This is a genomic window from Pseudomonas sp. FW305-96 (assembly GCF_058783825.1).
This window is the reverse complement of the sequence record NZ_JBYSYW010000013.1, coordinates 1-55,755: the sequence shown is the minus strand read 5'-3', so window position 1 is coordinate 55,755 and position 55,755 is coordinate 1. Positions and strand designations below refer to the sequence as shown.

General features: G+C 63.3%; 52 protein-coding genes, 4 pseudogenes and 2 riboswitches (1 of these 58 only partly in view). Of the genes and pseudogenes, 25 read left to right on the top strand and 31 right to left on the bottom strand.

Annotation, left to right across the window (positions count from 1 at the left end):
* Positions 1-249, top strand: the final stretch of a protein-coding gene (locus tag AC3WL2_RS12350) for a 5-oxoprolinase subunit C family protein (RefSeq protein WP_102682421.1). Its footprint begins 726 nt before the window's first position; 249 of the gene's 975 nt are visible here — the last part of the coding sequence; its start codon lies beyond the left edge, outside the window; the stop codon is at positions 247-249.
* A 97-nt stretch (positions 250-346) separates the two neighbouring features.
* Here the strand turns inward: AC3WL2_RS12350 and AC3WL2_RS12345 are convergent, their stop codons facing one another.
* The 3 genes from AC3WL2_RS12345 to AC3WL2_RS12335 all read right to left on the bottom strand — a co-directional run bounded on the left by AC3WL2_RS12345 (position 347) and on the right by AC3WL2_RS12335 (position 4,163).
* On the bottom strand, positions 347-904 hold the full coding sequence (locus AC3WL2_RS12345; protein ID WP_102682422.1) for a GNAT family N-acetyltransferase: 558 nt from the start codon (positions 902-904) through the stop codon (positions 347-349).
* A gap of 322 nt (positions 905-1,226) precedes the next feature.
* Positions 1,227-2,144, bottom strand: coding sequence for a transporter (locus tag AC3WL2_RS12340; RefSeq protein WP_102682423.1), 918 nt, complete (start codon positions 2,142-2,144; stop codon positions 1,227-1,229).
* 63 nt (positions 2,145-2,207) lie between these two features.
* Positions 2,208-4,163, bottom strand: coding sequence for an alkyl/aryl-sulfatase (locus tag AC3WL2_RS12335; RefSeq protein ID WP_102682424.1), 1,956 nt, complete (start codon positions 4,161-4,163; stop codon positions 2,208-2,210).
* Between the two features lie 266 nt (positions 4,164-4,429).
* Between AC3WL2_RS12335 and AC3WL2_RS12330 the strand changes: the two genes are divergently transcribed.
* The 3 genes from AC3WL2_RS12330 to AC3WL2_RS12320 are packed head-to-tail and all read left to right on the top strand — an operon-like array spanning position 4,430 to position 8,236.
* Positions 4,430-5,221, top strand: a complete 792-nt coding sequence (locus AC3WL2_RS12330) for a hypothetical protein (RefSeq protein ID WP_102682425.1) — start codon at positions 4,430-4,432, stop codon at positions 5,219-5,221.
* A 19-nt stretch (positions 5,222-5,240) separates the two neighbouring features.
* The gene (locus AC3WL2_RS12325; protein WP_102682426.1) at positions 5,241-6,695 is read left to right on the top strand and encodes a DUF1254 domain-containing protein; all 1,455 of its coding nucleotides are present in this window, start codon (positions 5,241-5,243) and stop codon (positions 6,693-6,695) included.
* Positions 6,696-6,742: 47 nt separating this feature from the next.
* Positions 6,743-8,236, top strand: a complete 1,494-nt coding sequence (locus AC3WL2_RS12320; RefSeq protein WP_102682427.1) for a DUF1254 domain-containing protein — start codon at positions 6,743-6,745, stop codon at positions 8,234-8,236.
* A 248-nt stretch (positions 8,237-8,484) separates the two neighbouring features.
* Here AC3WL2_RS12320 and AC3WL2_RS12315 read toward each other — a convergent pair.
* Positions 8,485-9,403, bottom strand: a pseudogene (locus tag AC3WL2_RS12315) (LysR family transcriptional regulator).
* Positions 9,404-9,544: 141 nt separating this feature from the next.
* On the opposite strand from AC3WL2_RS12315, the gene AC3WL2_RS12310 reads away from it, so the two are divergent.
* The 3 genes from AC3WL2_RS12310 to AC3WL2_RS12300 all read left to right on the top strand — a co-directional run bounded on the left by AC3WL2_RS12310 (position 9,545) and on the right by AC3WL2_RS12300 (position 11,045).
* A complete protein-coding gene (locus tag AC3WL2_RS12310) occupies positions 9,545-9,940 on the top strand; it encodes a RidA family protein (RefSeq protein ID WP_102682428.1) in 396 nt (131 codons plus the stop codon).
* 374 nt (positions 9,941-10,314) lie between these two features.
* Positions 10,315-10,572 carry a hypothetical protein gene (locus AC3WL2_RS12305; RefSeq protein WP_046857755.1) on the top strand — a complete coding sequence of 86 codons (258 nt, stop codon included), beginning with the start codon at positions 10,315-10,317 and terminating at the stop codon, positions 10,570-10,572.
* 185 nt (positions 10,573-10,757) lie between these two features.
* Positions 10,758-11,045, top strand: a complete 288-nt coding sequence (locus tag AC3WL2_RS12300; protein WP_102682429.1) for a DUF3077 domain-containing protein — start codon at positions 10,758-10,760, stop codon at positions 11,043-11,045.
* 105 nt (positions 11,046-11,150) lie between these two features.
* On the opposite strand, the gene AC3WL2_RS12295 is transcribed toward AC3WL2_RS12300, so the two are convergent.
* The 3 genes from AC3WL2_RS12295 to AC3WL2_RS12285 form a co-directional block, all read right to left on the bottom strand.
* Entirely contained in the window at positions 11,151-11,300 is a 150-nt protein-coding gene (locus AC3WL2_RS12295) for a hypothetical protein (RefSeq protein ID WP_306461301.1), read from the bottom strand.
* Between the two features lie 286 nt (positions 11,301-11,586).
* Entirely contained in the window at positions 11,587-12,165 is a 579-nt protein-coding gene (locus AC3WL2_RS12290; RefSeq protein WP_102682431.1) for a hypothetical protein, read from the bottom strand.
* Between the two features lie 62 nt (positions 12,166-12,227).
* A complete protein-coding gene (locus tag AC3WL2_RS12285; protein ID WP_102682432.1) occupies positions 12,228-12,800 on the bottom strand; it encodes a LuxR C-terminal-related transcriptional regulator in 573 nt (190 codons plus the stop codon).
* A 140-nt stretch (positions 12,801-12,940) separates the two neighbouring features.
* On the opposite strand from AC3WL2_RS12285, the gene AC3WL2_RS12280 reads away from it, so the two are divergent.
* The 5 genes from AC3WL2_RS12280 (at position 12,941) to AC3WL2_RS12260 (ending at position 18,104) form a co-directional block, all read left to right on the top strand.
* Complete coding sequence (locus AC3WL2_RS12280; protein WP_102682433.1) at positions 12,941-14,119, top strand: acetyl-CoA acetyltransferase; 1,179 nt, start codon at positions 12,941-12,943, stop codon at positions 14,117-14,119.
* A 3-nt stretch (positions 14,120-14,122) separates the two neighbouring features.
* Entirely contained in the window at positions 14,123-15,664 is a 1,542-nt protein-coding gene (locus AC3WL2_RS12275) for a class I adenylate-forming enzyme family protein (RefSeq protein ID WP_102682434.1), read from the top strand.
* A gap of 43 nt (positions 15,665-15,707) precedes the next feature.
* Complete coding sequence (locus AC3WL2_RS12270) at positions 15,708-17,045, top strand: MFS transporter (RefSeq protein WP_102682435.1); 1,338 nt, start codon at positions 15,708-15,710, stop codon at positions 17,043-17,045.
* 97 nt (positions 17,046-17,142) lie between these two features.
* Entirely contained in the window at positions 17,143-17,778 is a 636-nt protein-coding gene (locus AC3WL2_RS12265; protein ID WP_102682436.1) for a LysE family translocator, read from the top strand.
* A 29-nt stretch (positions 17,779-17,807) separates the two neighbouring features.
* The gene (locus AC3WL2_RS12260; protein WP_102682437.1) at positions 17,808-18,104 is read left to right on the top strand and encodes a DUF3144 domain-containing protein; all 297 of its coding nucleotides are present in this window, start codon (positions 17,808-17,810) and stop codon (positions 18,102-18,104) included.
* Between the two features lie 57 nt (positions 18,105-18,161).
* Here AC3WL2_RS12260 and AC3WL2_RS12255 read toward each other — a convergent pair whose 3' ends face one another.
* Positions 18,162-18,950, bottom strand: a complete 789-nt coding sequence (locus AC3WL2_RS12255; RefSeq protein ID WP_102682438.1) for a formate/nitrite transporter family protein — start codon at positions 18,948-18,950, stop codon at positions 18,162-18,164.
* A gap of 322 nt (positions 18,951-19,272) precedes the next feature.
* Here AC3WL2_RS12255 and AC3WL2_RS12250 point away from each other — a divergent pair.
* The 3 genes and pseudogenes from AC3WL2_RS12250 to AC3WL2_RS12240 form a co-directional block, all read left to right on the top strand.
* Positions 19,273-19,575: pseudogene (locus AC3WL2_RS12250) on the top strand (Dyp-type peroxidase); the annotation flags it as partial.
* 95 nt (positions 19,576-19,670) lie between these two features.
* Positions 19,671-20,492, top strand: a complete 822-nt coding sequence (locus AC3WL2_RS12245) for a DNA-binding protein (RefSeq protein WP_102682439.1) — start codon at positions 19,671-19,673, stop codon at positions 20,490-20,492.
* 90 nt (positions 20,493-20,582) lie between these two features.
* Positions 20,583-21,473, top strand: a complete 891-nt coding sequence (locus AC3WL2_RS12240; protein WP_102682440.1) for a sterol desaturase family protein — start codon at positions 20,583-20,585, stop codon at positions 21,471-21,473.
* Here the strand turns inward: AC3WL2_RS12240 and AC3WL2_RS12235 are convergent.
* Positions 21,459-22,142, bottom strand: coding sequence for an AraC family transcriptional regulator (locus AC3WL2_RS12235; RefSeq protein WP_102682441.1), 684 nt, complete (start codon positions 22,140-22,142; stop codon positions 21,459-21,461). The genes AC3WL2_RS12240 and AC3WL2_RS12235 overlap by 15 nt on opposite strands.
* Before the next feature lie 205 nt (positions 22,143-22,347).
* Here AC3WL2_RS12235 and AC3WL2_RS12230 point away from each other — a divergent pair, with 205 nt between their 5' ends.
* Entirely contained in the window at positions 22,348-24,027 is a 1,680-nt protein-coding gene (locus tag AC3WL2_RS12230) for an MFS transporter (protein WP_102682442.1), read from the top strand.
* Between the two features lie 64 nt (positions 24,028-24,091).
* On the opposite strand, the gene AC3WL2_RS12225 is transcribed toward AC3WL2_RS12230, so the two are convergent.
* From AC3WL2_RS12225 to AC3WL2_RS12215, 3 genes are all read right to left on the bottom strand, one after another.
* The gene (locus AC3WL2_RS12225) at positions 24,092-24,661 is read right to left on the bottom strand and encodes a hypothetical protein (protein WP_102682443.1); all 570 of its coding nucleotides are present in this window, start codon (positions 24,659-24,661) and stop codon (positions 24,092-24,094) included.
* A gap of 84 nt (positions 24,662-24,745) precedes the next feature.
* Entirely contained in the window at positions 24,746-25,132 is a 387-nt protein-coding gene (locus AC3WL2_RS12220) for a VOC family protein (protein WP_046855323.1), read from the bottom strand.
* Positions 25,133-25,244: 112 nt separating this feature from the next.
* Positions 25,245-26,057, bottom strand: coding sequence for a PD-(D/E)XK nuclease domain-containing protein (locus AC3WL2_RS12215; RefSeq protein WP_102682444.1), 813 nt, complete (start codon positions 26,055-26,057; stop codon positions 25,245-25,247).
* Between the two features lie 232 nt (positions 26,058-26,289).
* Between AC3WL2_RS12215 and AC3WL2_RS12210 the strand changes: the two are divergent.
* Both AC3WL2_RS12210 and AC3WL2_RS12205 read left to right on the top strand, forming a co-directional pair.
* Positions 26,290-27,129, top strand: a pseudogene (locus tag AC3WL2_RS12210) (PAS domain-containing protein); the annotation flags it as partial.
* Positions 27,130-27,171: 42 nt separating this feature from the next.
* Positions 27,172-27,666, top strand: a complete 495-nt coding sequence (locus AC3WL2_RS12205) for a methyl-accepting chemotaxis protein (RefSeq protein ID WP_371919805.1) — start codon at positions 27,172-27,174, stop codon at positions 27,664-27,666.
* Here AC3WL2_RS12205 and AC3WL2_RS12200 read toward each other — a convergent pair.
* The 7 genes from AC3WL2_RS12200 to AC3WL2_RS12170 form a co-directional block, all read right to left on the bottom strand.
* Positions 27,641-30,898, bottom strand: a complete 3,258-nt coding sequence (locus AC3WL2_RS12200; RefSeq protein WP_102682446.1) for a transporter substrate-binding domain-containing protein — start codon at positions 30,896-30,898, stop codon at positions 27,641-27,643. The two genes, AC3WL2_RS12205 and AC3WL2_RS12200, sit on opposite strands and share 26 nt — an antisense overlap.
* Before the next feature lie 3 nt (positions 30,899-30,901).
* Positions 30,902-31,516, bottom strand: a complete 615-nt coding sequence (locus tag AC3WL2_RS12195; protein ID WP_102682447.1) for a response regulator transcription factor — start codon at positions 31,514-31,516, stop codon at positions 30,902-30,904.
* A gap of 186 nt (positions 31,517-31,702) precedes the next feature.
* Entirely contained in the window at positions 31,703-31,945 is a 243-nt protein-coding gene (locus AC3WL2_RS12190; protein ID WP_102682448.1) for a DUF1272 domain-containing protein, read from the bottom strand.
* 64 nt (positions 31,946-32,009) lie between these two features.
* Positions 32,010-32,762 carry a precorrin-4 C(11)-methyltransferase gene (gene cobM, locus AC3WL2_RS12185; RefSeq protein WP_102682449.1) on the bottom strand — a complete coding sequence of 251 codons (753 nt, stop codon included), beginning with the start codon at positions 32,760-32,762 and terminating at the stop codon, positions 32,010-32,012.
* 29 nt (positions 32,763-32,791) lie between these two features.
* A complete protein-coding gene (locus tag AC3WL2_RS12180; protein ID WP_102682450.1) occupies positions 32,792-33,202 on the bottom strand; it encodes a cobalamin biosynthesis protein in 411 nt (136 codons plus the stop codon).
* The gene (locus AC3WL2_RS12175) at positions 33,202-33,891 is read right to left on the bottom strand and encodes a CbtA family protein (RefSeq protein WP_046855329.1); all 690 of its coding nucleotides are present in this window, start codon (positions 33,889-33,891) and stop codon (positions 33,202-33,204) included. The genes AC3WL2_RS12180 and AC3WL2_RS12175 overlap by 1 nt, the downstream gene beginning before the upstream one ends.
* A gap of 10 nt (positions 33,892-33,901) precedes the next feature.
* Positions 33,902-34,087 carry a CbtB domain-containing protein gene (locus AC3WL2_RS12170; RefSeq protein ID WP_046855330.1) on the bottom strand — a complete coding sequence of 62 codons (186 nt, stop codon included), beginning with the start codon at positions 34,085-34,087 and terminating at the stop codon, positions 33,902-33,904.
* Between the two features lie 100 nt (positions 34,088-34,187).
* Positions 34,188-34,413: riboswitch (cobalamin riboswitch) on the bottom strand.
* Between the two features lie 61 nt (positions 34,414-34,474).
* A riboswitch (cobalamin riboswitch) is annotated at positions 34,475-34,671 on the top strand.
* Positions 34,672-34,772: 101 nt separating this feature from the next.
* Between AC3WL2_RS12170 and cobW the strand changes: the two genes are divergently transcribed.
* The 4 genes from cobW to AC3WL2_RS12150 are packed head-to-tail and all read left to right on the top strand — an operon-like array spanning position 34,773 to position 41,274.
* The gene (cobW, locus tag AC3WL2_RS12165) at positions 34,773-35,840 is read left to right on the top strand and encodes a cobalamin biosynthesis protein CobW (protein WP_046855331.1); all 1,068 of its coding nucleotides are present in this window, start codon (positions 34,773-34,775) and stop codon (positions 35,838-35,840) included.
* Between the two features lie 3 nt (positions 35,841-35,843).
* Complete coding sequence (cobN, locus tag AC3WL2_RS12160) at positions 35,844-39,605, top strand: cobaltochelatase subunit CobN (protein WP_102682451.1); 3,762 nt, start codon at positions 35,844-35,846, stop codon at positions 39,603-39,605.
* 2 nt (positions 39,606-39,607) lie between these two features.
* Complete coding sequence (locus AC3WL2_RS12155) at positions 39,608-40,606, top strand: magnesium chelatase ATPase subunit I (protein WP_102682452.1); 999 nt, start codon at positions 39,608-39,610, stop codon at positions 40,604-40,606.
* Positions 40,607-40,659: 53 nt separating this feature from the next.
* Complete coding sequence (locus AC3WL2_RS12150; protein WP_256582571.1) at positions 40,660-41,274, top strand: vWA domain-containing protein; 615 nt, start codon at positions 40,660-40,662, stop codon at positions 41,272-41,274.
* A gap of 104 nt (positions 41,275-41,378) precedes the next feature.
* Here AC3WL2_RS12150 and AC3WL2_RS12145 read toward each other — a convergent pair whose 3' ends face one another.
* The gene (locus tag AC3WL2_RS12145) at positions 41,379-41,645 is read right to left on the bottom strand and encodes a hypothetical protein (protein WP_028690802.1); all 267 of its coding nucleotides are present in this window, start codon (positions 41,643-41,645) and stop codon (positions 41,379-41,381) included.
* 333 nt (positions 41,646-41,978) lie between these two features.
* Here AC3WL2_RS12145 and AC3WL2_RS12140 point away from each other — a divergent pair, with 333 nt between their 5' ends.
* Entirely contained in the window at positions 41,979-43,304 is a 1,326-nt protein-coding gene (locus tag AC3WL2_RS12140; RefSeq protein WP_046855334.1) for a sigma-54 dependent transcriptional regulator, read from the top strand.
* A gap of 26 nt (positions 43,305-43,330) precedes the next feature.
* Here AC3WL2_RS12140 and AC3WL2_RS12135 read toward each other — a convergent pair whose 3' ends face one another.
* The 11 genes and pseudogenes from AC3WL2_RS12135 to AC3WL2_RS12085 form a co-directional block, all read right to left on the bottom strand.
* Positions 43,331-45,526, bottom strand: coding sequence for an LTA synthase family protein (locus AC3WL2_RS12135; RefSeq protein ID WP_102682453.1), 2,196 nt, complete (start codon positions 45,524-45,526; stop codon positions 43,331-43,333).
* A gap of 126 nt (positions 45,527-45,652) precedes the next feature.
* Complete coding sequence (fapF, locus tag AC3WL2_RS12130; RefSeq protein WP_023630126.1) at positions 45,653-46,933, bottom strand: fibril amyloid transporter FapF; 1,281 nt, start codon at positions 46,931-46,933, stop codon at positions 45,653-45,655.
* Between the two features lie 46 nt (positions 46,934-46,979).
* Positions 46,980-47,720 (bottom strand): fibril amyloid subunit FapE, encoded by a 741-nt coding sequence (gene fapE / locus AC3WL2_RS12125; RefSeq protein ID WP_023630127.1) that lies wholly within the window; start codon positions 47,718-47,720, stop codon positions 46,980-46,982.
* A gap of 33 nt (positions 47,721-47,753) precedes the next feature.
* Positions 47,754-48,434 (bottom strand): fibril amyloid maturation endopeptidase FapD, encoded by a 681-nt coding sequence (gene fapD / locus AC3WL2_RS12120; RefSeq protein ID WP_023630128.1) that lies wholly within the window; start codon positions 48,432-48,434, stop codon positions 47,754-47,756.
* Between the two features lie 62 nt (positions 48,435-48,496).
* Entirely contained in the window at positions 48,497-49,813 is a 1,317-nt protein-coding gene (fapC, locus tag AC3WL2_RS12115; protein ID WP_102682454.1) for an amyloid-like fimbrin subunit FapC, read from the bottom strand.
* Between the two features lie 52 nt (positions 49,814-49,865).
* On the bottom strand, positions 49,866-50,438 hold the full coding sequence (fapB, locus tag AC3WL2_RS12110) for a fibril amyloid subunit FapB (protein WP_102682455.1): 573 nt from the start codon (positions 50,436-50,438) through the stop codon (positions 49,866-49,868).
* 1 nt (position 50,439) lies between these two features.
* Complete coding sequence (gene fapA / locus AC3WL2_RS12105; protein WP_023630131.1) at positions 50,440-50,883, bottom strand: functional amyloid chaperone FapA; 444 nt, start codon at positions 50,881-50,883, stop codon at positions 50,440-50,442.
* Positions 50,884-51,181: 298 nt separating this feature from the next.
* Positions 51,182-51,733, bottom strand: a complete 552-nt coding sequence (locus AC3WL2_RS12100) for an AAA family ATPase (RefSeq protein WP_102682456.1) — start codon at positions 51,731-51,733, stop codon at positions 51,182-51,184.
* On the bottom strand, positions 51,730-52,296 hold the full coding sequence (gene pnuC / locus AC3WL2_RS12095; RefSeq protein WP_102682457.1) for a nicotinamide riboside transporter PnuC: 567 nt from the start codon (positions 52,294-52,296) through the stop codon (positions 51,730-51,732). Before pnuC ends, AC3WL2_RS12100 begins: the two co-directional genes overlap by 4 nt.
* Positions 52,297-52,394: 98 nt before the next feature.
* On the bottom strand, positions 52,395-53,129 hold the full coding sequence (locus AC3WL2_RS12090; RefSeq protein ID WP_371918114.1) for a methyl-accepting chemotaxis protein: 735 nt from the start codon (positions 53,127-53,129) through the stop codon (positions 52,395-52,397).
* A 138-nt stretch (positions 53,130-53,267) separates the two neighbouring features.
* A pseudogene (locus AC3WL2_RS12085) lies at positions 53,268-53,939 on the bottom strand (cache domain-containing protein); the annotation flags it as partial.
* 389 nt (positions 53,940-54,328) lie between these two features.
* On the opposite strand from AC3WL2_RS12085, the gene AC3WL2_RS12080 reads away from it, so the two are divergent.
* Both AC3WL2_RS12080 and AC3WL2_RS12075 read left to right on the top strand, forming a co-directional pair.
* Positions 54,329-55,159 (top strand): undecaprenyl-diphosphate phosphatase, encoded by an 831-nt coding sequence (locus AC3WL2_RS12080; RefSeq protein WP_102682459.1) that lies wholly within the window; start codon positions 54,329-54,331, stop codon positions 55,157-55,159.
* Positions 55,152-55,577, top strand: coding sequence for a DUF1294 domain-containing protein (locus AC3WL2_RS12075; RefSeq protein ID WP_102682460.1), 426 nt, complete (start codon positions 55,152-55,154; stop codon positions 55,575-55,577). Before AC3WL2_RS12080 ends, AC3WL2_RS12075 begins: the two co-directional genes overlap by 8 nt.
* Positions 55,578-55,755: the final 178 nt, after the last annotated feature.

Here is a 55,755-nt window from a genome sequence, read left to right as displayed (position 1 = left end):
AGCTGCTACCCGATCGGCTCTATCCAGGTGCCGGCAGGGCTCGAGCCCATCATTCTGCACCGCGATGCAGTGTCCGGTGGCGGCTACGCGATGATCGGCACGGTGATCAGCGCCGACCTCGATCTGGTCGGCCAGATGCAACCCAACCAGAAGGCCCGCTTCGTCGCGGTGACGCTGGAAGAGGCGCTGCAAGCCCGACGTTCCTACAAGAAAAAACTCAGCTGTTTGAGCAAGCTGTTCCCTTGCTGATCTGCCGCCGCACTGCGCGGGTAAAGCCAAAAAGGCAAGCCAACGCCGCCCCTCGGTACGGGGCGGCTGCCTGAGCTTGAGCCGCTGACGTAAAGAACTAGCGACTGGCAGTCGACCTTTCTAACCAGTCAGCACGAGTCATCTCCCATACTTCGACCTCCATCCGTCCAGATACGAAATCTCCTGCCCGCACGTCTACCAAGCGCATACCCTCATGTTTCGAGACCCTGCGAGATGCGTCGTTGGCAACCGCTTTGGGAACCTGCATGACCGGACGCGACAGTGTCTCGAACCAATAGGCATTGATGATCTGGCATGCCTCGCGCATGTAACCCTTTCCCCACCACTGTGGGGCGAGCCAGAAGCCTCTGTTGTTTCCAGGCTGATCATACAAACTGATGCTACCCAGGGTGCAGCTGGCATCGTCGCGCATGCGGATCATCCAGTGCCATTCACGACCTGCTGCCATGGCGGGCAGGGCGATATCTCGGACATAGACCAGCGCCCCGTCTTCTGGATACGGCCATGGGACACGACTGTCCAGGTAGCGAACTACCTCCCAGCAGGGGAACAGCTCCTGGATGATGGGCGAATCCTCTAACTGGAGGGGGGTGAGAACCAGCCGATCAGTGATAAGCGTCGCAAGACTGTCCATGACATTCGTTCCCGGGCATCCCTGTGAGACGTTGATTATCTGGACCGGGCTGGTTTGTGTCGACTGCTTCTGGCCGTGATCTGCTCTCCGCCAGGGGCAGCTATGGGGCGAGAGTAGTTAGCCGCGTCTGGCTGCTTTCGATCCATTGCCGACCTTCACATGTGGATTACCTCCGGGGAACCAGTCAGTGGTGTCTACCAAGCGAAGGACAATTCAAAGCATTATCATCTCGACCCAGCGGCGCCAACCGACCCGGCGCTCGTAGCCGTAACAGCGGCGATTCCTCCCTGATTCCGGTGCCACCCTACACTGATTGAGGTCTTCACCACACATACTGCAATCGCAACGTCCAGGTGTTCACATCCGGTGAACCTGTGCGCTCGGAAACGGTATCGGAATAAGCAATCAGCCCCCCGAACTGCGGCGATAGCATGAAGCCCAGGCTGGCACCCAGCAACGTGTTCTCTTGCTGATTGTCCTGGTTGACGCCGTTGATCCTGGTTTCTCCGCCTTTGTTGTAGGTGGCATCGAGGGAAGCCCAAAGTGCACGGTTGAAGCTGTAGCTGTAGTGGCCTTCGACGGCATACAGCGGCTTCTGCTCAAGCGTGTTGTCGCCCAGGTAATCATCATTGTCGCCATACAGGGATACGTAGGTGTTGACCTCGAGCCAGGTCGGCCCGATAGGTGTACCAAACGCCAGCTCCGGTTTGAACACCCAGCGGTTAGCGCCGATGTTGATGATGCGCTTCTTGTCGTAATCGCCGGTGGGCGCCGTTACCCACAAGGCCCCGGTCAGGAATGTCTCGGGCTGCCAGGTGGCGAATTCTTCCTGGGTCAGCGCCGGCCCGCCGAACAGGTTGTGCACGAAAACCAGCTGCACATCACCCATGCCGCCGTTGTGCTTGGTACCGTCGAAAAACCGCGCATCGTCGAATGACGCGCTCACGTCAGCATAGGGCTGGATTACCTGTATCGCAGAGTTGCGCCCGTCGATACCGAAGGATCGCGCGTAGCGCAGAATGTACAGGTCGGCGTTCAGTGACAGCCCATCGATCGGCAACGAGGTGTCGATGGGCGTGTTGGTGTCGATGAGGTTGTAGTAGCCGAAAATCATGTTCAGGTCGGTTGGCAGGTTTTGCCAGTCGCGAGCGTTGTCTGCCTGAACGGTCACGGCGCAAAGGGAAGTGGCAACGCCGATACCCAACAGCGTTGTGCCGGTACACCACGAGCGTCGAAGCATGCAGGATCCTCACTGTTCATCCATGGAGTGGCCCCGGCCACCTTGCCGGGGCTTGCGGCAGGGTCAAGGCGTCACGATGTCGAACATGGTCGGGAAGGTGTCGAGCAGCCCCAGCAGCTCGTTAACCTTGGCGACATCGCCCTCCACCTTGGCCTTGCCTGCGGCGACTTCCTTGTCCAGGTCGACGCCGCCCATCATCAGCCCCGCAAAGCCCAGCTTGTCGACCGTCAACGTGGCGTCGGCCTTGTCCAGTACCTTGCCTTCGGTGTAGATGATCACACCGTTGCGAAGCTCCACAGCGTAGTTGCCGCCATCAGGTTGTTTCCAGTTCAGCAGCACATGCTTGCCGATGGCTTTAGGACCATTGATCCGCACACCCAGGTAATCGAGCAGCAGGTCGGGGCTCATCGCTGCAACCATGTCCGGACTCGAGGTGCTGATGCCCGGCACCTTCGGTACGCCGTTACGCAGTTCGAATGCGCCCATCAGGTATTCGTTGCGCCAGGTCGGGTTTTCCGTCTGGTAGCCCAGTTGCTCGAAGGCATCGGCTTGCAGATTGCGCGCCTGCTGATTGGACGGGTCGGCGAACACCACATGCTTGAGCACCTCAGCGGCCCAACGGTAGTCGCCCTTGTCGATCGAGGCCTTGGCCTTGGTCATGACCGCTTCGGCACCGCCCATGAATTCAACGTACTTCTGGCCCGCCTCGGTGGGCGGCAGCGGGTGCAGGTTGGCCGGGTTGCTGTCGTACCAGCCCAGGTAGCGCTGGTAAATGGCCTTGGCATCATGATTTACCGAACCGTAGTAACCGCGGTTGTGCCATTTTTTGCCGGTGCTGTCGGGCAACTGCAATTGTTCGGCGATCTCGACCATGGTGTAACCCTTGTTCGCCAGGTTCAGCGACTGGTCATGGATGTATTTGAACATGTCCCGCTGGTCGGCGATGAAATCGACGATGCGTTGCTGGCCCCACATCGGCCAGTGGTGCTGGGCGATAACCACTTCGACCTCGCTGCCATGGGCGTTGATAGCCTGGTTCAGGGTCTTCCACCAATTGGCCGCGTTGCGCACCTGGGCGCCGCGCAGGGTGTAGAGGTTGTGCAGGGTGTGGGTAGCATCCTCGGCGGTGTTGAGCAGCTTGAATTGCGGGAACCAGATGAGCATTTCCGACGGCGCTTCGGTGCCTGGCGCCATCTGGAATTCCATCTCGACGCCGTCGATGTTGCGCTTCTCACCGGTCTTGGTGATGGTGTCGGTCGGCGCAATCAGGGTGAAGGTACCGAACGAGGTGGTCTTGCCCAGCCCGGCGTCCAACTGCCCACGGGCACTGCGCGGCAACAACGCGCCATACTGGTAGAGCGTACGTCGGCTCATCGCATTGCCGGCCAGCACGTTCTCGCTCACGGCTTCTTCGAGGAAGCCTTCCGGGGCAATGATCTTGACCTTGCCGGCCTTCACATCCTCTTCGTTGGTCACGCCTTTTACGCCGCCGTAGTGGTCGGCATGGCTGTGGGTGTAGATCACCGCCACCACCGGCTTTTTCGGGCGGTTCTTGTAGTAGAGGTCCAGGCCAGCCTTGGCGACTTCGGTGGTGACCAGCGGGTCGATGATGATCAGGCCATTGTCGGTTTCGATGATGGTCATGTTCGACAGGTCGAAACCGCGGATCTGGTAGACCCTGTCGGTGACCTTGAACAGGCCGTTGTTCAGGTTGAGTTCAGCGATGCGCCAAAGGCTCGGGTTGACCGTATCGGGCGCCTCGCCCTTGATGAAATCATAACTGGTCAGGTCCCAGGACGTTTCTCCCTTGGCGTCCCGAATGGTCATCGGCACCAGGGTTTCGATAAAGCCCTTCTTGGCGTCTTCGAAGTCCTGCTTGTCGGCAAAGGGCAGCTCTTTGAGCACCGCCGCATTGGCCTGACGTGTCTGCTCACTGGCGTCCTTCGGCTCTACCTGGGCCACGGCCCAGACGCTGTTCAGGCTAATTGCCGCAGCCAGTACATGTTTGCAAAATTTCATCGAGCGTCCCCGTCCATGTTTCGATTCAGCCAATGGCCTGTTCGTGCAACAAAAAAATCCCTGCGGGTGGCCGCCGTTCAGCTACACGCGATTGGCTAATGAGCATAGACACAAACTGAAAAACCGCTTGAACGGTCGCGGTTTAACTGCCCGGTACATAACCACGAGCGCTAGCACAATAAGGAACCTCTGCTAACTTTGAGTCGACCTATTAATCGATTCGAATCGGTTGCAGATGCCGATCGCCAAGTCAGGGAAGATTACACATGCGTAGAAGTTTACTTTTACGATCATTGGTAGTGGCCGTTCTGTGTTCGCCCCCGTCAGGCGCGTTTGCAGACAATGCCGAAACAGCCAACAAAAGTAACAACCCGCTCAACCTTGCCCCGGGCTTGAACTTCCAGGATTACTACACGCCGTCGCTGTATGACACCAACGCGCACACCAACGACCTGCTGCTGCGCGGCACGCTGCCGATCGCCCCGGGCGACTTTATCGGTGTCCCGCAACTGCTGCGCGCCACGGTGCCCATCAGTACCCGCCCGGACCCGCACGGCGGCTACAGCACGGGCCTGGGCGACCTGAACCTGTTCGATATCTTCCTGCTCAAGACCGAGGGCGTTCAGCTCGGCATCGGCCCGCAAATCACCGCCCCCACGGCCGAGCATGATGAGTTGGGGACTGGCAAATGGCAGGGGGGGCTTGCCGCCGTGGCCATCGATGCCTCCCCACGCGGCCTGCTGGGTGCTCTGGTGCAGTACCAGTCATCCTTTGCCGGTGACGATGACCGGCCCCATGTCGAGACCGCGACCTTTCAACCTTTCATCATTCACAACTTACCCAAGGGCTGGTACCTGCGCTCCACCGGCACCTGGACCTTTGACCTGAAGAACGACACCCATTACATCCCCCTAGGCCTGGGTATCGGCAAGGCAAGCAAGGTGGGCGGCAACATCTACAACTGGTTCGTCGAACCGCAGTGGACGGTGGACCACAAGGGCGCGGGCGTGCCGCAGTTCACGTTGTTCGCGGGTTTGAACATCACGTTGGGGAAGTAACGGACAAGGAGAGGACCGCATGAGAAAAGGTGCATTGAGTGCCCACCTGGCGCTGGCAACCAGCGCGCTGCTGATCACTGCCGCAGTGCAGGCGAGCGAGCAGCCGGCCGTGCAGGTAACCGGCCCTGCGGCGGATGTGAAAGTGACCGAGGCCTATGTGCGCATGCAGGCAAGGGATGCGTACTTCTGGGGCTGGACGATGGCCAACATCTACAACCGCAGGCAGAAGTTCAAGGACCTGCCCGAAGCCGGACTGATGGGTGGCATCGTGCCGGTGGCGCCGATCAACCACCTGTCGATGCTCACCGACTACATCTCGCCGGGCGAACGCCTGGTCGCATGCCCCAACCAGGACGTGGTCTACGGCGCTGGCAGCATTGCCCTGGACATCGAGCCGGTGGTGCTGCAAGTACCGGATTTCAAGGATCGCTTCTGGGTATACCAGGTGGTGGACCTGCGCTCGGACAGCTTCGCCGAATTGGGCAAGATGTATGGCAGCAAACCCGGGTTCTACCTGCTGGTCGGGCCTGAATGGAACGGTAAAGTGCCTGAAGGTATTACCCAGGTATTCCGCGCCAAGACCAATACCGGCTTTGTCATCCCCAGGGTTTTCCAGGATGACACCGACCAGGACCGCGAAGCGATTCAGCCATTCCTGTCGGGTATTGATATGTACCCACTTTCGCAATTCGATGGCAAAGCCAAACAGCGTGACTGGCGCAGGTCACCCAAATTCCCTGCGCAAGCGGCGGGTGATGAAGAAACCCGCTGGGTGTTCCCGGAAAAGTTCTTTGATGAACTGCCGGCCATTCTCGCAGATGCCAAACCCTTGCCAGGTGAAGAGGCCCACTACGCCCAATTGGCAAACTTGGCACAGATTGCCCAGCGCGACCCTCAGCTGAAGCAGGCGATGATTGACGAAGCACAAAAAACCGATGAGGAAGTGGTCAAGCCGCTGTTGCAGTTCCGCAACTACGGCCAGCAACTGCCCCATCACTGGAGCACGATCACCAACGGCGCAGCGTTCGGTACCGATTACTTCCTGCGCACGGCGGTCGCCCGTTCGAACATCTTCGTCAACAAACAGATCGAGACCAAGTATTTCTACCAGGACCTGGATCAAAGCGGCCAACGCCTCAACGGTGCCCAACGTTACAGCGTGACGTTCGCCAAGGATGCCTTGCCACCGGTTAAGGGGTTCTGGTCACTCACGCTCTATAACCAACAGCACTTCTTTGCCGAAAACGACTTGGGCCGGTACTCCCTGGGTACCAAGAACAAAGCGTTGAAACACAATGCTGACGGCTCGCTGACGCTGTATGTGCAGAGCGAATCGCCGGGTGCCGACAAGGAAAGCAACTGGCTGCCCGCGCCGAAGGGCGCCGATTTCTCGCTGTACGTTCGAGCCTACTGGCCTGAAGCCTCTGCAATGAACGGCCAGTGGACCCCGCCGGCGGTGGTCAAGGCCAACTGACAGCCGCATCAGACACCCTTTCAAACTGCGCCACACAAGGACATCCCATGAGCAGCTTGCGCAACACCCTGACCGCCCTGGCCGTAGCGGTCTCGCTGGGCAGCGTCGCCAATGCCGCCACGCGTTACGAAGAGCTGGCCAATCAGCCTTTTGAAAATGGCTTTCCGACTGAAGCCACCGCCCGCAGCCTGATCGACGAACTGGTCTTTCAGCGTGCAGTGCAGTCATACCTGTGGTCCCTGCCAGCCATCAACATCTGGGCGATGAAGGAAGCGTCAGAGAAACAATTTGGTGCTGGCTACAACATCCTGCCGACCTGGAAGAAGCGCATCAATGCCAAGACACTGGTGACCACGCCGAACTCCGACCTGGTCTATGCCATGAGCTATCTGGACCTGGCGAAGTACGGTCCGTTGGTGGTCGAGGCACCGCCCGGGGTGCAGGGCATGTTCGATGATTTCTTCCAGCGGCCGATTGTGGGGCCGACCATCGATGGCAAGACCTGGCGCGGTGACGTCGGCCTGGCCGGGCCCGACAAGGGCAAGGGCGGTACCTATGTGCTGCTGCCGCCAGGTTATGACGGCCCTGAGCCTACCGAGGGCTTCGTCTACCGCTCGCGCACCAACAATGTGTTCCTGTTCTGGCGCACCTTCTTCAAGGACCCGAAGGACCTGAGCGTGCCGGTGGCCGAAGTGGAGCGCACGAAGATCTATCCGTTAGGCAAGAAGGGTTCGGCGCTGCCCATGCAGTTCCCCGATGCTACCGGTGCGCCGATCAACATGCTGTTCCCCGAGGACGGCCGCTACTTCGAACTGCTCTCGCGCTTCATTGAAGCCGAAGCGGTCGACCCGGCAGACATGGACATGCGCGGCTTCCTGCATACCATCGGCATCGAAAAGGGCAAGCCCTTCGCCCCGGATGCCGAGCGGCGCAAACTGCTGGATGAGGCGGCACGCACCGCGTTCAAGATGAGCAAGGTGGTCACCAGCCATCTCTTGATGAAAGAGCCAGGGGGGCTGTACTACACGGATCGCCAGTATGTGAACACGTTCGCTGGGGAAAACACTGAGTTCCAGTCCAGCGGCACGTTCACCAATCTTGAGCAGCGAGTGGCGTTCTTCACCTCTGCCTACTCGGACAGCCCGGGCATGGTAATGAACATGGTCGGTGCCGGCGCCAAGTACCCGGCGACTACCCGCGATGCCGACGGCAAGTTCCTCGACGGCGCCCATACCTACAAAATCAACCTTCCGGCAAATGTGCCGGCGGCGTTGTTCTGGTCGGTGACTGCCTATGACAACCTCACAGCCTCGGGCCTGGACAACGGCCAGCCGTTCCCGTCGCTTAACCAGATGGACAAGCCCGCGCAGAACAGCGACGGCTCGACCGACATCTACTTCGGCCCTGATTCACCCGGTACAGGGAAAAACTGGATTCGCACCGTACCAGGCAAAGGCTTCCTGGTGATCGTGCGGCTGTACGGTCCGAAACAGGCGTTTTTCGACCAGAGCTGGAAACCCAGTGATTTGATCAAGCAATAGTGTGAAACTTGCGTTGCCCCGTTACCAAGTGGGGCAATGCGAATATGTGAGTGACAGAGCCTCTTACTATCTTAGTGAGCCTCAATCCGTACGGTCCGCTGCACCCTGATGAACGGCAGCTTTGGGTCGGAAGCGGCCAGTCACGAAATGCCGCTAACGACTCATAATTGGCCTCCAGCGCACTGTCAGAAAACGGGCAAAAGCGGAAATTCGGAGCGCCTGGTCCAGGTGCGGCCTTGCACCTGTTTTCAGCCTCTCACCGACGCATGCTCGACCATCAATTCGGTTATCCACTCGATAAACAAACACCCGCACCTTGGCGCTGACATGGCGATTCGGCGGGAAGGCCAGGTACATCGGCATCGGCGACATGTGCCAGTCTTCGAACAGTGGCAGCAGTTCGCCGCTGATCAGGTGGGGTTTGGCCATGTACTGCGGCAGCCAGAGCATCCCGAGGCCAGCCAGGCCGGCGGCAAGGTACGCATTGCCGTCATCGACCGTCAGTTGCGGGCGCGCCTGGACCTCCAAGCGTTCATCACCACGGTGCATCGCGTAGGGCAAAGTTTTGCCTGTACGAAGCCAGAGAAAGCCGACGGTTTTGTGCTGGCCTTCCTCCAGCTCAAGGGGGGGCACCGGCGTCCCGAAGCGCTGCAGATAGCTGGGTGTGGCATAGATGCCGAGTTTCAGATCGCCCACATGCCTTGCCACCAAGGACTGGTCGGTGATCTCGCCGCCACGCACCACGCAGTCAATGTTTTCACCAATGATGTCGACGATGCGATCGCTCACGCCCACCGTCAGCTGGATTTCCGGATAACGTGCAAAGAACCCCGGCAAGGCAGGTATGAGCAGCATTCGCGCCAGCGGGCTGGGTACATCCACCCGCAGCCGGCCGCGCGGCGCCATCGACGCGCTGGACAAGCTGGTCTCGGCGTCGTCCATGTCTGCCAGTAACCGGACGACACGTTCGTAGTAGGCCGCGCCGTCGGCGGTGACATTGACCTTGCGCGTGGTACGGTTGAACAGGCGCACGCGCAACCTTGCTTCCAGCTGCTGAATGAGCTGCGTCACGGTGGTCTTGCTCATGTGCAGGGTGGCGGCCGCCTTGGTGAAACTGCCGGTTTCCACCACCCGGGCAAACGCCTGCATTGCATCGAATCGGTCCATTGCACGCCTCGTTCGCGCCAGGATTGTTTGGAGTATACAAACAGTCCTGGCCAGCGCTGCCCGTTTATCCAGGCAGGTGGCCTTTTTTATAGTGTCCTCACCGTAAACAGCGGGCCGCGATGGCCCAGAACGAGGTAGGCCATGTCCAGCAAACGTGAAGTCGTTTTCCCGCCAGATCGCCATGCTTTGTACGAGTTGCACCGCTACTCGCCGGCGATTCGCTCCAATGGTTTTCTGTTCGTATCCGGTCAGGTCGGCAGCCGCAAGGATGGTTCGGCCGAGCCCGACCTCGCGGCGCAGGTTCGCTTGGCCTTTGCCAATCTAAACGCGATCCTGGCCGAGGCCGGCGGTAGTTTCGAGGATGTGGTTGATACGACCATCTTCATGGTCGACCCCGACTCGACATTCGAAACCATCTGGGAGGTGGCAGCCGAGTATTGGGGCGAGGCGCCTTATCCCACGGTGACCGCTATCGGCGTGACCTGGCTGTCCGGCTTCGATTTCGAGATCAAGGTGATCGCGAAACTGCCGCAATAGTAATGGGGTAGGGGGGCGCGTTCATAACGCGTCCTACAGGCATGAATAAGATTTTCCCTATTTCGAGTAGTCCGTTTCCGAAGCATGCTTTGGCCACTGTTGCGCCCTCGAAGTGGCGGCTAGTCTCGCTGGGTCGTTGCCAAATCAACGGCCGGGCCTGCAAGCCCGTCTGAACATCGAGCTGTACTCACCCTCGAGTCGCTGGCGTTTTCCAGTGGTTGTGCTCAATGGTGGCTACGTGTGGTTGGCCCTCGGGCCGGCCGGGTTATCGCTCGATGTTCCCCGGACTTGCAGACCCGCACGTAGCCGCCACCCATCCTCCTGCAGGTGAATGGGTGTCTGGTTGATCATTCATGAACGTCGAGTATGAAGTCATGTTGAAGATCGTCCCGGATCCACCACCGTCCTCCGAATCCCCCCACCTCCTTGAAGACACCCTGGTCCAGGCCACCGAGTACGTTATGTGCGCGCTGGCCGTCGCCCATCAATCGTTCAATCACCTGCCGAAATCACCGGCCACCCTGGTGATGCTGACGATGATGCACGAGCTTGACGCCACCCGCACATTGCTGGAGTCGGCACTTGCCCAGCTCCACATGAGTACGCGACCGCCGTCATACACTTTGCACTGAAAGAGGCGCCACGGACTGGTGAGAGTGGGCGCCCGGATCGGTGAAACTGCTGATGCGATTCCCGTCATCACCTGGATTTGCCTCATCGCGGGGCAAGCCCGCTCCCACGCATTTGATGCATAACCGGTCGGCACGCGACCGGGTCTTCGAGCCCGCTACATCAAAGACACCCGAGGATTTCGCAAATGGACAACGAAACCCCAGCAGACCACGGCCAGCTTGGCTGGACCGTCGGCACCTGCACCTGCCTGGAAGGCGCCACCAAAGGTAAGCGGCTGTTCCGCGTAGAGCCTGGCAACTGTGCGAACCACGCCATGGAGCAGGCCTCCGTGCTGCTCGACAGCGCCCGCCGGGCGTCTTTCATCGGCGTGATGGACAACGAACCGGTGCTGGTCTGGGCATCGCACTACCTGAGCGATATGGCCAAGGCATTGATGGATGATGCGCATATGGGGATGGTGAAGAAGGTGTGAAACAGACAGGGGCGGCGCGCGCAGGGCCGCCCCGTCTTTGCCCGTCAGAAACGGCCCCTGAGTAAAAGGGGGCGGATTGTTCCTCGCAAGAGTTTGGACTAGGCATCAGTCCATATCCGAGAACCGCCGCCGCGTCAGGAACAGCACCACGCCTAGCGGCACAGCCAGTAGCGCCAGCAACTCCAGGTCAAAACCCAGCACCTGCTGCAGGTCGACTATGAAGATGCCGACCAATCCCGCGGTCAACAGCGCCACGCCCAGCCACTTGCGTAAGGGGTATGGTGTCAGACACTGAATGAGGAGTGCGCCCAGTACCAGAAGGATGACAGCTTGCATGAAGTAAAATATGTGCCGCTCCTCAGACCTTGATGACCAACGTCACGCCAGAACGCTGCGGGCCAATCCCGCCATGAACCTCTCTCGATGCACTTTCCATAAGGGTAGTTTGCGAGATATTGAAGACGATCCCTTCATCGGTTCTGTACTGCGTGGTCCTCTCGAATTTCATGCGTGTGGCCATTCGTGCAAAAGAGTGGATGTTCTAACTAATAGGCTGGTGAAGGAAGGCATATTTCGAAACAGTCAGCAAGTTTTGAATGATTACCCAGGCCATAAAGAAAAACGCTAAATAGGTGAAGCCAACAGCCATTTTTCTGAATTTTGGCGTTTGCCACTCGCCGAGGTTGTGGAAGGCCCAGAACTGGTCTTGCAGTAACCCGCCAGGACTGCGAGTGGGCTCCACTTGCCAAGCTTCATCTTTTGCCTGTGCCGGAACGTCTAGGTTGTCCACATAATTTGAAAGGTGCTCCATGCCCTTTCCGTGCTCGGCAAAGCTTCTCCAAGAACTGTGGTCTTTTACCAGTTGAGGGCACCTAAAGTTGAAAATCAGGTTTGATAGTACAAAAAAGAAGGCGCTTAGATAAAAGCAGAAAAATGAAAAGGGAAGCTCCATTTTAATCGGGATCGCTTGTCCTGCGATTTGAAAATTTAGGTCTGAAGGGACTTCGCTAAGTGCCTTTACCAGTATAGGGACGATGAACAGCCATATATAAATTGACTTGACTATTTGAGTGTTGTGGATGTGACTTATTTGACTCCACTTTTTGTCTAGCAGTTTCAAGGTGACTCCGGTCCTATCTGGTTTGTATGGTTTGGTTGGCGTTTTTGGTACTGGTGTAGGGATCAGCTAATGAAAATTATTCTCGATACGAGCTCCGCGCTGTTCTTCGCCTGCAACTTCTTCATCAACCGCGCCCGATGCACTTCCACCGTCCGATGCGATATCCCCAGCTGCCGCGCCACTTCCTTGCAGGTCAGCCCGTTCACGATATGCGACGAAATCTGCCGTTCACGCGGCGTCAGTTGCACCGCGGGTGCCGGCTGCCGGTCGAGCCGTTCGAAATGCCAGATCATCAGCTTGAACGGATCCTCTGCCGTTAGCGTAAAGCCCTGGGCCCGGGCCCAGAACACCTCGCCGTTGCGGTGCTGCATGAAACGCTCGTCCGAATAGAAGGCGCCCAGACCGTTGCGCAGCCAGTGCTCGCTGCGCTCGCCAATGCTCTGGTAGTCGGCGTGGGAAGGGTAGAGCAGCAGGGTCAGGTGCCCGCGCAGCTCCTCGCGGGTGTAGCCGAACAGCCGGGCAAAGGCCTCGTTGCAGTCGAGCATGCGCCGGTGGCCGGTGATCAGTTGCGGCGCGGGTGACACCTGGAACGCCAGGCGCTCGAGGTCCGGGGAGGCGTGGGTGGGTACGGTCATCAGGCTTCCTGCCTCGGTGCTTGGGGTCATGTCCCGTAAGCATCACTACTTACTCGTGTACGTAGTTGCCCCAACTAGCGTGGGATTCGGGTGCTGCCACATTGTATGCAATACCCGCTTCAAGGACAGAAGAAAACACCATGTTCCAAGATTCCATCGCCATCGTCGCCGCCGCGCACAGCCCTTTCGGTCGCCTGGATGGCCTGAACCTCGAGGACCTGATCGTCCAGGTCACCCGCGATGCCTTGCAGGATGCAGGTATCGACGCCGCCGAGATCGACGCGCTGTTTCTCGGCCACTTCAACTCGGGCCTGGTGGCCGACGGCTTCCCCGCCTCGCTGATGCTGCAGGCCGACCCCCAGCTGCGCTTCAAGCCCGCCACCCGCTGTGAGAACGCCTGCGCCTCGGGCTCGGCGGCGATCCAGGCCGGGATCAACGCGATCCGCAGCGGCGCCGCCGAGCTGGTGCTGGTGGTCGGCGCGGAGAAGATGACCGGCAACAGCACGGTCGAGGTCACCCGGGCGTTGGCCGGCGCCGGTTACCAGAACGCCTTGCAGGAGGCCGGCCTGAGTTTTGCCCAGCTGTTCGGCCAGGTTGCCCAGCAATACACCGAGCGTTACCACAGCCCACTGGCGTCGATGGCGGCGATCGCGGTGAAGAACCACGCCAATGCCATGGCCAACCCGCTGGCGCAGATGCACCGGGTGATGGACTTCGAGCACTGCAACCAGGTGTCGCCGAGCAACCCGCTGATCGCGGCGCCCCTGCGCCTGACCGACTGCTCGCTGATCAGCGACGGCGCGGCGGTGATCATCCTGGCTTCGCCCGCTCGCGCCCGCTCGATGCGGCGCCAGGTGGCGATCCGCTCTATGGTCCAGGTCAATGACTTCCTGCCGTTGTCGCGCCGCGACATGCTGGCCTTCGAGGGGCCGCAGCGGGCCATCCACGGGGCGCTGCGCGAGGCGGGGGTGACCCTCAACGACCTGAGTTTCGCCGAGGTGCACGACTGCTTCACCATCGCCGAACTGCTGATCTACGAAGCCATGGGCCTGGCGCCGCGTGGCGAGGGGCACCGCGCCCTGGACGACGGCATCGTGCGCCAGGGTGGGCGCTTGCCGGTTAACCTGTCCGGCGGGCTCAAGGCCAAGGGGCATCCGGTGGGGGCCACCGGGGTGTCGATGCATGCCCTGGGTTTCGCCCAGCTGACCGGCAAGCCCATCGGCCTGGGCGTGCCCAACGCCGAGTTTGGCCTGCTGTTCAACATGGGCGGCATGGCGGTAGCCAACTACGCCAGCGTGCTGCAAGCCGTCAGGGTCTGAGGCATGAACATCGCCCATTGGTTGCAGGACGCGGCCCAGCGTTGGCCTGAGCGGCCGGCGTTGTTCGAGGGGACGCGGCAGATCGCCGACTACCGGATGTTTGCCACCCAGGTGCGGACACGGGCACTGGAGCTGCGTCACGTGCACGGCATCGAACCGGGCGAGCGGGTGGCGCTGTTGATGAAGAACAGCTGCGACTACCTGCAACTGCTCTACGCGATCTGGTGGTGCGGTGCGGTGGCGGTGCCGATCAACCACAAGCTGCACACCCTGGAAGCCGCGTGGATCGCCGGCAATGCCGGGGCGCGGCTTATCTTCACCGACGAGGGCCAGCTGTTCGCCGACCTGGCATTGCCGAACGGCTGCCGCGAGCTGGTCGCGCCTGTCCAGCGCATGCCGGGGCTGTCGGCCGGCGATGAGCTGCAGGCGCCGTACCCACGCCAGGACAGCGACCTGGCCTGGCTGTTCTACACCTCCGGCACCACCGGGCGTTCCAAGGGCGTGATGCTGTCCCATGGCAACCTGGTGGCCATGTCGCTGTGCTACCCGCTGGACGTCGACCCGGTAGCCGCCGAAGACGCCATGGTCTATGCCGCGCCGATGTCCCACGGCGCGGGGCTGTACAACTTCATCCACGTGCGTTGCGGCGCCCGGCACGTGGTGCCCCTGTCCCGGGGCTTCCAGGCGACGGAGCTGTTCACTCTGGCGCGATCGCTCGGGCAGGTCAGCCTGTTCGCCGCGCCGACCATGATCAAGCGCATGGTCGAGCAGGCGCGCCAGCAGGGCTACGCCGGCGAAGGCATCAAGACCATCGTCTACGGCGGCGGCCCGATGTACCTGGCGGACCTGGTGGATGCCCTGGATACCTTCGGCCCGCGCCTGGTGCAGATCTACGGCCAGGGCGAATGCCCGATGACCATCAGCGCGTTGTCCCGCGAGGCCATCGCCGACCGTGGCAACCCGGGCTGGCCAGCCATCGCCGCTTCCGTTGGCCGGGCCCAGGCCTGCGTGGAGGTGCGCGTGGTCGATGGCGCGGGCCGGGAGACGGCGGCTGGCGAGGCAGGGGAGATCGTCGTGCGCGGCCCGGTGGTGATGCAGGGTTACTGGGAAAATCCCCAGGCCACCGCGGCGGCCCTGGTGGACGGCTGGCTGCACACTGGCGATATCGGCTTTCTCGACGGCCAGGGCTACCTGTCACTGACAGACCGCAGCAAAGACGTGATCATTTCCGGGGGCAGCAACATCTATCCCCGCGAGGTCGAGGAAGTGCTGATCCAGCACCCCGAAGTGTTCGAGGCCTGCGTGGTGGGCGAAGCCGACGCCGAGTGGGGCGAGTCGGTGGTGGCCTTCGTTGTGCCGCGCACGGCAGGCAGCCTCGATGCGCGGACCCTCAATGAGTGGTTCCTGGCGCGTATGGCCTCGTTCAAGAAACCGAAGAAGTACCTGTTCTGCGCCGAGCTGCCGAAAAACAGCTATGGCAAGATTCTCAAGACCCAGTTGCGCCAATGGCTGCAGGACCCGGACGGGTCGCTCGGCAGCGCTTGAGCCGCGACATTTCATGGAAAGCGACACGACAGGAGTTACCCGCATGGGCATGTCACCCGCCAACACCCAGCGCCAGCGGCGCCGGGCTTTCATCGGCGCCACCACCGGCCATCTGATCGAGTGGTACGACTACGGCGTCTACGGCTTCCTGGCCTTGTATATCGGCAAGGCCTTCTTTGTTTCCGACGACCCTACCAGCAGCTTGCTGGCGAGCTTCGCGGCCTTTGCCCTGAGCTTCTTCATCCGGCCCTTGGGCGGGCTGTTCTTCGGCCCGCTGGCGGACAAGATCGGCCGCCGCCGCACGCTGATCACGGTGCTGGTGATGATGGCCGGCTCCACCTTCCTGCTCGGCCTGCTGCCGACCTACGCCAGCATCGGCATCGCCGCGCCGGTGCTGCTGGTGCTGATCCGCTGTGTACAGGGCTTCTCCGCCGGGGGCGAGATTGGCACCATCACCAGCTTCATCTCCGAATACGCCGGCCCCGGCCGTCGGGGTTTCGCCACCTGCTGGCTGATGGTCACGGCGGTGCTCGGCCTGCTGCTGGGCGGTGCGGTGGCCAATGGCATGACCTGGGCCCTGGGCGCCGAGCTGATGCAGGAATGGGGCTGGCGGATCCCGTTCCTGATTGCCGGCCCTTTGGGCTTCATCTCGCTGTATATCCGCCTGAAGCTCGAGGACAGCCCGGAGTTCCTCGCCCTGGTGGAAGCCGGGCAGACCTCCAAGGCGCCGCTGCGCGAGGTGTGGCAGTGGAAGCGCTCGATTGCCCTGGTGTTTTTCATCATCACCTTGCACAGCTCGATCTTCTACCTGGTGCTGACCTTCGCCTCGACCTACATGTCCAACACGCTGAAGTTCGACAGCGGCACCACCTTGCTCTATGTGTTCGTCGCCAGCCTGTCGGCGGCGCTGGTGATGCCGTTTGGCGGCGCCTTCACCGATCGCTACGGGCGTAAACCGTTCCTGATGGTGATCGGCACGTTGGCGACCCTGGCCATGTACTGGTTCTTCAAGACCGCGCCGGGCGCCACACCGGCCACTCTGTTCTGGCCGCTGATGGCGGTGGCGATCCTTTTCGGGCTGTATGCGTCGTCGACCTACGCGCTGATGAGCGAGCTGCTGCCGACGCGCATCCGCTCCACCGGCATCGCCATGGCCTACAACATCCCGGTGGCGGTGTTCGGCGGCAGCGCGCCGTTGATCTCCACCTGGCTGATCAAGGTGACCGGGGATATCACCGCGCCGTGGTACTTCTACGTGGGCACCGGCGTGGCGTCGCTGCTGGCGCTGGTGGTGCTGCGCCAGGAGGATTTCGTGGCCTGCAACCGTGCACCGACGCAAGAACGTCCGGTGGGGACGGTGCTGGCGGATTCTCAGGCTTGATGTAACAGGGGGCTATCAGGCGCAGCGCCAATTCCGGAGCGGGGCGGCATTCTGTTACAGTCGCCGCCTCATGTAATCGGCCCGAGGATGTACAAGGATGTCGCTGCACGATTGGTTCGGATTTGTCGTTGTCTCGATGGTGGTGACTTTGTCGCCAGGCCCGGGTGTCATCATGGCGTTGTCCAACTCGCTGTCGCACGGGCCGAGGCGGGCGATGCTCGGTTCGCTGGGTAATGCGCTCGGGCTGCTGGTGGTGTCCACCGCCACCAGTGCGGGACTCGGGGTACTGCTGCAGACCTCGGCCAGTGCCTTCCTGCTGCTCAAGGTGGTGGGCGCGAGCTACCTGATCTACCTCGGCGTCAAACAGTGGAAAAGCCGCAGCAGCGCCTTCGACCAGCTCGAGCAACCGGTCAAGGCCCTGGTCAGCAACAGCCGGCTGATGCTCAACGGCGTGACGGTGGCGTTGACCAACCCGAAAGCCATCCTGTTCTTTGCCGCCTTCCTGCCGCAGTTCATGGGCACGGGCAACGGCGCCGATAGTCAGCTCGGGCTGCTGGTCGGCACCTTCGCCCTGTGCTCGATCCTGGCCCATGCTTTCTATGTCCTCTTGGCCCAGGCCTTGAAGCGCAAGCTGGCGGCACCGAACCGCGCCCGCCTGATGAATCGCCTGTTCGGCGTGTCGTTCATGACGCTGGGGGCCAGCCTGTTCACCGTTCAGGCCAAGACCGCCTGAGCGCAACGTTTTCCGATAGGTAGATTTCCATGGCACAAGCCACCGACCAGGCCTTCTACGACCGCGCCGATGCGCATGTGGAGCTGGCCAACCAGCAGATCGAAAAGCTCGAGGACCTCGGCAAGGTCAGCGCTTCGATGACCTTCGCCGCCAGCCGCTTCAATGCCTGGATGGCGGCCCGCAGTTTCAAGTCCGCGGCGGAGATGGCTGCGGCGCGCGAGGAGTTGCTGAAGTACTTCAGCGAGCAGTACCGGATGATGCTCGAAGACAACCTTGACGAGCATATCCAGCACTTCGACCGCTATGTGCTGGGCAAGGACAGCTGAGCTCGCACGCAACCAGGACATCGACGAAAAACACCCCACCGCTTCGGTGGGCTGGCATCAATGCAATGCGCCTTGTTCCTGCGCAGGCACGCCGAACGACACGTAGTAGGCCAGGCCGACAAAGATCGCCCCACCCACGGCGTTGCCCAGGAACACCGCCGCCAGGTTCTCCGCCAATTGCCCCCAGCTCAGGTAGCCGGCGAAGATCGCCGCCGGGATCAGGAACATGTTGGCCACCACATGCTGGAAGCCGATGGCGACGAAGGCCATGATCGGGAACCAGATGCCGAGGATCTTGCCGCTCATCTCGCGGCTGGCGTAGGACAGCCACACCGCCAGGCATACCAGCCAGTTGCAGCCGATACCGGAGACGAACGCGTGCAGGAAGTCGGCGCTGACCTTGCTGGTGGCACCGGCCAGGGTCTTGCCCAGATACGCGCCCTCGGTCAGCCCCAGCAGATGGCCGAAGCAGTAGGCGACGAACAGCGCACCCAGCAGGTTGGCCAGGGTCACCAGGGTCCAGTTGCGCGCCACCGCCCGCAGGCGGATACGCCTGGCGAACATCGCCAGGGGCAGGCTCATCATGTTGCCGGTGAGCAGTTCGCCACCGGCCAGGATCACCAGGATCAGGCCGATGGGAAACACCGCGGCGCCGAGCAGTGTGCCGAACGAGGCCCACTGCGGGGGAATCATGGTGCTGACGTGGATCGCCAGCAGAAAGCCCAGGGAAATGAACGCGCCGGCCAGGAAGCCGAGAATCAAGGTGGCGCGGGTGGGCAGGTGGGCTTTGCGGGTGCCGGCTTCGATGACCAGCTCGGTGATCCGGGAGGGGGTATTCACAGACATTTCAACAACTCGAACGCAAGGATAACGGCGGTACCATTGGGCGGATCTGGTAACGATGGGACGAGGCCAGCGCGGTTCGGCTCGTGGTGGAGGGAACAGGCAACTTCGAAGCGGGCGGCACGTTATCTGAGGCAATTTGACGCGGTCAAATCGATAGGCTGGATGAGTTGATAGAGCGCATCTATGAGGTGCGGTTGTTCAGTCGCGCTGTGCTATACCATAAGCGATCAAACCCAGCGTGAGAGGAAGCCTTGGTGCATACAGTCGAGATCGAGCCGCAGGCTGTCGACAGCCCGATCACCCGTATTGCGATGTTTCTGGTGAGCTCGATGCCGCGAGCAAGCCCAGTTGCTCGCACAGTTCGCTGACCACCCTGGAAGAGGGTGGGCGGGAGATCAAGATCCTGCGCGACAACATGCCCTTCGGCCGCCCCGGGGCCGGGGAGTTCGGTACCTATTTCATCGGTTACGCCCGCTCGCCCGCGCCGATCGAGCAGATGCTCGAAAACATGTTCGTCGGCAAGCCGCCGGGCAACTACGATCGTTTGCTGGACTACAGCCGTGCCGTTACCGGCGGCTTGTACTTCGTGCCGCCGGTGGATTTCCTCGAGCAGGCCGCTGAATGACATTTCACCCGCAGGCTTGAAACGGGGGGCAGGGCCGTGCAGTATTGCGCCGCATTACATGGTACATGCCATGGTACGCATAGGTGGAATGAGCAATGGCCCGCAATGGCATAGACAAGGCTTCCGTGCAGCAGGCGCGGCAGGCGCTGATGGCCCGGGGTGAACACCCCAGTATCGATGCGGTACGTATCGAGTTGGGCAACACCGGCTCGAAGACCACTATCCACCGCTACCTCAAGGAACTGGACCGGCAGCCGCTGGAGTTGCTGGGTAGCCAGGGGGCCTTGAGCGAACCGTTGGCGCGATTGGTCGAGCAATTGGCCGCCCAGTTGCAGGAGGAAGGGCAGGCCCGGATCGAGGCCGCCGAGCAGGCGGCGCAGGCGCGTTGTGCGGCGATGCAGGCCGAGCTGCAACTGACCCAGCGCGACTTGGCCGGCGCGCTGCGTCAGGTCGAGGCCCTGACCGCTGCGCTGCACGCCGAGACCCAACGGCTCACGGTTGCCCAGGCCAGCCTGCAGGCCGAGCAGTTGCGCAGTGCCAGCCTCAGTCAGTCGCAGGGTGAGTTGCAGGCGCGCCTGGCCGACAAGGACGGGCAACTGCGCGCCAGCCTCGAGGAGCGCCAGCAGGATCAACGCCGCAACGAGACCCAGGTGCGCCAGTTGCAAGGCCAGTTGCAGACCTTGCAGCAGGGCGCGCTGGCGCGTCAGGACGAGGTGACGCGGCTGCACCGCGACAATGAGCGCCTGCTCGCCGAACATCGCCAGGCCACGGCCCATGGCACGCTGCTGGATGAGCAACTGCAGCAGCGTGACGCGCAGGTGCAGGGCTTGCGCGCCATCCTGGCCCAGGCTCAGGGCGCCAACGACGAGATGCGTCGACAGCTGGCAGCCCGAGCAGCGGACACATCGACCCTGTAGAACATCGCTGCGACAGATGCGCCGTTTGTTCAAGTGTCTCGCTCAGGCACCGGGCCACACTGGCGGCTCCAACCATGACTGGAGCCCTCCATGCGCATCTTCTATGCCCCGTGTTTCTTCTTCGGTTTCATCGCCACCGCCGTGTGGCTGATCAATCTTGGCGCCGACATTCTCTGGCTGCTGCCCTTGCTCGGCGTGGCGATCCTGCTGTCGTTCACCTGCGAAGCGCTGTGCCCCTACAAATCTGCCTGGAGCGAGGCGGCAGGCGAAGGCGGGCGTGATGGACTGCACGCACTGGTCAACGAAACACTCAATATCGCCAGCATCGCAGCCATCCCGCTGTTCGCCGGCTGGCTACCCGCCACAAGCCTGTGGCCCAGCCACTGGCCCATGCTGGGGCAACTGTTGCTGGCGCTGCCCCTGGCCGACCTGGGGATCACCCTGGTGCACTACGCCAGTCATCGCAGCGCATTGCTCTGGCGCCTGCACGCGGTGCATCACAGTGTGACTCGGCTGTACGGTTTCAATGGCTTGATGAAGCACCCGCTGCACCAGATGGCCGAGGGGTTGGGCGGCGTGCTGCCTTTGCTGCTGCTGGGTTTGCCGCAGGACGTGGCGGCGTTGCTGGCGTTCTGCATAGCGGTCCAGCTGCTGTTGCAACACAGCAATGTCGACATGCGCATCGGCGTTCTGCGCCACCTTTTCGCCTGGGCCCCCGTGCACCGGCTGCACCACCTGAAGTACGGCACCCTGGGCGACGTCAACTTCGCGCTGTTCTTCCCCGTATGGGATCGCTTGCTCGGCACAGCGCTTCACCTGCCGGGCTACGGGTTGGCCGATGACGACATGGGCATTGGCGACCGTCCGGACTACCCACAAACGTACCTGGCGCAACTGCGTGAGCCGTTCCGCCCAGTGGCCACGGCGCAGCCGCCGGCAGCCTTGCCGAAAAGCCTGCGTCAGGCACTAGAGCACGTCTGAGCGCAGGTGGCGCAGGGCTTCGCTGGCACGGATGCCGAATTGCTGGCGCAGGCTGCGGCTCAGGTGCGCCGAGTCGGCGAAGCCGGCGGCCATGGCCGCCTCGGTCAAGCTAGCGCCGGCCAGCGCCGCGCCCAGGGCCACGCGCAGGCGTTGCCACAGCACCATGCGCCGCACCGACAGACCCAGGCGGCCACTGAACAGGCGCTCGAGCTGGCTGACCGACAGCGCCGCTGCCTGTGCCAGCTCGGTGGCCGGCAGGCGCTGCTCGTCCACTGCGCGAATTCGTGCCAGGGCCCGCGCCAGGCGCGGATCCAACGGGCGGCGCGGTGCCTGGCGCAACGCCTGGGCGAGGCTTGAGATATCGCGGGGGGCTTGCCGGCAGACGTCGAGCAAGGTCTCCAGGGAAAACGCCAGGGGCTCGGCGAACAAGGTGATGCAGACGGTGCCGGGCGCGAGAATGGCGTGGGGCTGCAACGAGGCGATGGCCAGCATGTCGCCGCGGTGCTCTTCGCCATTGATCTGCAGGCAGGCGTGGCCCTCAAGGGCGAGCACTACCTGGTGGGCATAGTGGGCATGGACACCGGTGTGGCCCGCCGTGCCGAGCAGCAGGCCGTGGTCATCGGCCAGCCAGAGCCGACCTCGCCAGGCGCTGTGCTGTGGTTCGTTCATTGCGGGTTCCCTATCCGTTTCGGCGCTCGATCACTCAGGCGAGTGGCTATCGTGCAAAGGCCGATTATGCTTGAAGTGACTTGCCGCGATTCGGGGCCGATGCCTCGTCGTGCTTCGCGCAGCCTGCAATGCCTTTTGGCCTGGGTGCGTGCTTTGGCTACCTGATGGAGCACTCCGGTCTACCACAACCAGACGGAGGCGACCCATGGCGGTCCTTGACAGCGCATCCACGGGCAGTAGCGCGCCCCAACGTGGCATCACCCGGGAGGAGCGCAAGGTCATCTTCGCCTCTTCGCTGGGCACCGTGTTCGAATGGTACGACTTCTACCTGTACGGCTCGCTGGCGGCAATCATCGCCAAGCACTTTTTCGCCGGGGTCAACGAAACCACTTCGTTCATCTTTGCCTTGCTGGCTTTCGCCGCCGGCTTTGCCGTGCGGCCGTTCGGCGCCATCGTGTTCGGTCGCCTGGGCGACATGATCGGGCGCAAGCACACCTTCCTCATCACCATCGTGATCATGGGCGTGTCCACCGCAGTGGTCGGGTTGCTGCCCAGCTATGCGACGATCGGCGTGGCCGCGCCGGTGATCCTCATCACCCTGCGGCTGTTGCAGGGGCTGGCATTGGGCGGGGAGTACGGCGGCGCTGCCACCTATGTGGCCGAGCATGCGCCCAAGGGCAAGCGCGGGTTCTTCACCGCGTGGATCCAGACCACCGCCACCCTCGGGCTGTTCCTGTCGCTGCTGGTGATCCTGGCCTGTCGTACGGCCATGGGCACCGAGGCGTTCGAGGACTGGGGCTGGCGGATACCATTCCTGCTGTCGATCCTGCTGCTGGCAATCTCGGTGTACATCCGCCTGCAACTCAACGAGTCGCCGGTGTTCATGAAGATGAAGGCCGAGGGCAAGGCGTCGAAGGCGCCGCTGACCGAATCGTTCGCCCGTTGGGACAACCTCAAGGTGGTGATCATGGCGCTGCTCGGTGGCACCGCCGGCCAGGCGGTGGTGTGGTACACCGGGCAGTTCTACGCGCTGTTCTTCCTGCTGCAGACACTGAAGATCGACCCGCAGACCGCCAACCTGCTGATCGCAGGTTCCCTGCTGATCGGCACGCCGTTCTTCATCGTCTTCGGCAGTCTGTCCGACCGTATCGGGCGCAAGAAGATCATCATGGCCGGCTGCATCATTGCCGCGTTGACCTATTTCCCGATCTTCAAGGCGCTGACCGAGTACGGCAACCCGGATGTGTTCGTCGCCCAGGAGCAGAACCCGGTCGTGGTGGTGGCCGACCCCGGGCAGTGCGCCTTCCAGTTCGACCCGGTGGGCAAGGCCCGCTTCACCAGTTCCTGCGACATCGCCAAGAGCCTGCTGGCCAAGCGGGCGATCCCGTACGAGAACGAAAAGGCCGAGCCTGGCAGCGTGGCGCAGATCCGAATCGGCGAGCGGGTGATCCCGAGTTTCGAAGGGACCGGTCTGGCCGCGGCTGAACTGAAGACTCAGGCCGACGCCTTCACCGCCACGCTGACCGGCGCCCTGAAAGAGGCCGGTTATCCCGAGAAGGCGGACCCTGCGAAGATCCATTACCCGATGGTGTTGCTGCTGCTGACCATCCTGGTGATATACGTGACCATGGTCTATGGGCCGATCGCCGCCTGGCTGGTGGAGCTGTTCCCGGCGCGGATCCGCTACACCTCGATGTCGCTGCCGTATCACATCGGCAACGGCTGGTTCGGTGGTTTTCTGCCAACGGTGGCCTTCGCCATGGTGGCGGCGACCGGGGACATCTACTACGGGCTGTGGTATCCGATCGTCATTGCGGTGATGACCGCGGTGTTGGGCATCTTCTTCCTGCCTGAGACCAAGGACCGGGATATCCATCACACCTGAAGGATGAAGGTCCGCTCCTGCAGAAGTCGCCCGATTCACGCCCTCGCTGCAGGAGCGGCCCTGGTCAGTCGAAGTAACCGCGCAAGCTATACCGGTAGCCGACATCCACCTCCGAGGCCTGTGGGCGCGCATAGGCCTTTTTCATGACGAATTCGAACGCCGGTTCGTACAATCCGTCGCGCACCACGGCGCCCGCGAGTACTTCCACCGAGTACCAGCCGTTGTCCAGTTCGATGATCGGCCGCCCCGGCTCCTGGTAGCGCGCCAGCAGATCACCCAGGGTCTTGTTGGTGAAGTGCTGCAGGATGCGCCAGGTGAAGAGCATCACGGCGCCGTGTTCGACCCTTAGCACATGGCCCTGGCGACGATGCTTGAGGCGGCTGCCAGGCTCGAGCAGTGCCGGGGTGCGTTCGTCGAGGGTGAACAGGATGCGGTAGGGCAGGTTGTCGACGCCGGCCAGCGGCAGGATCACACCTTGCTGCACCGCCAGGTCGCCACTGTCGCCGTGGGTGAAGGCGCGCGCCAGGTCGTCGGGCAGGTCTTGGTCTTCCTTGAACTGTTCGAGCAGCTGGATATCGCCCAGCAGGAAATAGTCGACCAGGTCGTTGAGCACTTCGCTGAATTCGTAGCGCATGGGCTGTCCTTGTTCTGGCTGCGCTGGAGGAAGTCGGCAATGTAGCAGCCCGCGAGGAAAACCTCGCGGGCTGCACGAGGGCGGCTAATGGCGCTGGGCGATCTGGATCAGGTTGCCGCAGGTGTCGTCGAACACCGCCACGGTGACCGGGCCCATGGCGGTAGGTGGCTGGGTGAAGTGCACGCCCGCCTTGCACAGCCTTTCATATTCAGCCTGGATATCGCGCACGCCGAATGAAGTGGCGGGGATGCCGTCCTGCTTGAGGGCGGCCTTGTAGGTCTTCGCCGCTGGATGGGCATCGGGCTCGAGCAGCAACTCGACGCCATTGGGATCGTTGGGGGAGGTGAGAGTGAGCCAGCGGTACTTGCCCATGGGGATGTCGTGCCTGGGCTCGAAGCCCAGGACATGGTGGTAGAAGGCATGGGCCTTGGCCTGGTCGTCGACGAGGATGCTGGTGACCACGATCTTCATGCGTACCCCTCCGGTAAGGCGCCGTCGCTATATCGGCGCCTCCTGAGTATAGGAGAGTGTTTTGCGAGGCCTTGCCTTGAATGGGGCAGGTTGCCGGGCTTCAGGCATGGCATCAGTTCCCTTTTACTGGGCCCGTGAGCAGGATCGGTGTCCAGTTACGATCTGCGTTCTTTTCCTTGAAGGCCTGGTCCAAATCGACTTGGGTCATGAAGTTTCCGCGGATATAGAGCACTGCATAGAAGTGCGCCCATTGATGGGTCTGCGTATACGCCTTCATATCGGAGTAGAACTCGTCGACACAGGACTTGGCCGTTGTCAGTGTTCGGGCAAACTTGAATTCGACCACGGTTCGCAAGGAGGGAACGGCAAGGTCGGTACGATGCAGCTTTAATGAGCCGGGGATCACAGCTTCCCGTTGGATATCGGGAAAGGCGAACTGGGCGACCTTCAATACGGCGTTTCGAACTTCAGCCTCGTTGGCGGGAGGGGCGAAGAGGTCGTCGAACATCTTCGGCGTACTGCGCAGAATGTGTTCAAACGCCTGGTTCGCGGTAGTGCGCGTGTGCCCGGAGATTACTTGGAGCGAGTTGAAAAATACTTCGAGCACCTTGAGTGCTGGGGAGAAACCACGCCCCTCGTTCATGCAAGGCTCGAGCTCACTCGTACCAAGTGCGTTTTCAAAGTCGCGTTGGAAAGTAGATAGGCCCTGTGGTACTCCAAGCTTCTCGGCCAGCAGACAGATCTCTCTGAATGCAGCCTGCAAATGAGTTTGCAGCTCCTGAGAGGCGGCAAAGTACGATTCATTCAGTAAAACGCTGTCGGTGATTGGCTGCCGGGAGGCCCGGTCACAGGCGAGTTCTGCTTTTCTTGCTTGATCCAGGGTGGTGGCTATCGACTCGATGAGAGAGCACTCGTTGAATACCATGCGATTCCTGTTGAATGGTCATTTGTTACGTGAGGTTCCGGCGATTCTACAGGTTGTCAGTCTAGGCCTGTCGTTACTGCCCCAGCGCCGTTGTTCTGAACGCACCTACTGCACGGGCGGCTGCCACGTAGGTTGAAAGCGGCGCTTCAAGCGGGCCGACCATGCCCACGCCCGGTCACGAACGGACAGACGGTACAAATGCCTAATCCAAAAGTGATATCAGATCGCTTGCATGGCGCTTGGGCCGATCTATGCTCAGGGCATCCCGTGGATACAGGAGGCCCGGTCCATGTTCGAGTACCATCGCAAGTCCGACTTGATCGAGATTCAGCGCAGCCGGCAGGCCTTGGCGGGCATGGAGGCGAAGCTGGCAGCGATCAGCCGTTCCATGGCGATGATCGAGTTCGCGCCGGATGGCACGATCCTCGAGGCGAACGAGAACTTCTGCAAGACCATGGGCTACAGCGCCGACGAGATCCGCGGCAAGCACCATCGGCTGTTCTGCGACCCGGCCTACGCCAAGAGCGCCGAGTACCAGCAGCTCTGGCGCGAACTTGGCGAGGGCAAGGCCATCAGCGGTACGTTCGAGCGCCTGGACAAGGCGGGCCGCGAGGTGTGGCTGGAGGCCAGCTACATGCCGGTGATCGATGAACGCCAGCAGGTGACCAGCGTGATCAAGGTGGCCTCCGACATCACCCGCCACGTGATCGAGGAGCACGAGAGCGAAAGCCTGCTCAAGGCAATCGGCCGTTCCATGGCAGTGATCGAGTTCACCCCGGCCGGGCGCGTGATCAAGGCCAACCAGAATTTCCTCGATACCATGGGCTATCGCCTTGAGGAGGTGGTGGGGCGCCATCACGGGCTGTTCTGCCTGCCGCACGAGCGCGAGTCGGCCCAATACCGCGACTTCTGGGCCTCGCTCAACCGTGGCGAGTACCACTCCCATCGCTTCGAACGGGTCAACAAGCAAGGCCAGACCGTGTACCTCGAGGCGTCCTACAACCCCATCTTCGACAACAAGGGCCGCCTGTACAAAGTGGTGAAGTTCGCCAGCGACATCACCCGCCAGGTCAGCACCCAGCAGACTGCCGCCGACGCTGCCCATGCCAGCTCGGTGCAGACCGACGCCTGCGCGCGCAAGGGGACACAGGTGGTGCAGCAGGCGGTCGAGGTGATCGAGCAGATCTCTTGCGAACTCAACGACGCCGCCCGCACCATCGACGCGGTGAGCAAACAGTCCGAGGTGATCGGGCAGATCGTCCTGACCATCCGCGGCATCGCCGACCAGACCAACCTGCTGGCGCTCAATGCCGCCATCGAGGCGGCCCGGGCTGGCGAGCATGGCCGTGGCTTCGCCGTGGTCGCCGATGAGGTGCGCAACCTGGCGGCGCGGACCAGCAAGGCGACCCTGGAGATCGTCGAAGTGGTGCGGCAGAACCATGACCTGTCGTTGACCGCCGTGGCCAGCATGCAGTCAAGTCTGACCCGTACTGGCCTGGGTGTGGAACTGGCCAATGAGGCCGGTACGGTGATCATGGAGATTCAGCAGGGTTCGCGGCACGTGGTGGAGGCCATCAGCCAGATCAATTCGACCCTTCAATTGCACTGAGGCTCTGGCGCAGTTCGAGCTCCAGGGTGTGCAGGCTCGACCGTAACTGGGCGAGCCGTTGCTCAACCGGCTGCCCCAGGGCTATGGCCTGCTCCAGCGCTTCGCAATCCTGCCTCACGCCCCTGACCTTGAGCATCCGCGCACCGCCCTTGACTCGATGGACCACCGGGGCGAGGGCTTCGGCTGGCGGGTTGGCGCCCAGTGCATGCAATGCCTGGAGGTCTTCGGCACTGCTTTGTGCCAGTTGCTCCAGCAGGCGCTTGACCAGCCGCTCGTCGTCCTGGGTGAGGTGACGCAGTTGCGCCAGGTCGAAGCCGCTGGCGCGGGGCGCCTCTGCGGCCCGCGGCAGGCAGGCCTTGAGTGCCTGCAGGCCGATCGGCTTGAACAGGCATTCATCCATGCCGTTGTCCAGGCAGCGCTGGCGTTCCTCGGCCTGGGCATTGGCCGTCACGCCGATGATTCGAACCGCGGGCAGGTTTTCTTCGCGCTCCCGTGCACGAATCTGGCGGGCCAACTCATGGCCGTCCATCATCGGCATGCTGCAGTCGGTGATGACCACATCGAAATGGCCGTCCAGCCAGAGCGACAGCGCGGCCATGCCCTGGTCGGCGAGGGTCACCTGGTGACCCAGCGAGCGCAGTTGCTTGTCGAGCAGCAACAGGTTGGCGGGGTAGTCATCCACGACCAGGACTTGCAGCGGGCCAGCACCGGCTTCGATCAAGGCCTTGCCGGCAGGCTCGGTGGCAGGAGGCTCGGCGCCTGGCAGGCGCAGATGCACTTCGACCTGGGTGCCCAGGCCCTCGATGCTGTTCAGCTGCAGCTCGCCCCCCATCAGGTCGCACAGCTCGCGGCTGATCACCAGGCCCAGGCCCGCCCCCTGGCGTGCCTGCCGGCCATCGACCTGGGAAAAACTGGTGAACAGACGTGCCTGATCGCTACTGCTGATCCCCACGCCGCTGTCCTTGATTTGCAGCCTGACCTCAAGCAGGCCGGCATCAATCGGGGCGACAGCCAGCGACACGTCGATCCGGCCCTGGTCAGTGAACTTGATCGCGTTGCTCAGCAGGTTTGACAGCACCTGCTTGAAACGCAGCGGATCGACCAGCAGCCAAGTGGGCGAGGCGGGCAGCAGCGCACCCAGCGCAAGCCCTTTGAGGCGTGCGTTGCCTTCGAAAACCCGCAGGGTCGTACTGATCAGCTCGACCAGATCGCAAGCTACCGGTTGCAGCGTCATGTGGCCGGACTCGATGCGAGAGATGTCGAGCACATCGCCAATCAGGTCGAGCAGGCCAATCGCCGAGCCGTGGGCCGCCTCCAGCGCCTGGCTGTCGCTATGGCCGTGCTGGCTGTCCTCCAGTGCCATCTCGAGCAGGCCGATGACTGCGTTCATCGGTGTGCGGATTTCGTGGCTCATGACTGCCAGGAAGGTGCTTTTCGCTCGGCTGGCCTGCTCGGCATCGTCCTTGGCCTGGCGCAACTGTTCGAGCAAGCCGCGGCTGAGCGCCAGTTGTTCCTGCAGGGCGCGTTGGGCCTCGCTACGCTGGTGGATCAGCTTGCGCAGGTAGGTGTTCCAGAACGCCACGCCGGCCAGCAGCAGGGCGGCCAGCACCAGTACTTGCAGCGCCAGGGTGCGGTAGTTGCGCCAGGGGCTGTCGCTGACCGCGGTGTTGGTTCGCCACCGATTGACCAGTTGCTCCAGCTCGTCGGGTGGGATGCTCAGCAAGGCCTTGTCGAGGATTGCCTGCAATTGCGGCTGCGCGGGGCCTGCGGCGAAGGTCGCCAGGGCCGGCTCGTCACCGTGCAGGCCGGCAATGCGCAGGCGGTGCTTGAACACCTGGTTGATGAAATAGCTGGCATTGATGTGCGAGCCAAGGGCGACATCGGCATCGCCGTTGGCCACGGCCTCCATCAGCTGCAGGGGGGTCTCCACCTCGACGGTCCGCAGGTCGCCGTACTGCCGTTCGAGGCCTTCGCGCAAGGGCGATCCCCTCAGCAAGGCCACCCGTAGTCCTCGCAGCGGTTGCTGCGGATCGAGGGGCGCTGCATCCTGGCGGACCACCAGAACTCGCGGGCTGATCATGTAGGGGCGGGTGTAGCGCAGGCGTTGGGCGCGGTGCTCGCCGTAACCGATGGCGCCGATCATGTCCGCCTTGCCCTGGGCGACCTGCTCGATCATGTCCTCGAACGACTCCGACTCGACCACCTTGAAACGCAGGCCGGTGCTCAGGCCGATACGCTCCAGCAGGTTCAGGGCGATACCCCGTGGTTGCTGCTGGGCGTCGGTGAAGCTCAGGGGCGCCAGGGTGGTGTTGATCATCACCGTGATCTGCCGGTGTTTCGCGATCCAGTCGCGCTCCTCCTGGGTCAGGGCATCGAGGCGACGGTCAAGCAGCAGGCTGGTGCCGCCGCCAGCCCAGCGGCGCAGGATGTTCAGCCGTTCGCTGTCGGCGATGCGCCCCAGGGCCAGGTCGACCAGTTGCAGCAGGCGCTGGTTGTCCTGGGTCAGGGCAAAGGCGAAGCTGCTGGCCGGGGCCTTGACGAAATGATCGACCTTGACCGTTTCCTGGAAACCTTTGGCAATTGCATAGTCGGTACTGATGGCGTCACCCAGGTAGGCGTCGGCCTGACCCAGGGCCACGGCGGCGACCCCGGCGAGGGTCGAGCGATAGAGGTTCAGCTGGACGCCGGGATAGAGGCGTCGCACCGCCTGCATGGGCAGGTAATGATCCACCATGGCCAGGCGCAGGCCGGCCAGGTCGTCACCGTCGCGCAGGGGCTGGTCCTTGCGCGATACGATGACTGGCAGGTCATCGGCATAGGGCAGGCTGAGAGCCAGTTGTGCATCGTTGGCCTCGAAAGCGTTGGAACTGCCCAGCAGATCGATTTCGCCAGCGCGCAGCGCATCCAGGGCCTGCTCGCGGCTTGGATAGCGACGCACTTTGACCGGCACGCCCAACTGCTCGCTGATCAGGCCGGCGTAGTCCGCGCTCAGGCCCTCGTAGTCGGACTGGCTGTTGTTGATGTCGAAGGGGGGATAGTCGGGGCGCGAGCTGCCCAGCACCAGGCCTCCGCGCTCAGCAAGCCACTGTCGGTCGGTTGCCGCCAGCGTCAAGGGAGGCGCCGCGCTCAGGGCGCGGGCCAGCAGATGGCGAGTTTCGCTGTGCGGCTCACCCTGTACGGGCAAAGACGTCAGCGTGGCCAGCAGCAGGCACAGCAGGGCGCCCTTGATCATGATTCAGGCCACGTTGTTGCGTTTGGCCAGGTCGACCATTTCCACCAGTGACTCGACCTTGAGCTTTTCCATGATCCGGCCGCGGTAGGTGCTGATGGTCTTGGCGCTGAGGTTCATCTGCTCGCCGATCAGTTTGTTGCTCTGGCCGGCGCTGAGCCGGCGCAGTACTTCCATTTCACGGTTGGAAAGCAGTGCCAGGCGCTCGGTCTCGCTTTCCAGGGTATTGCTGTTGACCGCCATCTGCGGAAAGGTCGAGTAACCCTTGACCAGGGCTTTGAGGGCGAAGACCAGGGCATCGAGGTCCTCGTCCTTGTTGACGAAGGCCGAGATGCCGGCGTCCATGCAGCGGCGCACGTAGAGGTCGGCGGGCTGGCCGGTCAGGGCCATGATCCGTGGGGGCGGGTCGATCAGCTTGAGGCGCTTGATCACTTCCATGCCGTCGAGGTCGGGCAGGCCGATGTCGAGGATAACCACATCGGCCCTGGTCTGCTCGGCCAGGCGGGCAGCCTCTTTGCCTTTGCCGGTTTCACCCACGACGGTGAAGCGTTCGCGTTCAAGCAGCATGCGTACGGCGAGTCGCACAATGTGGTGGTCATCGACCAACAGCACGGATGTCATTCAGGTCACTCCTGTCAAAGTGCAGCCCGCTTCCTGCGTTGCATTTCAGGCGCGGGCCGCGGACTTGCTGGGCAGCGCGCACCTTACGGACATTCAGGACCCTTGGTAATAGGCGAGTATAGGTGTGTTGAAAATCCCGCAACAAGCTGTAGAAAATTCCTACAAACAAGGTTTGAGTACAAGCGCTCAGCCGCAGGGGGCGTGCGGCTTGAGCACTCGCTGGGTGGAGGCGGGGTTGTTGCCCAGTACCTTGCCCACACGAGTGGGGCGCATCACCAGTTGGCCGCCGCAGTTCGGGCAGCGGTCATGGAAATGCCGCTCGTTACAGGCACGACAGAAGGTGCACTCGAACGAACAGATCAGCGCATCCGGACTTTCGGGAGGGAGGTCGGTGTCACAGCATTCGCAGTTGGGGCGCAGGTCGAGCATGGGCAGGGTTTCCATCCAGTTGGAAGGCCCAGTGTGCGCCGCCCACGCCCACTCGGCAATCGCTTCACGGGCCGGGGCGGTAGAGATGGGCGTGACCGGCGCGGTACAGGGCCGAGTCGGCGAACGGGGCATCGCCCAGGACATGACCGACGAGGATCAGCGCGGTACGCCGGAAGCCCTTGGCTGCCAGGCGCTCGACGATGTCCGCCAGGGTGCCCTTGACCCAGTCCTGGTCTGGCCAGGTGGCACGATGGACCACGGCGATGGGGCAGTCGGCGCCATAGTGGGGCAGCAGTTGCTCGACGATACGCGGCAGGTGGCGTACACCCAGGTGGATGGCCAGGGTGCTGCCATGGCGGGCCAGATCGGCCAGCTGTTCACCGGCCGGCATCGGCGAGTTGTCGCCGTAGCGGGTGAGGATCACCGTCTGCGCCACGTCCGGCAGTGTCAGCTCGCAACCCAGCAGCGCGGCGCTGGCGGCAGTGGCGGTGACTCCGGGGATGATCTGGTAATCGATGCCCGACTCACGCAGGTGGCGGATCTGTTCGCCGATGGCGCCGTACAGGCTAGGGTCGCCGCTGTGCACGCGGGCCACGTCCTGGCCGTTGGCATGGGCCTGGCGCATGGCCTCGATGATCTGCTCCAGGTGCAGTTCGGCGCTGTTGAGCACGGTGTGTGCCTGATGCCCCTCGAGCACTGCAGCCGGTACCAGGGAACCTGCGTAGATGATCACCGGGCACTGGCGGATCAGGCGCTGGCCCTTGACCGTGATCAGCTCGGGATCGCCGGGGCCGGCGCCGATGAAATAGACCGTCATGGGGGTTCCTTGCAGGTAAAAGGGGCGGATTATCCGCCGATGGCCAGGGCCAGGGTAGCGCCGCCGAGCCCTTGCCTTGGCACATGCAGGCGTGGCACGGCGCCTGTGCGCCCGGCCAGGGCCAGGGCTGCGCTTTCGGCGACGCCCCAGCAGCCGGTCTGGGCGTACACCGTTGTCGAGCGCTGACTGAGCAGCGCTTCGAAGGTCGACAAGTGGCTGCTGTCGAAGCAGATGAACGGCAACCCGAGCCGCTCGGCCAGTGCCAGCAGGCCGGGCTCGCGCGCCTTGGGTTCGATGCTGGCGATTGCCTTCAGCGCCGACAGGGGCAGGGCGTGGTTGGTCAGGGTCTGGCGCAGCAGCACCGCGAGCGTTTCGACCGGGCAGCCACGGCGGCAACCAAAGCCGGCATACAACGCCGGCTGGGGAACAAGGTCGCGCATCAGTGCTGGCTGGAGCGGCGGAACAACCAGGCGCTGAGCAGGCCCAGGGCCACCCAGAACGCGGCGTTGGTCAGCCACGAAGCGATCTTGAACTGGGTCTCCAGCGCCTCGGGGGCCAGGCTTTCATGAACCGCTGGCTGTGGCGCGCCGATCAGGTGCGGGATCACCAGCAGGGCGACTCCGAGCACCTTGAACAGCCAGTGCTGGGCGAACACCAGCAACGCCAGGCCAGCGGCAGTGGCGGCGGCGGTGCCGATCCACCAAGTCTGGCGCTGACCAAGGTCGGCGGCGGCGGTGCCGGGCAGTTCCGGTGGCAGGCCCAGGGTCGGCGCCAGGCAGAACACGGCGAAGCCCGCCAGGCCCCACAGCGCGCCGGTCGCCACGCGGCCCGGGGCACGCAGGCTGTACAGGGCGGCGAGGATCAGGGCGAAGCCGACGGCGACCACCAGGTTGCCGCCTGTGGTGGACAGGATACGCTGCCAGCCATCTTCGGGCGCCCAGGCCTCGGCGCTGTGCTCATGAGGCGCGGCGGCCTCGCCATGTTCATGATGTTCGGCGGCGGGGGTGGCGGTTTCATAGGTTTCCGCCTGGAGAATCAGCGGGGCGACCCAGAAGCTTTGCAGCAGGGTCAGCAGCAGGGCGGCGAGCAGGCCGCTGAAACCCGCGGTACGGGCGATGCGCGTGATCATGCGGGCGTACTCAGTGGCAAGGGAAGGCGGCGCTGTGGCGGGTGTCGTGGGCGGCGTTGTGCACCGCCTCGATGTGCGAGAAACCGGCGAAGTACACCAGGCACAGGCCCAGCAGGCTCGCGCCGACCGCGACGATCAGGCGCTGGCTGAGACTGACGGGGGTGGCGATACTGGGTTTGGCGTGGGTGATGGGCATGACGCGTTCCTCTGCTGCTTTTGTTGTGGCAACGGGCAGGCGCGACGCCCCCGGGCACGGCTGGCCCGGGTGATACGACAGCGCCCGCCCACTGCGGGGTGTTCTGCAAGCATGTCAGGCCGGTCTCCGGGCTGGCGAGGCGGAGCGGGGCTCCATTGATCAAACGCCACCTTCCCATGCCGCACGATGGGCACAGTGGTCTGGACGCTTCTCTCGCTTACCGTTGCGGGGGCAGCACCGGCTTTGTCGGCCCTCTTCTAAAGGAGGCGCGACGCACCGGTTTCCCGTTTCACCCCCGTTGGGGGCACCTGAACGCAATGCGCTAGCAAATCACGGGGCCGGGCCTGCGTCAATCGCCGCGGCGGTTGACCGCCAGGCAGGCACTGCGTAGCCTTGCCGGTTCGAGGTTCCCGGGCGTTGTCCCGGGCTAAGACGGGAACGCGGTACAAGCCGCGGCTGCCCCCGCAACTGTAGGCACTGAAGGGTTCGGCACAGCCACTGCGCACGCGCGGGAAGGCGCCATCCCACCGGCTTTGATGGCCGGCGGTGCAAGCCAGGAGACCTGCCTCGCAACGTTTTCGACTTTCAACCGGGCGGGGTGATCCGGTGGCGAAACAGTCAGGCCGACACGGGCCGTGGCTGTCGTCCTGCATGCCCGCGCCATTGCTGCCAAGGGCATCGCGACATGAAAACACTGGCCAAGCTTCCCGTCACCATCGTCACCGGCTTCCTCGGTTCGGGCAAGACCACCTTGCTGCGCCATATGCTCGACAACGCCCAGGGCCGCCGCATCGCGGTAATCGTCAACGAATTCGGCGAGCTGGGCATCGATGGCGAGATCCTCAAGCAGTGCAGCATCGGCTGCTCCGAGGAAGAGGCCAACGGCCGCGTCTACGAGTTGGCCAACGGCTGCCTGTGCTGCACCGTGCAGGAAGAATTCTTCCCGGTGATGCGCGAGCTGGTGGCGCGCCGCGGCGATCTCGACCATATCCTTATCGAAACCAGCGGCCTGGCCCTGCCAAAACCCCTGGTGCAGGCCTTCCAGTGGCCGGAGATCCGCAACGCCTGCACGGTCGATGCGGTGATCACCGTGGTCGACAGCCCGGCCGTGGCCGCCGGCACCTTTGCCGCCTACCCGGACCAGGTCGACGCCCAGCGCAAGCTTGACCCCAACCTCGATCACGAGTCGCCGCTGCACGAACTGTTCGCCGACCAGCTGGCCAGCGCCGACCTGGTGGTACTGAACAAGGCCGACCTGATCGATGCCGAGGGCCTGGCCAAGGTCCGTGCCGAAGTGGCCGAGGAGCTGCCGCCGGCGGTCAAGGTGATCGAGGCCAGCAGTGGTCGCCTGCCGCTGGAGGTGCTGCTGGGCGTGGGCGCCGAGTCCGAGGCGCATATCGATGGCCGCCGCACCCACCACGACAGCCATCACGACGGCGATGACCATGACGACCATGACCACGACGCCTTCGACTCGATCTCCATCGACCTGCCCGAGGCCGACGAAAGCCTGCTGCTCGATGCCTTGACGCAACTGGTCACCGAGTTCGGCATCCTGCGTGCCAAGGGCTTCGCCGCCATTCCCGGCAAGCCGATGCGCCTGCTGATCCAGGGTGTGGGTACCCGCTTCGACAAGCACTTCGACCGTGCATGGCGCAGCGAGGAGCCACGGATCACCCGCCTGGTGCTGATCGGCCAGGACCTGGACGCGACCCAGCTGGAAGCGCGCCTGCGCCAGGCCCTGGGCGCCTGACCCATGCACCTGCTGCGGACCCAGCCCGGCGGCTTTGTGCCGGACGACAGCATCGCCGACCTCGGCCAGACCCCCGCCGAACTGGTGATCCTCTGCAGCGGTGATTCACACCTGGCGCTGCTTGCCGAAACCGCCGAGCAGTTGCCGGCGGATTTCCCCAGCGTGCGCCTGGCCAACCCGATGCAGGTGCAGAACCACGCCTCGGTCGACCTGTATGTCGACCAGGTGCTGCGCCATGCCAAGGTGATCCTGGTGTCGCTGCACGGCGGCGTCGGTTATTGGCGCTACGGTGTCGAACAACTGGTCGAGTTGGCGGCCCGTGGCGTACAGCTGATCCTGGTACCCGGCGACGACCGTCCCGACCCGGAGCTGACCGGCCTGGGCACGGTATGTGGCGAACAGGCCGAGCGCCTCTGGCATTTCCTGCGCCAGGGTGGCAAGGCCAATGCACTGAACCTGTTCAACTGCCTGGCCAGCCAGTGGCTGGGGCGCGCCTACCCCTGGGACGAGCCGCAACCCTTGCCGCGCACGGTGGTCTATCACCCGGCCAAGGCCACCGCACGGCTCGAGGACTGGTACACCGAATGGCATCCGGAGTACCCGGTGGCACCGCTGCTGTTCTACCGCTCCCACCTGCAGGCAGCCAACACCGCGTTCATCGATGTGTTCTGCCAGCGCCTGCAGGCTTGCGGCTTGAATCCGTTACCGATCGCCGTGGCCAGCCTCAAGGAACGCGGCTGCCTGGACCAGGTCGAGGCCTGGCTCGACGAAGTGCAGGCCGAGGTGGTGATCAACACCACCGGCTTTGCCCTGTCCAGCCCCGAACAGCCCAATCTGCGCCCATTGCGCCGCGATGTGCCGGTGTTGCAGGCGATCTGCGCCCAGGACAACCAGCCCGGCTGGGAGCAGAGCGAGCAGGGCCTCGGCGCCCGCGACCTGGCGATGCACATCGCCTTGCCCGAGCTGGATGGGCGCATCATCACCCGGCCGGTGAGCTTCAAGGACCTGGCTTGGCGCAGTGAGCGCAGCCAGTCCGACGTGGTCTGCTACCGCGCCCACCCCGAACGCATGGATTTCGTCGCCGAGCTGGCGCGACGCTGGGTGACACTGGCGCGCCTGGACAACCAGGAGAAGCGTGTGGCCCTGGTGCTGGCCAACTACCCGACCCGCGACGGGCGCATCGGCAATGGTGTCGGCCTCGACACCCCAGGCGCCGCGTTGAATATCCTCAAGGCCCTGCAGGCGCAGGGTTATCCGGTAGCCGGCCTGCCCGACAGCGGCACCGAGTTGATCCACCAGTTGCTCGGCGGTGTCACCAACGACCTCGATCACCTTGACCAGCGCCCTTGCGCCCAGAGCCTGGCCCTGGCCGACTACCACAGCGCCTTCGCCGCGTTGCCCGAGGCCAACCAGCGCGCCGTGCTGGAGCGCTGGGGGCCGCCCGAGCAGGACCCGATGTTCCGCAGCGGGCGCATGATGGTCGCCGGCTTGCGCTACGGCCTGACCTTCGTCGGCATCCAGCCCGCGCGGGGCTACCAGGTGGACCACAGCGCGGTGTACCACGACCCGGACCTGGTGCCGCCGCACGGCTACCTGGCGTTTCACTTCTGGTTGCGCAACGGCTACGCCGCCGATGCGTTGATCCATGTCGGCAAGCACGGCAACCTGGAATGGCTGCCGGGCAAGGGCGTTGGGCTGTCCGCCGAATGCTGGCCGGACGCGTTGCTCGGGCCGCTGCCCAACATCTATCCATTTATCGTCAACGATCCGGGCGAGGGCGCCCAGGCCAAGCGCCGTACCCAGGCGGTAATCATCGACCACCTGATGCCGCCCTTGACCCGCGCCGAGACCTACGGCCCGCTGCGCCACCTTGAGCAGCTGGCCGACGAGTACTACGAAGCGCAGTTGCTCGATCCACGTCGCGCCAACGAGTTGCAGCGCGACATCCTCGCACTGGTCAAGGCCAACCACATCGACCGTGAACTGCAGCTTGAAGGGCAACTGGAGGATGCTGCGGTGTGGTTGCCGCGCCTGGATACCTACCTGTGCGACCTCAAGGAGTCGCAGATCCGCGATGGCCTGCATGTGTTCGGTCAGTCGCCCCAGGGGCGCCTGCGCAGCGACACGCTGCTGGCCCTGGTGCGGGTGGCGCGGGGAGATGGCAAGGGCGGCAATGCCAGCCTGATTCGCGTGCTGGCCAAGGCCTTGGCGTTAGGCTTCGATCCGTTGGACTGCGACCTGGGACAGCCCTGGGATGGGCCGCGCCCGGGCCTGCTGCTGCAAGTCGACAACAGCGCATGGCGTACCTGTGGTGATACCCGTGAGCGCCTGGAGTGGCTGGCGCTGACATTGATCGAGCAGGCATTGCAAGGGGCTGCGGCGTTGCCGGATGAAGACGGCTGGGCAGCGGTACGCGAGGTGTTGCAGGCGCTGGTCGAACAGATCGCGCCGGACCTGGACGCCTGTGGCGCCGCCGAGATCGACGGCCTGCTGGCCGCGCTGGCCGGGCGTTTCGTCCCGGCCGGGCCCAGTGGCGCGCCCAGCCGTGGCCGCCTGGACGTGTTGCCCACCGGGCGCAACTTCTACACCGTCGATGTGCGCAACCTGCCGACCACCACGGCCTGGCGCCTGGGGTTCGCCTCGGCCAACCTGATCCTCGAGCGCCACCTGCAGGACCACGGCGACCACTTGCGTCAGCTGGGTCTGTCGGTGTGGGGCACGGCGACCATGCGCACCGGTGGCGACGACATCGCCCAGGCCCTGGCGCTGATGGGCGTGCGTCCCGTGTGGGCCACCGGCAGCCAGCGGGTTGACGACTTCGAGATCCTGCCATTGAGCCTGCTAGACCGGCCGCGGGTGGATGTGACGCTGCGGGTGTCGGGTTTCTTCCGTGACGCCTTCGGCAACCTGATCCGCCTGTTCGACGCCGCAGTGCAGGCAGTGGCCGCGCTGGACGAGCCGGACGACCTGAACCCCCTGGCCGCCCGGGTGCGCGCCGAGCGTGAAGCGTTGCTCGGCGCCGGCATGGCGCTGGAGCAGGCGGCGCGGCAGGCCGGCTGGCGGGTGTTCGGAGCCAAGCCGGGGGCTTACGGAGCGGGCGTGCAGAACGCCATCGACGGGCGCCTGTGGCACAGCCGCGACGACCTGGCCGAGGTCTACCTCAACCATGGTGGCTACGCCTACGGCGCCAGCGACGAGGGCACGCCGGCCCGCGCCGCATTCGCCCAGCGCCTGGCGCAGGTACAGGCGGTGCTGCAGAACCAGGACAACCACGAGCACGACCTGCTCGACTCCAACGACTACTACCAGTTCCAGGGCGGCATGCTGGCGGCCGCCGAAACCCTGGCCGGCACCTCGCGGGCCAGTTACCACGGCGATCACAGCCAGGCCGACCGGCCGCGGGTGCGGACCCTGAAGGAAGAACTCAACCGAGTGATCCGTGCCCGCGCGCTCAATCCGAAATGGATCGACGGCGCCAAGCGTCATGGCTATAAAGGTGCATTCGAGCTGGCGGCGACGGTCGACAACCTGTTTGCCTTCGACGCCACCACCCACCTGATCGACGACCATCATTACCAGGGCCTGGCCGACGCCTATGTGCTCGACCCGGCCACCCGTGATTTCATGCGCGAGCACAACCCCGAAGCCCTGCGCGACCTTACCGAACGCTTGCTGGAAGCCCAGCAGCGCGGGTTGTGGCAGGAGCCGGGCGACTATCGCGAGAGCCTCGAGCAGCAGTTGCTCGCCGGCGAGGAAGACAGCTGAACATGAGCGAACCCGTACAATTTCCCCTGGCCGCCGTGGTCGGCGCCGACGACCTCAAGCTGGCCCTGTGCCTGACCGCGATCGACCCGAAAATCGGTGGCGTACTGATCGAAGGCCCTCGGGGCATGGCCAAGAGCACCCTGGCACGGGGCCTGGCCGATCTGCTGGGCGGCGGGCCGTTCGTGACCCTGCCACTGGGGGCGACCGAAGAGCGTCTGGTCGGCACCCTCGACCTCGATGCCGCTTTGAGCCAGGGCCAGGCGCGGTTCTCGCCGGGTGTGCTGGCCCATGCCGACGGTGGCGTACTGTACGTCGATGAAGTGAATCTGCTGCCCGATCCCTTGGTGGACCTGCTGCTGGATGTAGCTGCCAGCGGGACCAATCGCATCGAGCGCGATGGCATCTCCCATCGGCACACCGCCCGGTTCGTGCTGATCGGTACCATGAACCCGGAGGAGGGCGAGCTGCGGCCGCAACTGCTCGACCGGTTTGGCCTGAACGTGGCCTTGGAGGGCCTGCCCGCGCCCGAAGCACGGCAGCAGATCATTCGCCGTCGGCTGGCCTTCGACAGCGACCCACAGGCGTTCTGTGCCCAGTGGGCGCCCCAGCAGACCGCGCTGCGCCAGCGTTGCCAGGCCGCGCGCGAGCAATTGGCATCGATCCCCTTGGACGACCAGGCCCTGGCCTGGATCACCGAGCGCTGCTTTGCCGCCGGGGTGGACGGCATGCGCGCCGACCTGGTCTGGCTGCGTGCGGCACGGGCCCACGCCGCCTGGCGTGGCAGTACGGTGATCGAGGAAGCGGATGTGGAGGCGGTGGCCGAGTTTGCCTTGCGCCATCGCCGTCGCGCCCACGCACCGCAAGCGCAGGCCGCCATGGCGAGCGAGCCACCTCGGCCGCCGCAAACGCAAGGCGGGCAGGGCGACTGGGGCGCGTTGCCGCCCCAGCCGGTGGCGACGGGCGTACGCCGCGAGGTACCGAACTGGGCAAAAAAGCCCTGAGCATCCGCTTGCGCCATGCCCAGGCGGCGGATGCCAGACCCCGTGCCGGCAATTTGACAGGTAGCACCCGGGGCCGCCCGCGTGCGGCCGAGACTGGCCGCATCGCCTGGCTGGCGACCTTGCTCAAGGGGCGGCCGCGCCTGCGCCGTGAGCTGTGCTGGCAACAACGTCAGGCCCAGGCGCCGGAGCTCTGGCTGGTGATCGTGGATGCATCGGCTTCCACCCGCCGCAACCAGGCACTGTCCCAGGCCAAGGGCCTGCTGGCCGGATTGTTCGATGAGGCCTATCGGCAACGGGCCCGCCTGGCCTTGCTCACGGCCAGTGGCGACAAGCCGCAATGGCAACGGCATGGCCTGAAGGCCTCGGCGGCGTTGCAGCCCTGGTTGCAGGCGCTGGGGGCTGGCGGGGGTACGCCGTTGCCGGCGGCGCTGGAGGAGGCGCGCCACTGGCTGCTGGCGCGGAGCAAGCGCCTGCCCCTGGAGACCCAGCGTTGCCTGGTGCTGACCGATGGTCGCCTGCAGCAGGAAGCACAGTTGCAGCCGTTACCGTGCAACACGTTGCTGGTGGATATGGAAATGGCGGCGGTGCGTGTGGGTCGTGCACGACAAATTGCCGAACAACTGCATGCCGAATATCGGCATATCGAGCAGTTCAGCGTGGTCAGTTAAGCAGGTAACTGCGACAGGATGTCGCAATTGAAAAAGTTATCCCCGTATTCGGGGAAAGTTACCAAAGTGCGTGGCGGCCACGCACTTTGTAACAGGCAGTCTTGTTACTTTGGCATCGACCAGGGTTGCAGGTCGTAACCTTTGCCGGACAGTTCGGCGCGCACTTCCTCGATCAAACTGGCCCATTGCGCAGGGTCGGAATAGACGCGCGAGGACACTTGTTTGCTGCCGATACGGGTGCTGGTCCGGTCGATCACTGCCAGGCTCAGCTCACCGGTACCGTTGGGTGCATCCCAGGCTACGCACTGGAAGGGTTCGAAGGCGTGGTCGGCGATCAGCAGTGCTTCGTTGACACGGAGCGGGGCATTCATGGTTCGGTCTCTCTCATGGTCCCAAACAGCGAAATATTGTTCCGCGGTGTTATTCCTGAACACTCTACAGCGCGGGGTTATTTGTACTGATGCTCCAGGTCAGGGTTCAAGTCACAAGGTTTTGAAATTTTTTATTGACGATTGATTCGCCCGTGCTTGTCGCTCCCGCCTCAGACGCGCAAGGATTGAGATAATTCCCGAGTGTGCCGGGCACACGGCTGACGGGCTGACCAACGGTAGTGGGGAGCGTCAAGTTCATTGCTACTGTTAATTCGGGCGTCGCAACTGTCTGTTTATAGGTAAAAAACCAATAACTGGCGCCAAGGAAAGGTCATGCTTGAACCTGCATCCCACCGCCGCCTGCTGATCGTCGACCCCTGCGACGATTGCCACCGCCTGTTGCCGGGCTTGCGCAGTGTCGGCTGGGATGTCCGAAGTTGCACGCTCGAGGCGGCGCTGGAGCAACCCTGCGATGTTGGCCTGGTGCGCTTGCAAGCCTCGCACCTGCTGCACCCCGAAGCGGTCAAGGACCTGATCAAGCGCAGCAATACCGAGTGGATCGCCGTGCTCAGCGCCGAGGAACTGCGCCTGCAGAATGTCGGCGATTTCGTCTGCGAGTGGTTTTTTGACTTCCATACGCTGCCGTTCGATGTCTCCCGGGTGCAGGTCACCCTGGGCCGTGCCTTTGGCATGGCACGCCTGCGCGGTAAGGGCGCGGTGCGGGTCGATGAGCCTGAACACGAGCTGCTGGGCGAAAGCCGGCCGATCCGCGAGTTGCGCAAGCTGCTCGGCAAGCTGGCACCGACCGAGTCGCCGGTGCTGATCCGTGGCGAAAGCGGAACCGGCAAGGAACTGGTGGCACGCACCCTGCACCGGCAATCTCAACGTCGGGACAAACCTTTCATTGCCATCAATTGCGGGGCCATCCCGGAACACCTGATCCAGTCCGAGCTGTTCGGCCATGAAAAGGGCGCCTTCACCGGGGCCCACCAGCGCAAGGTAGGGCGCATCGAAGCGGCCAATGGCGGCACCCTGTTTCTCGACGAGATCGGTGACCTGCCCTTGGAGTTGCAGGCCAATCTGCTGCGCTTTCTTCAGGAAAAGCACATCGAACGGGTGGGCGGCAATCAGCCCATCGCGGTCGACGTCAGGGTTCTGGCGGCCACCCATGTGGACCTGGAGAAAGCCATTGCATTGGCGCGATTTCGCGAAGACCTGTACTACCGACTGAATGTTTTGCAAGTGGTGACCGCGCCGCTGCGTGACCGGCATGGCGACCTGTCGATGCTGGCCAGCCATTTTTCGCAGTTCTACAGTGCCGAGACGGGCAGGCGGCCACGTTCATTCAGCGACGGTGCCCTGGCGGCCATGGGCCGGCACGAGTGGCCGGGCAATGTGCGCGAGTTGGCCAACCGGGTGCGGCGTGGCCTGGTGCTGGCCGAGGGACGGCAGATCGAGGCCCAGGACCTGGGACTGCAGGACCTGCAGGAGCAGGACCAGCCGCTGGGCACGCTGGAGGACTACAAGCACCGCGCCGAGCGGCAGGCGTTGTGTGATGTGCTGAACCGGCACAGTGACAACCTGAGCATCGCGGCCAAGGTGCTGGGTGTGTCGCGGCCGACGTTTTACCGGTTGTTGCACAAGCACCAGATTCGTTGAGCAACCACGCTCCCGATTGCGGGGCCTCAGCTCGACTGGGCAAGATGCCCGTCCGCCAGTTCCTCCATCGTCTCCGGCTCGTCGGGCAGCTCGGTGATCACGCTGAAGTCGCTGACCTCCACCTCGCCGCCACCATACCCCAACAGGTGGAAGGAAAACGCCTTGCGCACGGTGGGGTTGTCGAAGTCGAACTGCATTTCCAGCGGCTCATCGGCCGTTACCCGAATCTCTTCGGGCAAGCCAAGCTGCACATCCTGCTCAAGCTCCTTGGCCTTGAGCCGGATGTAGGCGGCATGGCGTGGGTCCAGCGCCCGCACCTTGAGACGTACCCGGGTGCGGGTGCCTTCGGGCATCTCCAGGTATTGCGCGCCGATCAGGTTGTCGGCCCAGTCATCCTTGATGCGCTCAGCCAGGGCAATGGGTGAGGGACCGCCGAACTGGTAGCGCAGGTTGAGCGGAGTCTGCAGCAACGACTGGTCGAGGCTGGCGGCCAGCAGGCCTATCTGCCGCCCGAGGCTGCCGTCCCCACGGCCGACGAATTTGGCCTGGTCGGCAATGAAACCGGGGCTGGCATAGCGCCGGCAGCGTTGCTGGAAATCGCACTCGCTGAGGGTGCCCTGGCCGTCGTGGTAGCGCAGCATGCCATTGGTGTAGGAAATCATCTCGCGGCCACTGTCGTAGTCGCGGTACAGCGAGCGGCCGGCCAAGGCCGCAGGGATTGGCAGGGCAAAGTAGTCGAGCAGCGAGGTGCTCAGGTCGACGTGGCCGTAGGTGCCCTGCTTGAGCCTGGGCAGTTGGGCCTGCTCCGGTGCGATCGTGAGGTTGAAGCCCCAGGCCGAGGCCAGGCGCACGCCATCGATGCCGTGGGATTCGTCGGAGGTGACGATCACCAGGGTGTCTTCCAGTACGCCCTGGCGCGCGAGACCGTCGAGGAAGCTGCCCAGGGCATCGTCGAGGTAGGCCACCGCAGCCTGCTTGGGTGTATCGAAGCGTTGCAGATAGGCCTCCGGCGCCGAATAGGGCTGGTGGGTGCCGACCGTGAGCAGGGTGAGCATCCAGGGTTTTGGTTGCTTGCGCAGCTCGCCGACGTAGTCGAGCGCACCTTCGAAGAACGCGCGATCATCCTTGCCCCAGGGGAATTCCAGGTAGTTGTCGTTGGCGAACCACTCCAGCCCATGCACCGTGTCGAAGCCGATGTGGGGCATGATCCGGTCCTTGGCCATGAAACGCAGCCCGGCGCCTTGCAGGTAATGGGTGGCGAAGCCGGCCTCGCGCAGCTGGGCCGGCAGGCAGGCCTGGTTGCGTTGCTGCTGGGTCAGCAGCTCGACCCCCTTGGGCGTGCCGTTGGCCAGCTTGTCGTAGTCACCGCAGAGCATCGCGTACAGGCCGCGAATGGTCTGGTGTGTGTGCAATACATAGTCGGGGGTGTTCATGCCGCGCTCGGCCCACTGGCTGAGACGGGGCATCAGGTCCTGCTGGTAGTGGCTGCCCAGTGCCTCGCGGTTGGGGCGCAGGTAAGCGCCGGGGATGCCCTCGACGGTGATGATCAGCAGGTTGCGTGCCTTGCCCGCTGCGTCGAGCAGCTTGACGCCATTGAGGTCGGACTGGGTAAGGCCGGCGCTGGACAGCGCCGTGACTGCCGGCACCCGGCCCATACGGCTCAAGGCCTGATGCTGCACCTTGCCCACTGCCGTCGACAGCGCCTGGTGGGTGAGGCCGTACTGGCGCCATTGGTCGGCGTCCGAGGGGGCCAGTTGCTGGCCGCCCCAGTGCAGGCCGAACAGCGCCAGGGGCACGGCCCAGAGTCGCCGTGGCAATGACGCGCTGGGGGGCGATCGCCATACGCTCGCCAGCCAGGCGCCAAGGCCGGTGACCAGCACGGCGGGGAGCCAGGCATGGGCCAGCCCGCCGCCGGTGGAGTTCTCCATGAACTGCGGGTCGATCAGGTAGCTCAGGTCGTCGACCGTGGGCAGCCTGCCGACGGCGCTGACCAGCTCGGCGGATGCCACCCACAGGCCGCCCCAGGCCAACAGCAGCGGCAGGGCCAGCCACCAGGGACGTCGCAGCAGGAGCAGGACCAACAGGCTGCCGATGGCGAGGTCGGACAGATAGCCAAAGGGGTTGGACCAGCCCAGCAGGGCGCGCGCGGTCAGGGGTATCACCAGCACCAGGATTGCCAGGGCGGCAAGGCGGGCGCGAGGGTGACCGAGCAGGTTGTTCACGAAACTTTCCTTAATGCCATTAAACCGTCACAAAATTGTGCCGGATGATAACAGGCTGGTGCCGGGAAAGTCGGATGCTACAAAACCGGTAACCAAATGCCGGGCCCGTGCGCGGGCCCGGTGCGGTCAGAAGTAGTAGGGGAATTTCAGGCTGAACGAGAAGTCCGGCGCGTCTTCGGTGAGACCGATGGACAGGTTGGGCACGATGGTCAGGTTGTCGGTGGCGGCGAAGGTCAGGCCGACGTTGAAGTTGGCGGCGTTGTAGTCGCTGTTGGTGATCGACTGCCAGTCGCCGCCGTCGGGCTTGATCTTGCTTTTGCTGGCGAACTGGTCGGTGACCGAGAACGACATGCTCATCCGCTCGTTCAGGGCGAAGGCAATGCCGCCGCCGATCTGCCAGGAGTCGCCCAGCTTGACGTCCCCCTTCACCTTGGAGTTGACCTGTGGGCTGATGTCGCTGAACGAGTCCTGCATGTTGTAGGTGTAGGACAGGCTGGCGAACAGTACGGCAGGGTCGAATGTCTTGACCAGCGAGATGCCCGGCGTGATCGCCCAGACACCGTTGCCGGTGGGGAGGCTCTCGGGTACCGAAAGGTTGTTGTTCGTCGGGTCCTCGACCAGCTTGATGCCGTACGGATCCTTGCCGGTGGGTGCTTTCACCCGCAGGGTGAGCACGGCGTCGGGAAGGTTTTCCGATTCGTCGAGGAATTTGTAGGCGATCCCGACGTTGACATCGCCGATGGCAGGGTCACGTGTAACGGTGGCGTCGGAGGTGACCGGCCCGGCACCGCCCGCACCACCGGAAGAATAGGTTGATTCGCGATAAACGATTGGCACGTTTATATCGAACTGCCAACGTTGGTCCATGTTGTAACGGGCGGTCAGGTCCAAGGTCCAGTTGTCCGCCTTGATACGGTCCAGGTTGATATTGCCGAGGAAGATCGAATCGAGCGCGAGGAAGCCGTTTAGGGTCAGCGCACGGGTATCGTAGTGCGTATACGTGAGGCCGGTTTCGACACTGAACTTGCCGCCACCAAAGAAGCCGCTGGCTTCGTCATACAGGTTGGAAACGCTTTGCGCCGGCTCCGAATCGTCCTTGAGCGACTGGCCGTAGGAGCTGCCGCTGCTGCCCGGGGCGCCGGAAGCCACGGTCTGGGCGCCCTTGGCCGGTGTCGAAGGTGACTTGGTCAGCCGTTTGGGGGGCGGCGCGGCAGGGGTTTCCTCGACTTGACGCACACGCTGCTCGAGCACCATCAAGGCGTTCTGCTGGGCTTCATAGCGTTGTTTCAGCTCCCGCAGCTCCTGCTTCAGCGCCTCGACCTGAGGGTCTGGAGCTGCATACAGCATTGTGGCCGGGGTCAAGGTACTCAGACAGACTATAGCTTTGAACGTCAACGATCGTTGCATGAGTTAGCCGTCCCTTCAGACTACATACGATGAGAGTCAGCGTAGATCAGTATCCGAGCGCGCGAAGACCTTTGAGCTGGTCAAGATTGCCGTTAAGCGCCGCAGCAGGCACGTTGTCGCGCAGCACGACGTTGAGGGAGGTCAGGTTGCTGACCTGGTTGCCGTTGCCCAGCAAGGTGGCGTTCTGCATCAGCCCACCCTGGGCGATCTGCTGCAGGGTACTGCCCTGGTTGTTGTTGGCCATGACATTCAGTTGCACGCCCGTACCATTTGCGGAAACGCTCATGGACCCCGCGGCGTTGCTGCCGACCAGTGTCGAGCCTGTGGCGAGCGCCTGGCCCTGCTGCGGTACGTCGGGCGCCTGGTTGGCCTTGGTGACGTTGATGTCGACGTTGTTGTAGGCCGTGTTGTTGTCGCCAGCGGCACGCACGACCTGAGTTACGCCGACAGTGCTGTCCAGGCCACCACCACCGGTGACGGTGCCCGTCCCACCTTTGGCGCCGCTCGAGCCCGTGCCTTTCTCGTCGATCATGGAGACATAGAACTGCGGCTTGATGGTCGACTGCTGGACCTGCATCGAGGTCTTGGCCCCGATCACATCGCCGTTGGCGTTCTGCCAGGTGCTGGTCATGACCACGCCGAAACTGATGATCCGCCCCGGCAGCACATAGCGGCCGCGCAAGTTCGCCAACTCCTGGTCCTTCAGTTCAATGGGTTTGAACGTCTCTGCCTGGGCCGGCAGTGCGGCGGCGAGGCATATCAGGGTGAGCCATGCTGGGGTCTTCATGGGATGCTCCCGGAGCGTCTTGCTCAATTGTCATTAGAAGAAGTCGCTGCGGATGAAACCGAAGTCCATCAGTTCGGCGTCTTTGACCGGGGTGAAATTGTTGATGCGGCCCTTGGCGCTCAGCGGCAGAGGTGGGTCGAGCAAGGCATTGTTCTTGTCGTAACCCTGGCCGATCACGGCGAAGATGATGCCGTTCCAGCCTTTGAGAAAATCTTCGACCTTGTAGCGTTTGTGGCCGAGCACTGGATCGCCGATGTACACCCAGCCCTTGTCGACGCGCTGCATGACCACGAAGTGCTTGTAGCCACGGATGTCCATCAGTACCACCACGGGAATGCGCACGCTGGTGAGGGTGTCGGCCGCGACCCGGTAGCCGCGGGCACGCATGCCCAGGCTTTCCACGTAGCGTTTCATGTCGAGCATGGAGAAGCCCTGCACCCGCACCAGGTCCTGGTCGGCGTGGGCGAGCATGCCTTCGATGATGTGTTGTTCGTCCACGTCCAGCCAGTAGGCCTGGCGCAGGATGGTTGCCAGCGCCGCGGCGCCACAACTGAAATCAGTCTTCTGTTGCACCAGGTCGGCGAACTTGCGCTCACGGATGCTCTGGATGGGCTTGTAGATCACCGCGCCCCCCGGCAAAACCGAAAGCGGCATCTGCGCCGCTTCGCTGTAACTGGCCATGCACAGCAAAAACGCCAAGGCGATCATCCGCATGGTCTTGCCCCCTGGTCCTGTTGAAGAAAGGCCCCCCGAAGGGGGCCTTACGGTTACAGCGCTCAGAACGAGGTGTTGGAGATGGCCAGCGAGTTGCTCTGCTGGTTGCCCACACCGGCTGCGACGTTGACGCCGAGGTTGCCGCTGCCACCGTTCACCGAGCCACTGAGGGTTGCGGTGTTGGTCACAGGGTTAGCCCAACCGGTAGGGGTCAGTACCTGGAACGATACGGTGTTGCTCAGGTCGTACGAGCTGGACTCGCTGTAGCTCTTCGAGCCGGACTTCGACGATTCGTTGGAGGCGCTGCCCGACTTCTCATAGGAGGAGTCGTAGGCTTTCTCGAACGCAGAGTCGCGTGCTTTCTCGTACGAGGAGCTGGAAGACTTCTCGTGCGATTTGTCATACGACGCGTCGATCGAGGCGGTCAGCGATGCATCGAACGAGTCGGTGCGGCTGCGCTCGTGGCGGCCGAAGTCCTGGGTCTGGGTCACGCTGCCGCTTGCCGAGGCATCCAGCGAAGCGTTCAGAGAACCGCTTGCCGAGGAGCTCGAATCATGGCTACGCGAACCACTGGCGCTGGAGCTGTTGGAGCCACTGGCGTTCCAGCTGTTGGAGCCGGCGGCGTCCCAGCTCGACGAGGCGCTGCTGTCCTTGCTGTAGCTGGAGTCTTTGTCGTACGAGGCGCTGCCGCTTCTGGTCGTGGTGAATGTCAGCGTATCGACCGAATAGGTGCGGTCGGCGCTGTTGTTCACGACCAGGCCTGGGCCGTTCTGGTCGGCGGAGGCGGTGGCGGTGGCATTGCCCAGTGGCGCATTGGAGTTGGCAATGGCCATGGTGTTTTTCTGTTGGTTCAGGTCGCCACCGGCAATGTTGATGCCCATGTTGCCGCTGCCGTTGTTGCCCGAGCCGCTCATGATGCCGGAGTTGGTGACACCGTAGTTGTTGACGCGGTTGTTGTTGCTGTACTGACGTACGTCGGCGGTGGCCGAGGCGGAGCCGAACACGAAGCTGTTGTCCAGGCTCGAATCGGCGCCGGCGTTGGCGATGGCGGCGGCGTTGTCCTGTTGGTTGCCGGCGCCGGCCGCGACGTTGACACCGACGTTGCCGCTGGTGCCGGAAGCCGAGCTGCTCATTTCGGCTTCGTTAACGGTGCCTTCATTACTGATGCGGTTGCCGGTGCTGCTTTGCTTGTCCCAGGCATTGGCGGTGGCATACACCGGGATCTTGGTAGGAGGAGGGGTGTGATGACCGTTGTTGTGGCCATTGTTATGGCCATTGTTGTGGCCGCCACGTGGATCATTCTGCCCAGCTTGTACAGCCACAGCCATGATCGCAGCAATTGCGAAAACCAGAGGCTTGAGTGCCATCGAGGGTTTCATGGTGGTTCTCCGTACTTTGTTTTAGGTTAAGTGTTGTTGTTACCTGTTTGGGTCAGTTCGCGACCCGGATGCTCAGGGTGTTGGCCGTGCGGTTTCCCACCCCTGCACTCTGATTCAACTGAACCACGCCACGGCTACCGGTGAATGCCTGGTCGCTGGTGCTGACCTGGCGATGGCCGGGTGTCTGGGCAGTTGAATCGGAGTTGTTGACCAGCGCCACGTTCTGTTGCAGAAGGACGCTGTCGTCGATGCTTTGCGGTTGCGCACTGACACTGATGCGCAGTGCGTTGGCTTGTTGGTTGCTGGCGCCGGCGCTCTGGTTGACCCCCAGGATGCCGTTGCCGTGGCTGAAGGCTGTGCCCTGGATGTTGGCCTGGGCATCGATCGCCGGGTCGGACCCGGTGCGCAGCCGCTGGTGGATCTGGGTGCTGGCGTTGGCGTCATGGCCGATGGCGATGGCGCGGGCATTGACCTGTTGCTGTTGATCGCCGGCCGCCTGGTTGACGCCCAGGTTGCCCTGGTATTGCGCACCCGAGCTGTCAATGGTGGCGTTGTTGATCACGGGGGATTGGGCGAAGGTCGGCGCACTGCACAACGTGGCCAGGAGCAGCAGCGTATGCCTCATGTCACTGACCTCCACTGAGGATCTTCAGCGCGCCCAGGCCTTGCTGGACGTTCGAGTTGACCATGTTGGCGATGCCATTGCCGCCCGAACCCGAGCCACGGCCACCTGCGATGTTGGGCAACTGTGTCTGGTTACCGATGTTGCTGCCGATGGTGTTGGTCTGCTGGGTAATCAGCGAGTTGATACCGGCGCCGCTGGTGATGTTGGCGAAGTCACCATCGCTAAGCTCACTGGTCTGCCTGAGGATGTGGGCGGACGGGTTGGTATTGACGGTGACCGGACTAGGGTCAGGGATGATCGGCGCTCGTATGGCGCTGCGGGTCTGCACGTCGCGGGTGATGACGACGATGCCGTTGTCAGCCCAGGTGGGCAGGCTGAAGCTGGAACCCAGTGCGCATCCGATCAGCAGGAGACGACAGACGTTGCCTTTATCAAGTTTCCCCACGATGGCAATTCCTTCTTCGGCGTGTTGGGCCTGGGCCGCGTTGCCAGAAGGAGAGCAGAAGCTGTGCCGGTTTTTGTTATTGCTTTCGAATCAGTCAGTTGTGGGGCCGGAGCTGGTGCGTCAATGGATTGGTGTATCAGTGCTGAGACAGAGAGTCGTCCCATGAGCCGTCGGGCCCATTGAAGTCGGGCGCTGACGGGTTTTCGTCGAGGGTGTTTCACGGGCGTGACACTACCCCCGGATCTGGCGCAATGCGCGCAAATCCGGGGGCCATGGCCCCACAGGGTGTATCAGCGGCTTAACATTCGGTGGGACAGGTGGGGGACTTGCCGTCCAGCAGGCGCTGTACAGCGCTCAACACCGTGGCGCTGCGTTGCGACCAGTCGCCGTCAATCACCTGCACGTTCTGCCGGTGACGTTGCAACCAGGCCAGGCTGTCGTCGAAGAACACCTGGCGCTCTTCCAGCCGTGGCTGACAGCGCAGCCCGTCCCCGACCCATTCGACGCCCTCGGGGCGCAGCAGCAGGTGCAGGTCGTAATGGCGCGCCTGAATGGCCTGTTCCAGCCACTCGGGGCAATCACCGAACAGTGCCCGGCTCCACAGGATATTGCTCAGCAGGTGGGTGTCGAGGATCAGCAATTCCGGTGCCTGCGCCCGGCCCTGGTCTTCCCAGGCGAGTTGGCCACGGGCGATGGTGGGGATATCGGCGTAGCAGGTATCGCGCAGCTCGCGCTCCATGAAATGGCGGACATACTCTCCGACCAGCACGCCACCGAAATGCGCCTGGATCTCGCCGCTCAGCCAGCTCTTGCCACTGGACTCCGGGCCGCACAGCACCAGGACCTTCATGCGCTGGCCAGCGCCGGGTCGCGGCGCCACTCCAGCCAGCCGCGCACGGCGATCAGGGTGAACAGGGCATACAGCGCGGCGGTGAGGTAGAGGCCCTTGTAGAGGAACAGGCCGACGAAGACCACATCCACCACCACCCATAGCGCCCAGCACTGCAGGCGCTTCTGTGCCATCCACAGCTGGGCCACCAGGCTGAAACCGGTGAGTGCTGCGTCCAGCCAGGGCTGGGCAGCGTCCGTCCAGTGAGCCATGGCGGCGCCCAGCAGCAGGCTGGCCAGCAGGCCGATCGCCAGGCCCTTGAACATCGTCATCGGTGCCAGGCTGGTTACCTGGCGGGCGTCCTCGACCCGGTCCGGCCGGGTCCATTGCCACCAGCCGTACAGTTGCAGCACGGCGTAGACCAGTTGCAGGAGCATGTCCGAGTACAGCTTGACCTCGTAGAAGATCCAGCTGTACAGCACCACCATCACCAGCCCGATCGGCCAGCACCAGGGGTTCTGCTTGACGGTGAGCCAGACGGCGATGACGCCGAGCGCGGCGGCGAAGAGTTCGAGGCCGGACATCGGCGATCCTTGGGCGGAGAGAGGCCGCGATGCTAACCGCTTCGTGCGCCACGCTTCAAGCGGTGGGCAGCATCCGTGCTGCCCGTTGCCAGGCCCTGCTAGACCTTGAACTGGCGCAGCAACTGCTCCAGCTCCTCGCTCAAGCGGCCAAGCGCCGCGCCAGCGTCGCTGGACTGGCGGGCGGCCTCGGCGGTCTGTTGCGACAAGTCGGCGGTTTCGGTGACGTTGCGGTTGATTTCCTCGACCACATGCGACTGCTGCAGGGTGGCGCTGGCGATCGAGGCATTCAGCGCCCCCAGGTTGCCCAGCGCATGGTTGATGGCGTCCAGGCTGCTGCCAGCCTCGCGGGCCTGCTCGACGGTCTGGCGCGAGGCTTCGCTGCTGGTATCGATGGCCCGCACCGCGGCTTCGGACTGCCCCTGCAGGTGCTCGATCATGGTCTGGATCTCGGCGGTCGACTGGGCGGAGCGCTGGGCCAGCAGGCGCACCTCGTCGGCGACCACGGCGAAGCCGCGCCCCTGCTCACCGGCGCGGGCGGCCTCGATGGCGGCGTTGAGGGCAAGCAGGTTGGTCTGCTCGGCGATCGAGCGGATGACCTCGAGCACGCCGCCGATCTTCGTGCTGTGGCTGGCCAGTTCGCGGATCACCTGTACCGCCTGGTCGATGGTCGCCGAAAGCCGGTCGATCTGCTGCAGGCTACCGTGGATCGCCTGCTGGCCGTGGCCGACCTGGGCCTGGGCATTGCGCATTTCGCTGGAGGCCTGCTCGGCGTGCTTGGCCACGTCGTGCACCGCGTAGGTGACTTCGTTGACGGCGGTGGCGACCTGGTCCATCTGCAATGATTGCTGGGCGCTGCGGGCCTGGGCGGAGCCTGCGTTGTCACCCACATGGCCGGCTGACTCGGCCAGGGCATGGGCGGCCCCCTGCAATTGGCCGATCACGCCCTGCAACTTGCCATTGAAACGGTTGAAGTGTTCACCCAACTGGGTGATCTCGTCACGGCCATGGGTGTCCAGGCGCCGGGTCAGGTCGCTTTCGCCGCTGGCGATGTTGCCCATGGCCTGCACGGCCTCCTGCAGTGGCCGGGCGATGCTGCGGGCGATCAGCATCACCAGCAGGGCCATCAGCAGGGCGATGCCCAGGCCCAGCAGCGAGGCGTCGCGCAACTGCCTGGCGAACTCGGCCTGCACGTCGTCGATGTAGACCCCCGAACCGATGATCCAGCCCCAGGGCTTGAACAGCTGTATATACGAGGTTTTCGCCACCGGCTCACTGGCGCCGGGCTTGGGCCAGCGATAGTCGACTGGCCCCGCGCCCTGGCTGCGGGCCAGGGCGACCATCTCGTTGAAGACGGCGAAACCGTCGGGGTCACGGATGGCGGAGAGGTCCTGGCCATCGAGCTTTGGGTTGGCCGGGTGCATGACCATCTTCGGTTGCAGGTCGTTGATCCAGAAATAGTCGTTCTGGTCATAGCGCAGCCCGCGCACCACCTGCAGGGCCTGCTGCTGTGCGGCCTCGCGGGTCAGTGTGCCGGCAGCCTCCAGGCCTTGGTAATGGGCCAGCACGCCGGCGGCGGTCTGTACCACGTGGCGGGTCTTCTCGGCCTTGGCCTGGTACAGGTCGCCGTGGAGCTGGCGCAGCATCAGCAGGCCCAGCACCAGCAGCATGGCCACGGCCACCAGCAGGATCAGCCACAGGCGGCGGCTGATCGACATCGACCTCAGGGTCTTCATGATGCGTTACTCCAGTCTTTTTCTTTTTATCCAGGGCATCCAAGCATGCTTTGTCGCGGGCCCCCACTCGACCAACGGCTAATGCGTCGTTCTTGACATCCTCAGTTGCAGGTAACGCAAGCCTTGAAACATAGGCTCTGCTAGGATTTCGGCCGCGCCAGATGAAACCTTTAGGCGGCTGGGCATTTCAGCTGGCTTTGGTAGCGCTTGCGCTGTAAAAAGCACGCGCCGCGTGCGGTCTCAATTGTGTCAATCAAAACAAGCGGCCTGCCACGCGCAGCGTCGCATTTGGGGGAAAGATGGATTTGTGGAGTGCCTTGCAGGCGATCATCCTGGGCGTGGTCGAGGGGCTGACGGAGTTCCTGCCCATTTCGAGCACCGGGCACCAGATCATCGTCGCCGACCTGATCAACTTCGGTGGCGAACGCGCCATGGCGTTCAACATCATCATCCAGCTGGGTGCCATCCTGGCGGTGGTGTGGGAGTTCCGGCGCAAGATCTTCGACGTGGTACTGGGCTTGCCCACGCAGGTGCCGGCGCGACGCTTCACCGCCAACCTGCTGATCGCCTTCATTCCCGCGGTGATCCTGGGCGTGTTGTTCGCCGACCTGATCCATGAGTACCTGTTCAACCCTATTACCGTTGCCGCCGCGCTGGTGGTGGGTGGGGTGATCATGCTGTGGGCCGAGCGTCGCCAGCACCGGGTGGAGGTCGACCATGTCGACGACATGCGCTGGACTCACGCGCTGAAGATCGGCCTGGTGCAGTGCCTGGCGATGATTCCGGGCACCTCGCGCTCGGGATCGACCATTATCGGTGGCTTGCTGTTCGGCCTCTCGCGCAAGGCGGCGACCGAGTTTTCGTTCTTCCTGGCCATGCCCACCATGGTCGGCGCGGCGGTGTATTCGGGGTACAAGTACCGTGATCTGTTCCAGCCGGGCGATTTTCCGGTGTTCGCCATCGGTTTCGTGGTGTCGTTCATCTTTGCCATGATCGCCGTGCGCGGGCTGCTCAAGTTCATCGCCAACCACAGCTATGCGGTGTTTGCCTGGTATCGCATCGCCTTTGGCCTGCTGATCCTGGCGACCTGGGAGTTTGGCTGGGTCGATTGGTCGACGGCGCATGGTTGAGAGGGCTCGTACGCAGCGTGCGCCCCGACACGAGGAAGGCGTGCGCAATGCGCGCCTGAAGGGGCTGGTACTTGCGGTGCTGTGCCTGTTGCCGGTGCTCGGCGGCCTGCGGATGGGGTTGAGTGGCGGGAGTTGGTTGCCGTTGGCGATGTATCCGGTGGTGAGTCTGGTCAGCCTGTTGTTGTACTGGCAGGACAAGCAGCAGGCGCGGACTCAGGCCTGGCGTACGCCGGAAAAGGTGCTGCATGCCAGCGAGCTGCTGGGGGGCTGGCCGGGGGCTTTGCTGGCGCAGCAGGTGTTTCGGCACAAGACTCGGAAGGTTTCCTATCAGGTTGTGTGTTGGGGGATTGTTCTGGTACATCAGGTGTTCTGGGTTGATTATTTGTTTTTGGCGGGGCGGTGGGGTGCTTTGATCTGAGGGTTGTAGTTGTAGTTGTAGTTGTAGTTGTAGTTGTAGTTGTAGTTGTGGTTATGGTTTTGAAAGTTGTATGCGCATTCATTTGCGATGTCGACGCTTACTCACCTTTCCGCCCTTACGGCGGGTCCCTTTTTGAAGGATCAAAAAGGAACCAAAAAATCCTCGCTCCATTCATCCG

Coding starts and splice junctions, on each gene's coding strand:
- AC3WL2_RS12345 (WP_102682422.1), bottom strand. CDS start 904: ATGGACAGTCTTGCGACGCTTATCACTGATCGGCTGGTTCTCACCCCC.
- AC3WL2_RS12340 (WP_102682423.1), bottom strand. CDS start 2,144: ATGCTTCGACGCTCGTGGTGTACCGGCACAACGCTGTTGGGTATCGGC.
- AC3WL2_RS12335 (WP_102682424.1), bottom strand. CDS start 4,163: ATGAAATTTTGCAAACATGTACTGGCTGCGGCAATTAGCCTGAACAGC.
- AC3WL2_RS12330 (WP_102682425.1), top strand. CDS start 4,430: ATGCGTAGAAGTTTACTTTTACGATCATTGGTAGTGGCCGTTCTGTGT.
- AC3WL2_RS12325 (WP_102682426.1), top strand. CDS start 5,241: ATGAGAAAAGGTGCATTGAGTGCCCACCTGGCGCTGGCAACCAGCGCG.
- AC3WL2_RS12320 (WP_102682427.1), top strand. CDS start 6,743: ATGAGCAGCTTGCGCAACACCCTGACCGCCCTGGCCGTAGCGGTCTCG.
- AC3WL2_RS12310 (WP_102682428.1), top strand. CDS start 9,545: ATGTCCAGCAAACGTGAAGTCGTTTTCCCGCCAGATCGCCATGCTTTG.
- AC3WL2_RS12305 (WP_046857755.1), top strand. CDS start 10,315: ATGTTGAAGATCGTCCCGGATCCACCACCGTCCTCCGAATCCCCCCAC.
- AC3WL2_RS12300 (WP_102682429.1), top strand. CDS start 10,758: ATGGACAACGAAACCCCAGCAGACCACGGCCAGCTTGGCTGGACCGTC.
- AC3WL2_RS12285 (WP_102682432.1), bottom strand. CDS start 12,800: ATGACCGTACCCACCCACGCCTCCCCGGACCTCGAGCGCCTGGCGTTC.
- AC3WL2_RS12280 (WP_102682433.1), top strand. CDS start 12,941: ATGTTCCAAGATTCCATCGCCATCGTCGCCGCCGCGCACAGCCCTTTC.
- AC3WL2_RS12275 (WP_102682434.1), top strand. CDS start 14,123: ATGAACATCGCCCATTGGTTGCAGGACGCGGCCCAGCGTTGGCCTGAG.
- AC3WL2_RS12270 (WP_102682435.1), top strand. CDS start 15,708: ATGGGCATGTCACCCGCCAACACCCAGCGCCAGCGGCGCCGGGCTTTC.
- AC3WL2_RS12265 (WP_102682436.1), top strand. CDS start 17,143: ATGTCGCTGCACGATTGGTTCGGATTTGTCGTTGTCTCGATGGTGGTG.
- AC3WL2_RS12260 (WP_102682437.1), top strand. CDS start 17,808: ATGGCACAAGCCACCGACCAGGCCTTCTACGACCGCGCCGATGCGCAT.
- AC3WL2_RS12255 (WP_102682438.1), bottom strand. CDS start 18,950: ATGTCTGTGAATACCCCCTCCCGGATCACCGAGCTGGTCATCGAAGCC.
- AC3WL2_RS12245 (WP_102682439.1), top strand. CDS start 19,671: ATGGCCCGCAATGGCATAGACAAGGCTTCCGTGCAGCAGGCGCGGCAG.
- AC3WL2_RS12240 (WP_102682440.1), top strand. CDS start 20,583: ATGCGCATCTTCTATGCCCCGTGTTTCTTCTTCGGTTTCATCGCCACC.
- AC3WL2_RS12235 (WP_102682441.1), bottom strand. CDS start 22,142: ATGAACGAACCACAGCACAGCGCCTGGCGAGGTCGGCTCTGGCTGGCC.
- AC3WL2_RS12230 (WP_102682442.1), top strand. CDS start 22,348: ATGGCGGTCCTTGACAGCGCATCCACGGGCAGTAGCGCGCCCCAACGT.
- AC3WL2_RS12225 (WP_102682443.1), bottom strand. CDS start 24,661: ATGCGCTACGAATTCAGCGAAGTGCTCAACGACCTGGTCGACTATTTC.
- AC3WL2_RS12220 (WP_046855323.1), bottom strand. CDS start 25,132: ATGAAGATCGTGGTCACCAGCATCCTCGTCGACGACCAGGCCAAGGCC.
- AC3WL2_RS12215 (WP_102682444.1), bottom strand. CDS start 26,057: ATGGTATTCAACGAGTGCTCTCTCATCGAGTCGATAGCCACCACCCTG.
- AC3WL2_RS12200 (WP_102682446.1), bottom strand. CDS start 30,898: ATGATCAAGGGCGCCCTGCTGTGCCTGCTGCTGGCCACGCTGACGTCT.
- AC3WL2_RS12195 (WP_102682447.1), bottom strand. CDS start 31,516: ATGACATCCGTGCTGTTGGTCGATGACCACCACATTGTGCGACTCGCC.
- AC3WL2_RS12190 (WP_102682448.1), bottom strand. CDS start 31,945: ATGCTCGACCTGCGCCCCAACTGCGAATGCTGTGACACCGACCTCCCT.
- cobM (WP_102682449.1), bottom strand. CDS start 32,762: ATGACGGTCTATTTCATCGGCGCCGGCCCCGGCGATCCCGAGCTGATC.
- AC3WL2_RS12180 (WP_102682450.1), bottom strand. CDS start 33,202: ATGCGCGACCTTGTTCCCCAGCCGGCGTTGTATGCCGGCTTTGGTTGC.
- AC3WL2_RS12175 (WP_046855329.1), bottom strand. CDS start 33,891: ATGATCACGCGCATCGCCCGTACCGCGGGTTTCAGCGGCCTGCTCGCC.
- AC3WL2_RS12170 (WP_046855330.1), bottom strand. CDS start 34,087: ATGCCCATCACCCACGCCAAACCCAGTATCGCCACCCCCGTCAGTCTC.
- cobW (WP_046855331.1), top strand. CDS start 34,773: ATGAAAACACTGGCCAAGCTTCCCGTCACCATCGTCACCGGCTTCCTC.
- cobN (WP_102682451.1), top strand. CDS start 35,844: ATGCACCTGCTGCGGACCCAGCCCGGCGGCTTTGTGCCGGACGACAGC.
- AC3WL2_RS12155 (WP_102682452.1), top strand. CDS start 39,608: ATGAGCGAACCCGTACAATTTCCCCTGGCCGCCGTGGTCGGCGCCGAC.
- AC3WL2_RS12145 (WP_028690802.1), bottom strand. CDS start 41,645: ATGAATGCCCCGCTCCGTGTCAACGAAGCACTGCTGATCGCCGACCAC.
- AC3WL2_RS12140 (WP_046855334.1), top strand. CDS start 41,979: ATGCTTGAACCTGCATCCCACCGCCGCCTGCTGATCGTCGACCCCTGC.
- fapF (WP_023630126.1), bottom strand. CDS start 46,933: ATGCAACGATCGTTGACGTTCAAAGCTATAGTCTGTCTGAGTACCTTG.
- fapE (WP_023630127.1), bottom strand. CDS start 47,720: ATGAAGACCCCAGCATGGCTCACCCTGATATGCCTCGCCGCCGCACTG.
- fapD (WP_023630128.1), bottom strand. CDS start 48,434: ATGCGGATGATCGCCTTGGCGTTTTTGCTGTGCATGGCCAGTTACAGC.
- fapC (WP_102682454.1), bottom strand. CDS start 49,813: ATGAAACCCTCGATGGCACTCAAGCCTCTGGTTTTCGCAATTGCTGCG.
- fapB (WP_102682455.1), bottom strand. CDS start 50,438: ATGAGGCATACGCTGCTGCTCCTGGCCACGTTGTGCAGTGCGCCGACC.
- AC3WL2_RS12100 (WP_102682456.1), bottom strand. CDS start 51,733: ATGAAGGTCCTGGTGCTGTGCGGCCCGGAGTCCAGTGGCAAGAGCTGG.
- pnuC (WP_102682457.1), bottom strand. CDS start 52,296: ATGTCCGGCCTCGAACTCTTCGCCGCCGCGCTCGGCGTCATCGCCGTC.
- AC3WL2_RS12090 (WP_371918114.1), bottom strand. CDS start 53,129: ATGGACCAGGTCGCCACCGCCGTCAACGAAGTCACCTACGCGGTGCAC.
- AC3WL2_RS12080 (WP_102682459.1), top strand. CDS start 54,329: ATGGATTTGTGGAGTGCCTTGCAGGCGATCATCCTGGGCGTGGTCGAG.
- AC3WL2_RS12075 (WP_102682460.1), top strand. CDS start 55,152: ATGGTTGAGAGGGCTCGTACGCAGCGTGCGCCCCGACACGAGGAAGGC.